The organism is Spirillospora sp. NPDC052242 (assembly GCF_040679555.1).
Taxonomy (GTDB): Bacteria; Actinomycetota; Actinomycetes; order Streptosporangiales; family Streptosporangiaceae; genus Spirillospora.
This window is the reverse complement of record NZ_JBFAUZ010000023.1, coordinates 56960-111221: the sequence shown is the minus strand read 5'-3', so window position 1 is coordinate 111221 and position 54262 is coordinate 56960. Positions and strand designations below refer to the sequence as shown.

Genomic DNA, 54262 nt, shown 5'->3' with positions numbered 1-54262 from the left:
CTGGCCGGCCGGCCGCCCGCCCGCTGACCCCGGTGCGCCACCTTTCCTCAGACGGCGTCCACAGGAAGCCACCAAGCTCCCCAGTCGATGTTTGACAACAACTACAGCAAGGTACCTATAGTTGTAGTTGCAGGTTTGCTCTTCCTGCGGGAGCACAGAACATCCCGGGCGACGGCGCCCGGGGATCTTCGGAGGTGAAGCACACGATGCTGCTGACGTCGATCGACCCGTTCGTGCAGGAGTTCGAGCGGCAGTTCGACCGGGCGATCCGCCAGGCCGCCGGCCAGGGCGACGGCGCGAGCATGCCGATGGACGGCGTCCGCCGCGCCGACGACGTCGTCCTGCGGTTCGACCTGCCCGGCATCGACCCCGGCTCCATCGAGGTGACCGTCGACCGCGGCGTCCTGAGCGTGTCGGCGCGCCGCGAGGAGGAGTTCGGCGAGGACGAGCGCGCGTTCGTCCGCGAACGCCCGATGGGCTCCTTCACCCGGCGGGTCTACCTGTCGGAGCACCTGGACGCCGACGCCATCGAGGCCGCGTACGACAACGGCGTCCTGGCCGTCCGCATCCCGGTCCTGGAGCGGGCCAAACCCCGCAAGGTCGCCGTCCGGCAGACCGGCGGCGCCCCCAAGGCCATCCGGAACTGACCCGCACCGGGAACCTCGGCGCGGGCGGGCGGCACCCGCCGCCCGCCCGCGGCGCCCCCGCCGACAGAGAGGATCGCACGCCGGTGCCCCTTCCCATGGACGACGAGCACGCGGCCCTGTTCACCGTGGGGCAGGTCGCCGACATGCTCCACGTGCAGCAGGCGTTCCTGCGGCGCATCGACGACCACCGGGTCGTCTCCCCCCGGCGCTCCGCCGGCGGCCAGCGCCGCTACAGCCGCAACGAGATCGGCCGCATCCAGCAGGTCGTCACCATGATGGGCGAGGGCATGACGCTGCCCGCCATCCGCCGCATCATCGAGCTGCAGCACGAACTCGCCGAGGTCACCCGCGAGCGCGACGAGCTGGCGGCCCGCCTGGCCGCCCTCGCCGAGGCGCCGCGCGCGGCCCGGGACGGCGGAGGCGGGCGGTCCCGATGACGCTCACGGCCGACGAGGCGGTGACCGCGATGCCGCGGAACATCCTGACCATCGAGGAGTACCGGCGCGGCCGGAGCCGCGTGGTGCGGCTGATCGGCGAACTCGACATGGCCGGCGAACGGCGCGCCCGCGCCGCCGTCGGCCGCGCCCTGGACGCCCGCCCCCGGACGCTGACGCTCGACCTGTCCGGCCTCCGCTTCACCGACTGCACGGGCCTGTCCATCATGGTCTGGGCGCGCGACCGGCTGGCCGAGCACGGCGGCGTCCTGCGCCTCCGCGACCCCCGCCCCAGCGTGCGCCGCCTGCTGACCTTCGCGGACCTCGACCCCCACATCACCGAGACGCCCGACGGCCGCACCCGCGCCGTCCGTCCGATGCACACGGAGAACGGCGCGCACGAGACCGGGGACGGTTCGCCGCGGTGACCGCCGCTAGGCGATGAGGCCCTCGGACTGCGCGTGCTCCAGCGCCCGCCACGCCTCGCGGGTGTCGAGCATCTCCAGGCCGCGGACGGCCCAGAACCGCAGCGACTCGTCCATGCTCTCGAGCTGGTCGCGGAACAGGTCCAGTGCCTGGACGGCCCGCGCCTCGGCGACGAGTTCCAGCAGCAGGCAGCGCAGCGCGTCGTCGTCCTCCGCCGCGAACTCCGCGATCAGCTCGTCGACGTACGCGTCGGCGTGCTCGCGCAGGAAGTCGAACGCGTCCGCCCGGACGCCCGCGCCGCCCTCGCGCATCTGCTGGATGGCCTGATCGAAACGCCGCCGCGACATAGGCCGACTTTACTGCCGATCACCGACACCCGGCGCGACCGGCGAGACGCCCCGTCCCGTAGCCTCGGCGCCGTGACGAACGCCGCCACGCGGACGAACGGGGCGCCGCTCGATCGGGCGACGCAGCGCTGGGTGCGCCTGACCGGCCGCCGCGTCGACCTGCGGGACGTGCCGTGGCTCGCGGGCCCCTGCGGAGACGGCGACCGGGTCGGCGACTCCTGGCTGCACCGGGAGGCCGCACGGCTCGGCGGACGCGTGCCGGACGACCCGTCCGGCGCGGGCCTGCTCCCGTCGATGACCGTCCTGGACGGCCCCGCGTTCGACCCCGCCGACCTGCATCCGCACGTCCGCGACTTCTACGAGCGCACCACCCGGTGGCGGCTCGACCTGTGGTCGCAGTGGTCGCCGTGGGCGTGGCCGTTCGGCTGGCTGATCTCGGCGCTGTTCGCCCGCCGCCTCCAGCAGCTCGCCCTCCCCCTGCGCCCGCTCGACGTCGCCCACGGCATGACCAGCGAGATCACCCCCGTGGTCGGCCCGGACGGCGCGACGCTCGGCGCGTCCTGGCGGCGGCGGCTGCGCGCGACCGGCAGCACGGTCTTCAGCGGCTGGTACCAGGCGTTCACCGTGCCCGGCGTCCCGCAGCCCCGCGTCCGCGTGGTGTTCCCGCTGCCGAACGGGCGGCTGGTCGTCCTGCTGCGGCCCGAGGTGACGGCGGGCGGCGGCCTCCTGCTCACCTCGCCGGCGGGCGGCTGGGGCGAGGACGGCGCGTACCTGGTCGTCGAGCGCGGTTCGCGCGCGTGGGCCCGGCGCGTCCCCGTGCACGAACGCTTTCACGTCCACGTGGACGGCGAAGGCGTCCTCCGCACCGACCACGCGCTGGACCTCTGGACGATCCCCGTCCTGCGACTGCACTACCGCCTCGACGGCGGCGCGTCCCGGCCGTGACGTGGGGCGACGGGCGGAGCCATATGATCATGCACTTCGACCACGTGAAGACAGGCTGATCGATATGCGCAAGCTCGTTTACTACATCGCGTCCACCCTGGACGGCTTCGTCGCGGGCCCGGACGGCGCCGATCCGACCGGGCCGGGCGGGTTCTGGCCGATCGCCGACGATTACATGCGGTACATCATCGCCGAGTACCCCGAGACCCTGCCCGGGCCGGCCCGGGAGGCGCTGGGCGTCACCGACCCGGGCGTCCGCTTCGACACCGTCCTGGAGGGGCGGCGCTCGTACGAGGTCGGGCTGAAGCAGGGCGTCGCCGACGCCTACCCGCACCTGCGGCACATCGTGTTCTCCCGCACCATGACCGAGAGCCCGGACCCGGCCGTCCGGCTCGTCTCCGGCGACCCCGTCGCCACGGTGCGGGAGCTGAAGCAGGAGGACGGCAAGGACGTCTGGGTCATCGGCGGGGGCGCGCTCGCGGGCGCCCTGTACGCGGAGATCGACCGGCTCGTCGTGAAGATCGCGCCGCTCACCATCGGCGCCGGCATCCCGCTGTTCGGCCGCGACGCCGCCTTCGACCCGCGCACCTGGGAGCTCACCGGCCACACGGCGCTGGACAGCGGCCTGGTCGTCCTCACCTACGACCGCGCGCCGGACGAGGCGTCCGCCTGAGACGGCGAGAGCCCGCCGCCCCGGGACGGGCGGCGGGCTCTCGGCGGTCCGGGGTCAGGCGAGGGCGTTCTGCTTGAGCCACTCCTCGGCGACCTTCTCCTGGTCGTCCTTGTCGACGACGATGCGCTTCATCATGTCGAGGAGGTGCTGCGTCGTGAGCTTGGCGGACACGGCGTCGAGGGCCGTGCGGGCCTCCTCGTTCACGCCCTTCTCGTAGACGAGCGGGGTGACGTTCTGGGCGCTGAAGACGTGCTTCGGGTCCTCCAGGACGACGAGGCCGTGTTCGGCGATCATCGGGTCGGTGGTGAACAGGTCGGCGGCCTGGATCTCGTCGTCGACGAGCAGTTCGACGAGGGTCGCCTGGGCGCCGGCGTCCAGCGGCTGGAACTTCTCGAACTTCAGGCCGTACTGGCTCTCCAGGCCCACGAGGCCCTGCCGGCGAGTCTTGAACTCGGACGGGCCGCCGATCGTCATCTGGCCCGCGACGGGCTCAAGGTCCGCGATCGTCTTGAGGGCGTGCTTCTGCGCCGTCTCCTTGGTGACGGTGACCGAGTCCTTGTCCTCGGCCGCCGCGGAGGCGAGGATCGCGACGCCGTCCGGGAGCTTCGCGGTGAGCTCCTTGTTGATGTCCTCGGTGGTGGCGGCGGTGCTCTTCGGGTCGACCGAGGTGGTCAGGAGGGCGCCGTTGTACTCGGGCATGACGTCGATGCCGCCCTTGACGACCTGGTCGTAGTAGACCTCGCGGGCGCCGATGTTGAACTTGCGCTCGACCTTGACGCCCTTCGCCTCGAGGGCCTGCGCGTAGATCTCGCCGAGGAGCGCGCTCTCGGGGAAGTTCGCGCTGCCGACGGTGACGGCGGACGAGTCACCGCCCCCGCCCGCGAGCGGGTTGTCGCCGCCGCCGTCCCCGCCGCCGCAGGCGGTCAGGGCGAGTGCGGCCGCGAGGCCCACGACCGCGCCGCGGATCATCTTCTTCATGGGTGTGCGTTTCCTTCCGTGGGGACGGTCAGGAGCGGGCCGTTCCGAGCAGGCCCGGGGAGACGAGGAGGCGGCGCAGCACCGCGAAGACCAGCTGGACGAGCAGCGCGAGCGCCACGACGAGGACGGTGCCGCCCACGACGAGCTGGTAGTCGTTGCGGGCGAGTCCGTCGATGATGTAGCGGCCGAGGCCGCCGAAGCCGGGGTAGGCGGCGAGGGTCGCGGTGGCGACGACCTGGATCGCGGACGTGCGCAGGCCGAGCAGGATCAGCGGCATCGCCATCGGCAGTTCGGCGCGCCACAGGACGCCCCACCCGGTCATGCCCATGCCGCGTGCGGCGTCGCGGGCGTCGGCGTCGACGCCGCGGACGCCCTCGTAGGTGTTGACGAGGATCGGCGGGACGGCCAGCGCCACCAGGGCGATCAGCACCGGGGTGATGCTGTAGTCGATCACGACGATGACCAGGACGAGCCCGAACGTGGGGATCGCGCGGGCGACGTTGGCGAGGCCGGTCGCGAGGAACCCGCCGCGGCCGGTGTGCCCGACGAGCAGGCCGAGCGCGAGCCCGATCAGCGCGGCGAAGAACAGCGACGTCCCGCTGTAGACGAGGTGCTGCCACAGGCGGTGCGGGATGCCGTTGGCGCCCTCCCACTGCTCGCCCGACGTCAGCCACGTCCAGGAGAGGTCGATCTGGTTCCAGACGTCGTTCATGAGGCACCTCGCGCGCGGGCCCACGGGGTCAGGATGCGCTGCAGGACGACGAGGAGCGCGTCGGTGACGAGCGCGAGCACGACGATCAGCACCGAGGCGGCGAGGATCTGCGTCGGGAACTGCAGCTGGTACCCGCGGACGATGTCGTAGCCGAGGCCGCCCTGCCCGATGAGCTGCCCGACGGCGACGAGGCTGATGGACGAGACGGCGGCGACGCGCGTCCCGGCGATGACGACGGGCACGGCGATCGGCAGCTCGACGCGGACCAGCCGGCGCAGCGGGCCGAAGCCCATCGCGGTGGCGGCCTGCCGCACGGGTTCGGACACCGAGCCGAGGCCGTCCACGACGTTCGGGACGAGGACGGACAGGCTGTACAGGGTCAGCGGGATGATCACCGTGGACGGGGTGAGCCCGGTGTACTGGATGAACACCATGAACAGCGCCAGCGACGGGATCGCGTACAGGACGTTCGCGAGCGTCAGCGCCGGCGGGTACAGCCAGCCGAAGCGGCGGCACAGCACGCCGAGCGGCAGCGAGATCAGCAGGCCGAACAGCACCGGCAGGAGCGCCAGGCGCAGGTGGAGCAGGGCGTTCTCGGACAGGTCGGCGGTGTGCTCGCCGATCCAGCCCCAGTCGATCTCCATCAGGCGGACGCCCCGTCCTCGCCGCCCGGCACCCCGGCCACGGGCGGGGCCACGGGCGGGGCCGCGGGCGGCGGCGCGGGCGACGGTGCGGACGGCGGCGCGGGCTCGGGCCGCGGGCGGGTGCCGGAGGCGCTGATCGCGGTGGCGAGGTCGGCCTGGTCGGCGAGGCCCAGCACGCGGCCCTCGCCGTCCACCGCGACGGCCCGGCCGGACGGCGACAGGATCGCGGCGTCCAGCGCGGCGCGGAGCGAGTCGCCCTCGATGGAGAACGAGTGCCCGATGGGGGCGAGCCGCGCGTCGGCGAGGACGCCCTCCGCGGGGAGCGCGTCGGCGGCGGCCCAGCCGAGCGGGCGGCCCGCGACGTCGACGACGAGCGTCCAGCCGTCCGCGGCGTCCCGGGCCTGCTCGACCGGCGCGTCCGCGGGCAGGATGCCGCGCTCGGACAGCGGCGCCTCGGCGGCGGGGACGAACGACAGGCGGCGGATGCCGCGGTCGTGCCCGATGAACCCGGCGACGAAGTCGTCGGCGGGGCGGGCGAGGAGGTCCTGCGGGCTGTCGACCTGGACGAGCTCGCCGCCCGTCCGGAACACGGCGATGCGGTCGCCGAGCTTGATCGCCTCGTCGATGTCGTGGGTGACGAACACGATCGTCTTGTGCAGCTCGTCCTGCAGGCGGAGGAACTCGTCCTGCAGTTCGGCGCGGACGACCGGGTCGACGGCGCTGAACGGCTCGTCCATCAGCATGATCGGGGGGTCGGCGGCGAGCGCGCGCGCCACGCCGACGCGCTGCTGCTGCCCGCCGGAGAGCTGGAACGGGTAGCGCTTGGCCATCGCCGGTTCCAGCCCGACGAGCTTCATGAGCTCGTGGGCCCGGTCGCGGGTCTCCTTCTTCTTCCGGCCGAGCAGCCGGGGGACGGTCGCGATGTTGTCCTCGACGGTCCGGTGCGGGAACAGCCCGGCGTGCTGGATGACGTATCCGATGCCGCGGCGGAGTTCGGCGGGCTTGCGGTCGCGGACGTCCCGCCCGTCGATGAGCACCCGGCCCTCGGTGGGGTCGACCATCCGGTTGATGGTGCGCAGCGCGGTGGTCTTGCCGCCGCCGGACGTCCCGACGAACACGGTGATCCGGCCGGTCGGGCACTCCAGGCTGACGTCGTCGAGCGCGACGGTGCCGTCGGGGTAGCGCTTGGTGACGCCCTCAAAGGTGATCAAACGGGATCACGTCCTCGCTGGGCGCCGGAGACGCCGATGTTCGATTTCGGCCATCTGCCCAACCGTAGCCAATGGGTACCGCACGTGCAGCGTCCCAATATGACCGAAACGTCGCCTATACAGGCCCGAGACCGATGCACGGTGTGACGGTCGCCTCATTCGCCGCTCGTCGACGTGCGCGCGCGCAGCGCCGGTTCGCGGACGACGCGGCCGCCCCGGGACCCGCCGTCGACACCCCCGACGACCAGCCCGACGGCCGCCTCGACGATGCCGTCGATGTCCCAGTCGACGCTGGTCAGCGGCGGGGTCAGCAGCGCCGACATCGGATGGTCGTCGTACCCGCACACCGCGACGTCGCCCGGCACGTCCAGCCTCAGCTCGCGGGTCGCGGCGTACACGCCGTAGGCCATCGAGTCGGTGAAGCAGAACACCGCCGACGGACGGTCTGGAACCCCGAGCACGCGCAGCGCGGCGCCGGTCGCGGCGGCGAGGCCCTGCGGCACCGCGACGACGTCCACGCGCAGCCCGAGCCGTCGGGCCTCGGCGTTGACGTGCACGTCCGCCGGACGGTCCGGGGTGCTGGCCCGGGTCGCGGTGAACACCGCGAGGCGCCGGTGGCCGAGGTCGCGCAGATGCTCCAGCGCCAGCGTGACGCCGCGCCGGTTGTCGAACACGACCTCGCCGTGCGACCGCCCGCCGTGCAGCGCGTCCCCGATCGACACCACCGGCAGGGCGCCGCCCATCTCCGCCCACAGTTCCGCGGCCGGGTCGAGCGGCTGCACGATGAGGCCGTCCACCCGCTGGTCGCGCAGCCGCCGGGCGAGCGCCAGCTCCCGCTCCGGGTCGCCGCCCGCGTCGACGATGAGGGCGTACCGGTCGCGGGCGAGCAGCGCGCGGCCGATGCCGACCGCGAGCGACTGCTGCCAGTAGTCCTCCAGCGAGCCGCACAGCAGCCCGATCTGCCCGGTGCGGCCGCTGGCGAGCGCGCGGGCGATCGGGTGCGCCTCGTACCCGAGCCGGTCGGCGGCCGCGCGGACCCGCGCCTGCGTCTCCTCCGACGTCTGGACGCCGCGGAGCGCGTACGACACGGCGGCGGGCGACAGGCCCGTCTCCTCGGCCACTTCCCGGATGGTCGCGCGTTTCCGCCTCCCCGCCATCCTTCACACCCTAGGCGGCGGGGGTGACGGAACGCCCGTCGAGCCACCGGTCCGTCACGGCGCACACGGCGACGGCCGTGACGAAGCACACGGCCGCGCCCCTGAGCAGGCCCGCCTCGTAGTGCACGTCCGTCACCGCGCGGACGGCGGCGTACCCGGCGAGCCCTCCCGCGACGAGCGCCGCGGCCGCCTGCCCGCACCACAGGAGCGTCCGGCGCGGACCGGCGCCCGCCAGGCTCGCCCGCAGCGCGAGCCCCGCCGCCGCGCCGCACACCAGCAGCCCGGCCGCGCCCGCGAGCCACGGCGACCCCACGTTCGGGCCGTACCGGACGGCGAGCGCGGGCACCAGGAACAGGACGAGGCCGTACCGCAGCGCGTGCCGCACGCTCGCCGCCGCCCGTCCCGGCTCGCCGTCGCGCAGCCGCCCGGCCGCGACGCGCGCCGCCACGAGCGCGGCCGCCGCGACGAGCGCCCCCGGCAGCCGCCCGCCCAGATGCGCGAGGTTGTACAGGAGCGCGGTGTCGTACACGGTGAGCACCAGGTGCCCCAGGGCCCAGACGGAAACGGCGAAGGCGAGCAGCTGCGCGGGCGACGAGACCCGCGGGCCGTCCGTCCCGTCCCGCCGCGCGAGCCACTGGACGAGCGGAGGCGTGGCCACCGCCGCGCACACCCGGATCGCGATGTCCTCGGTGGTGTACGGGTTGCGCAGCCCCCACTCCACGACGCAGAACACGAACGTGTACGACAGGGACGCCGCCCAGACGATCCAGGAACCGGCCACGCGCCGGTACAGCCCGCGGTCCAGCCACCGCAGGACCGTAACGTACGCGAGCAGCACGAAGGGCAGTTCGAGGAAAGCCTGCACCCGCAGGACGGACGGCGCCAGCAGCCCGGCCCCCGGAACCCGTTCGGCGACCGCCCGCATCGCCGGACCGTCCGCCAGCGCGAACCACCCCTCCGGCAGGTACCGCGCGACGAACGCGACGTCGCCGCCGTGCACGCTGAGCACGTAGACCGTGAACAGCACCTGGTTCACGTACACGAGCGCCACGACGATCCCCAAGACCGCCTCGGGACACACGAACCGGGAGAGGAGCGGGCGGCCGGCCCGGCTGTCAGGGGCGGGGGGGTTCGGCAGGGGGGCGGTCGCGAGGGTCGCCGCCGTTGACGCCAGGACCGCCGCGTCCACCCAGAGCCTCATGCCGCGCCAACCTAGCGCCGGCCGTCCCGGCGGCGCGCATCGGTTCGAGGGACGCGCGCAGGCGGACCTTCATCCAGCGCGCGGCCGGGCCTTCCACCAGCCGGTACACCGCGTAGGACAGCAGCAGGGACGCGGCGACGGTGATGGCGAGCGTGCCCCAGCGGCCGACGCCCGGGTACAGGGCGTCGACGAGCGGCAGGGCGAGCTGCGAGTGCACGAGGTACAGCGGGTAGGTCAGCGCGCCGAGGACGGTCAGCCCGCGCCAGCGGATCCACCGGAGCTTGCCCAGCGCGACGAGGCTCATCAGCACGAAGATGCCGGTGACGACCACGCTGACGACGATCTCGTTCGCCTCTTCCCACGCCGTGCGCGCGCGCCACGCGCCCCAGTGCAGGGCGAGGAGCCACGACACGGCGACGTATCCCCAGAGGAGCAGGGTGGGGCCGAACCTGTAGATCATGTACAGGGCCATGCCGCCGATGAAGTACGGGCTCCACGTCGGCAGCAGCATGACCTGGAGGAGTTCGTTGTCCGCCTGGTTGGCGTAGAGGCCGCCGAACAGCCAGGCGGCCATGAAGATGAGGCAGGAGCGGTACGTGATGCCGATCCCCGCGAGGACGGCGACGAGCACGTAGAAGTGGAGCTCGACCCAAAGCGTCCAGTACACGGCGTCCACGTTCCGGACGTCGAGACCGCCCTGCAGCATCGTCAGGTTGGGGATGATGAGGCCCGGCACGCCGTGCCCCATCTTGAACACCGCGTACACGGCGGCGCCGAGCAGCACGCTGAACCAGTACGCCGGCATGAGGCGCACGAGGCGGGAGATGCCGAACTCGCCGGGCCCGCGTCCCCACGCGCTCAGCAGGATCACGAATCCGCTGATGACGAAGAACAGGTCGACGCCGAGGTACCCGTAGCTCGTCAGGGCGCCGAGGCCGGGGAAGACGTCCAGCGAGGGCTCCGGCCACGCGCCGCCGCCGTTGAAGCCGGTGAAGTGGTACAGCACCACCGCGACCGCCGCGAGGAAGCGCAGCAGGTCGAGCTCGCGGAGCCGGCCGTGCCCGGGACGTCCGGCCGCGGGGAGCGGCGACGGGAGGTCGCGCGGGCCCGCGTCCCGCGGGGGGTGGTCCTCCGGGGGAAGGCCGGGCGGGGGGAGGTCGGGCCGGGACCGGACCGCCGTCGACGGCGCCGCGTCCGCGGGCGGGGATTCGTGTCGGGTCACCGGCGGAACCCTTTCGGGGCCGGGTTTCCCGGCGAGTACCCGGACGTGAGGAACGGGTGAACGGCCGGTGTAGGTCAGACCTCCGGAAGGGCGACACGTCGCCGGGCGCGCGGACCGTCCGCTCACGGAAGGGCGGCCGGGTCAGTAAGATACGGATGCATCCCCCAGTTCTCTTTGGACGGTCTCCATGTACCTTCGCCGCGCCCGTCGCGGCGCGGCGTTGACGCTGTGCCTGGCTCTGCTGGCCGGCCCGTGGGCCGTCGCGGGCTGCTCGGCGGTCGCCAACCCGGTGCACAGCTCCGCGGTGGCGGACGGGCCGTCGCCGTCCGCGTCGGCGTCGGGCGCCCCGCGGACCGCCCCGTCCGTGGTGATGTTCCTCGGCGACAGCTACACGGTCGGCGAGGTCGGGGTCGCGCCGGAGGAGACGTACGCGTCCGCGACGGCGCGGCTGCTCGGCTGGCAGGTGATCGTCGGCGGGCGCGGCGGCACCGGGTTCGTGAAGACGACGAACGGCCGGGACGACTTCCTGGGCCTGTTCGAGATGCAGCTCGGCTGGCGGCCCGCGCCGGACATGCTGATCGTGTCCGGCGGCCACAACGACCGGCGGGTGCCGCCCGCGGAGGTCGCGGCGGCCGCGCGGACGCTGCTGGACCGCGCGGCGCGGCGGTGGCCCGGCACGCACCTCGTCCTGATGGGGCCGCTGTGGGGCAACGGGACCCCGACGCCGCAGGTGCTCGGCGTCCGGGACGCGCTGCAGGGCCTCGCGGGGCGGCTCGGCGTCCCGTTCGTCGACCCGATCGCCGGGCAGTGGATCACCGGCGGCCGGGTGGGCGGCAACGCGTCCCGGTACATCAAGTCGGACGGCACCCACCCGACCCCGGCGGGCCACCGCTACCTGGCGTCCCGGCTGGCGGCCGACGTCGAGCGCCTGGGGCTGGCCGCGCCGGTGCGCGAGACGCCGTAGCGGACGGCGTCACGCGGGGCGCGCGAGGCTGAGCGAGAAGTCGCCGGCGGGGTCGGTCCAGAACTCGGCGAGGGCGAGCCCGGCGGCGCCCAGCTCGCTCTCGAGGCGGTCGCGGCGGAACTTCGCGGAGATCTCGGTGCGCATCTCCTCGCCCGCGGCGAACGACACGTCGAGGTCGAGGCCGCGGATCCGCACGTTCTGGTCGCGGCGGGAGCGCAACCGCATCTCGATCCACTCCTCGGCCGCGTTCCAGCAGGCGACGTGCTCGAACGCGGACGGGTCGAAGTCGGCGTCCAGTTCGCGGTTCAGCACCCGCAGGACGTTCTTGTCGAACTCGGCGGTGATGCCGGCGGCGTCGTCGTAGGCGCGGACGAGCCGTCCGGGGTCCTTGACGAGGTCGGCGCCGAGGAGGAGGAAGCCGTCGTCGCCGAGGGCGGCGCGGAGCCCGCCGAGGAAGCCGATGCGGGCGGCGGGCGGCATGTTGCCGATCGTCCCGCCGAGGAACGCGACGAGCGTGCGCTCCCCGCCGGGGAGCAGGTGCAGGTGCTGCTCGTAGTCGGCGGCGACGGGCCGGACCGCGAGGCCCGGATGGTCGGCGGCGATGCCGCGGGCGGCGTCCTCGAGGAAGTCGGCGCTGACGTCCACGGGTATATAGGTCCGGAGGGTGCCGGACAGGGCGTCGAGGAGCAGCCGCGTCTTCTCGCCCGAACCGGCGCCGAGCTCCAAAAGGGTGCGGGCGCCGGTGGCGGCGGCGATGTCGGGGGCGCGGGCGGTGAGGATCTCCCGTTCGCGGCGCGTCGGATAGTACTCGTCGAGCGCGGTGATCTCCTCGAAGAGCTCGCTGCCGCGCTCGTCGTAGAACCACTTGGGCGGGAGCGTCTTGGGGTCGGCGGTGAGGCCCTCCCGGACGTCGGCGCGGAGCGACTTGGCGAGGTCGTCGGCGGTCAGGAACCGGTCCACGTGGTTCTCCTTACGGGGCTGCGGGTCACAGGGATACGGGTCACAGGGATTCGATGCGGACGCCGGACGCGCGGTCGGCGGTGACGAGGCTGCGGTCGGGGACGCGTTTCCACCCGGGGTCGCCGTCGAGCGGCTCGGACGCGATTCGGATCGCGTCGGCGTCCTCCCGGACGAACAGCGAGTCGCCCCACGTGGTCGCGGCGAGGGCCGTGCCGTCGGCGGCGAGCAGGTTGTAGCGGCCGGGGGCGAGCGCGGTGACGGCGGCGACGGTCGCGGCGAGGCCCGCGCCGAGCGCGGCGCCGTCCCGCCAGTGCCGCGCGGCGATCGCGAGCAGCGGGGCGGAGTCGAGCGGGGCGCGGGCGTCCGGGACGCGCGCGACGTCGCCGGCGAGCTCGCGGAGCCGCGCCTCGACCTCCGCGTAGCCCTGGACGACGCCGTTGTGGCTGAACAGCCGGCCCTCGGCGCGGAACGGCTGGGCGCCCGACTCGTCCACCGGGAACCCGGCGGTCGCGGACCGGACGGCCGCGACCGCGCATGACGCCCGCACGGTCGCGGCGATCTCGCGGAACGACGCGTCCGTCCAGAGGGGCTGCGCCCGGCGGAACCGGACGGCCTCCCCCGCGGCGTACCAGCCGACGCCGTACCCGTCGGCGTTGAGGAGGTTGCCCTGCGTCATGCGGGGCGCGTACGCCTGCGTCTCGAGGGAGTGCTCGCCGTCGTAGACGAGCGAGTGCAGCGTGCGTTCGGGGCCGAGGTACCCGAGGTGGCGACACATCAGCGGGTCCCGGCGTCGCGCGCGCAGCGGAACCCGGAGAAGATCTGCCTCCTGATCGGGTAGTCCCAGTTGCGGAACGAGCCGCGGACGGCGAGCGGGTGGGTCGCCCAGGAGCCTCCCCTGAGCACCTTGTACTCCGGTCCGAAGAAGACCTCCGAGTACTCCTTGTAGGGGAAGGAGCGGAAGCCCGGGTAGGCGTGGAAATCGGACGACGTCCACTCCCAGACGTCGCCGAGCATCCGGCGCACCCCGTAGGCGGACGCGCCCGACGTGTAGGAGCCTTCCTGGGACGGGCGAAGCGCGCGCTGCCCGAGGTTCGCGCGTCCTTCCTCGTACACCTCTCCCCACGGGTACTTCCGTGACCGCTGTACGGCGGGGTCCCAGCGTGCGGCCTTCTCCCATTCGGCTTCGGTGGGGAGCCGTTTGCCCGCCCAGCGCGCGTACGCGTCCGCCTCGTACCAGCACACGTGCTGGACGGGTTCGCCGGGCGGGACGGGTTCGGTGCGCCCGAACCTGCGGCGGAGCCACTGCCCGCCCTCGCGCCGCCAGAACGCCGGGGACCGTTTGCCGCTCTTGTTCCGCCACTCCCATCCGGCGGGCGTCCACCAGCGCGGGTCGTCGTATCCGCCGTCGTCCATGAACCGCGTGTAGGCGGCGTTCGACACCGGTTCGGCGTCGATGTAGTACGACGGCACGTCCACGATGTGCACGGGGCGTTCGTTGTCGTACGCCCACGGCTCGTCGGACGTCCCCATCTGGAAGGGCCCGCCCTCGATCAGCACCTCCCGCTCGGGATGGGCGCCGTGCTCCTGGACGGTCTCGCCGGGCGGGTCGAGGAGCGCGGGGGCGCCGGTGCGGAGCTGGTGGGTGGCGAGCATGGTCTCGTCGTGCATGTGCTCGTGCTGGACGACCATCCCGTACACGAACCCGCCGTTCGTGAGCGGGTCCGGGGTGTCGAACGGGACGGACGGCAGCGCGTCCAGCACCTTCGCGCGGACGGTCGAGATGTACGCGCGGGCCTCGCCCGGCGGGAGCAGCGGCAACGCCGGGCGCTCGGCGCGCGGATGCTCGAACGCGTCGTAGAGCCCGTCGATCTCCGGGCGCATCGGGTCGGCGCCCGCCGCCGCGCGCAGCAGCCACAGCTCCTCGTAGTTGCCGACGTGCGCGAGGTCCCACACGAGCGGCGACATCAGCGGCGACACCTGCGCGACCAGGTCGTCCTCGGCGAGGACGTCCGTGGTGAGGCCGAGGCTGCGGTCGCGGGACGCGCCGAGTTCGTCCGCGATCAGTTCCTTGAGGGCGTCCTCGTCGCGGACCGGTTCGTTCCGGGTCACAGGGGGCATGCCGGGTCCTCCTCGTGGGCGGTGGTCTCCTGAGTCGGGTCGTCGGCGGGGCAGCGGCCGCGCTCCACGTACCGGCCGGTGTACTCGGCCACGAGCGGGACGAGCCCGGACGCGCCGAGCCGGGGCAGCGCGTCGAGCGCGGCGGCGAAGCAGGCGCGGGCGGCGGCGGCCAGCGGCGGGTCGGCGAGGCCGGACCGCGCGGCCTCCGCCCAGCGGCCCGCGACCGGCTCGGCGGCGGCCTCCGCGAGCGACGCCGCCGCCGGGTCGTCCAGCAGCGCGGCGACGACGGCGACCGGGACGGCCCAGTACGGTCCGGGCAGCGCGTCGATCATCCGCAGTTCGAGCCAGCCGCGCGGCCGGACGGGCGGGAACAGCGTCGACAGGTGGTAGGCCAGGTCGTCCGGGCCGGGCTCGCCCTTGCCGAGCCACTCCAGGAACGACATGCCGGGGTCGGACACCCACTCGCCGGACGCGGTGTGGACGAGCATCACGCGGGCGTCCAGCGCGTACCGGGTCCACGCCTCGGCGGGGTCGTCGCCGTCGCCTTCGCGCAGGACGGGCAGGGTGCGGCAGGGGTCGAGCTCGGTCCAGATGCCCTGCCGGGACGACCGCAGCCCGGTGCGGCGCCCGGCGCGGACGGGCGAGTTCGCGAACGCGGCGACCAGCACGGGGCCGAGCGCGTGCGCGAGCCGCCAGCGGCGGGCGGCGTCCGCCCGGTCGGCGCCGATGTCGACGCAGACCTGCACGGACGCGGTGGAGCACATCATGGCCTCGCCCGCGTCGGGGAATCCGCCGGAGACGAAGTAGTCGCGCATGCAGCGGTAGCGGGGATGCTCGGCCTGGAAGCGGGGACGGCGGACGGGGTCGACGCCGTGCCCGGCGAGGGCGAGCCCGGCCGGGGCGAGGACGTCGCGGACGCGGGCGATGTCGCCGGCGAGCGCGGCGTGCAGGGCGGACAGGGTCGGGAACGGGGCGGAGCTGAGCTCGAGCTGGCCCCCGGGTTCGTAGGTCACGGTGCTCCCGCCGGCCGGCGGCCCGGCGGCGTCCATGAGGGCGCGGACCTTCGCGGCGGGGACGTGCGCGGCGGGATCGGCGGCGTCGACCACGAACCACTCGGTCTCGGCGCCGACCGTCCCGGGCGGGCCGGTCTTGAAGCAGACCCCGTGTATGTGCTGGTAGACGTCGTCCACGGTCAGCCGGGTCACCCTTGACTCCTCTGGTCAGTCGACGGGTTCGGATCCTTCCCTGCTGAACCGCATCAGATATCCGGCGATTTTCATGATCTTCCTTAAATCTCCGTGAACATCACGATTCGCACGCATCTCGATCACCCTCCGTGGCATTTCGCGAATCACCCATTACCGGACTTCTCACCTCTTGACGGGACGCGCTAAAGTCCCGTCCACCACCGGTGTGCGCGCCTGCCGAAGGATGGGTCCGAGCGATCGGGCCGATCGGCCGGGAGACCGGGCACCGGCCCCCGCAGCGGACGACGTGGAGGTCACATGCGCGCAGACACGGGTTCGCTCTACGACGCGCACGCGGACCGTCTCTACGCGTACTGCTGGTCCCTCGTCGGCGACCAGGTCGCGGCCGCCGCGCTCGGCGACGCGTTCGCCGCGGCCGTCCACCGGCCCCCGCGCGGCGACGGCGTCCTGTGGCTGTACTCCCTCGCCCGGACGGTCTGCGCCGACCGCGGCGCGTTCGCCCCGCACGCCGGGCCCCTGTTCGCCGACCCGGATCCGCTGCTGCGCGCCGCCGCGGCGCTGCCCTCCGACCACCGCGAGGCCCTGCTGCTCCACGCGGGCGAGTGGCTGGACGTCCCCGACATCGCGCGGCTGCTCGGCGTCGCCCCCGACACCGCGGCGCAGCTCGTCGCGACGGCGCGGGCCCGGCTGGAACGGGCCGTCCTCGACATCCTCATGCGCGGCACCACCGAACCGCGGCTCGACCTCATCACCGCGTTCGAGAAGGGCAGGCTGCCGAAGCTGCTGGCCCGGCGCGCCCCGGCGCACGCGCCCGGCTGGCTGCGCGACCGCGTCATCGCCGCCTGCGCGGAGGAGGCGGCCCGGGACGTCCCCACGGTGACCGCCCCGATCCCGCTCGTGGTGGTGGGACGGGACGCCCCCGCCGAGGCCCGCCGGGCCCGGCGCGGCCTCGGGGGCGCCTGGTCGCGGGGGCTCGGCGCCGCCGCGGGCGTCGCCGCCTCGGCCGCCGCCGTCATCGGCCTGCTCGCGTCGTGGCCGGCCGCCCGGGGCACCGGGTCGTCGTCGACGGTCGTCCCCTCGTCCGGCGAGGGCCGCACGCAGCCCGCGTCCGTCTCGCCCAACGGCACCGGCCACGAACCGGCCGTCGCCGAGTCGGGTCCCGGCGGCGTGACGAGCCCGTACGGCGACTCGCGGCGGCCCACCGGAGGCGGCGCGCCCGCCGGCGGCTCGTCCGGAGGCTCGGCGGGCGGCTCGTCCGGCGGGACGGCGGGCGGGGACGCCGAGCGCCGCGCCTCCGCGCCCGCCTCGAAGCCCGCGCCGGAGAAGTCGCCCGCGGACGACCGCGAGCAGGAGGGCACGCCGTCCCCGTCGGCCCCGCCGCCGGGCCCGCCGTCCGACGGCGACCCCACGGTCCCCCCGGACACGACTCCCCCGGACGGCTCCACGCCCCCGACCGCTCCCCCTGACACCGGGACGCCCCCGCCGTCGGCGGAGCCGACGCCGTCCGGCATGCCGAGCCCCACCTCGAACCCCGCGCCGAACCCGAGCTGACCCGCGCCCACCGCGCGCCCCGGGCCTAGAGGGCCGCCGCGCCCTCGACCGGGGACGAGCCCCGCCGGACGAACAGCGCCGCGAGCACCGCGACGGCGGCCACGGCCCCGGCGACGGTCAGCGACGTCTGGAAGCCGTCCATGAACGCGAGGTGGCTGCCGGTCGTGATCGCGTCGGCGGCGGGCTCCGGCGTGCCGGGCGGGACCGGCGCGACGCCCTGCGACACGATGCCCTCCTGCCCGGCGAGCCGCTGCGCGGCGGCGTCCGGGACGCCCGCGTCCGTCAGCCGCCCGAACAGCACGTCGCCGACCCGGGTGGACAGCAGCACCCCGAGCACCGAGGTGCCGAGGACGCCGCCGACCTGCGACGCCGTCTGCTGCAGGCCCCCGGCGACGCCCGCGAGCTGAGGCGGCGCGTTCCCCACGATCGCCTCCGTCCCGGCGACGATCACCATGCCGAACGCCAGCCCCATCAGCACGAACCACGGCCACAGCTCGGCGTAGGGGGCGGCGACGCCGACGCGCGACAGCCCGAACAGCGCGGCGGCGGTGAACGCCATCCCGAGCACCAGCGGCACGCGCGGCCCGAACCGGCTGGTCAGCATGCCCGCCACCGGCGACGCCACGATGAACACGGCGGTCATCGGCAGCAGCCGCACCCCCGCGTCGACCGGGCTCATCCCGTGCACCTGCTGCAGGTACAGGGTGATGAAGAAGATCGTCCCGAACATGGCGAAGAAGCCGAGGACGATCAGCCCGGTCGCCGCCGACAGCGACACCGACCGGAACAGGCTCAGCGGCAGCAGCGGGTTCTCCGCCCGCCGCTCGTTCCAGACGAACGCCGCGAACAGCGCCAGCGCCACCGCGAACGACACGCGCGGAACGGTGTCCCCGAAACCGTGCTCGCCCGCCCGGATCAGGCCCCACACCAGCGCGGACAGCGCGCCCGACAGCAGCGCGACCCCGGCGAGGTCGAACCGCCCCGCCGCGTCCTCGTCCCGCGACTCGCGGATCACCCACAGGCCCACGGCGAGCGCGACCAGCCCCAGCGGCGCGTTGACGAAGAACACCGACTCCCAGCTGACGTTCTCCACCAGCAGCCCGGCCACGATCGGCCCGCCCGCGATCGAGACGCCGACCGTCGCGCCCCAGACGCCGAGCGCGGTGTTGAGCCGCTCGGCCGGGAACGTGTTGCGCAGGATCGCCAGGCTCGCCGGCTGGAGCAGCGCGCCCGCGAAGCCCTGCACGACCCGCCAGAAGATCACCATGCCGAGCCCGCCGGACAGCCCGATGAGGACGCTCGACACGGCGAACCCGACGACGCCCGCCAGGAACGTCCGGCGCCGTCCGAACCGGTCGGCGATCTTGCCGGCCGGGATCAGCGTCACGGCCAGCGCCAGCAGGTACGCGTTGGTCACCCACTGCAGGCCGGACAGGTCGGCGCCGAACTCCCGCGCGATCGCCGGGTTGGCGATGGCCACCACGGTCGCGTCGAGCCCGACCATCATCACGCCCAGCGCGACCGCGAACAGCGTTAGCCACGGATGCCCGCGCCCCGCCCGCTCCCGCGGCCGCACCGGCTTCTCGAGCAACTGCGTCATCCTTCGTCCTCCCGATCGACTCCCCTCAAAGTGTCATGGCATGACAACTGTCGTCAACCGCCGTACGTCGCAGCGCGACATGAGTCACAAAGCGCCAACAGTCGCCCTCAGTCGCTTTACCCGCCCCTACCTGGCCGTTAAGATTCGCCCATGACCGCGACCGTCCCCGACGCCCGGCCGCCGGGCCGCCGGGAGCGCAAGAAGCAGCGCACCCGCGAGGCCCTCGTCGACGCCGCGTTCGCCCTCTTCGCCGAGAAGGGGTTCGACGCGACGACCGTCGAGGAGATCGCCGACGCGGTCGACGTGTCGTCCCGCACGTTCTTCCGCTACTTCGCGTCGAAGGAGGACGTGGCGCTCACCTTCCAGGACGAGCAGCTCCGCGCCGTCCTGAGCCTCCTGTCCGAGCGCCCGGCGGACGAGCCGATCATGACGGCGCTGCGCCGCACGGTCGTCCAGGTCGCCCGCGCCTGCGAGACCGGGGAGCTGGGCTTCACGCCGGAGCGGTTCGAGTGCCTGATTTCGATGACCGCCGACAGCCCGGCCCTGTCGGCCGGCAGCCTGGAGCACGCGGCGCGCAAGCAGCTGCTGCTCACCGAGGTCATCGCGGAGCGGATGGGCCTCGACCCCGCCACCGACCTGCGCCCGCACATCGTCGCGGCCACCGCCACGGGCGCCTTCCGCACGGCCGCCGAGGCCCTGCACTCCCCCGAGATGGGCTACTCGTCCCTCACCGAGGCCGCCGACGCCGCCTTCGCGGTCCTCGAGCACGACCTCAACACGCTGTGACGCGGGCCTGAGGAGATGAGGGCCTGAGGCGTCCCGGCCGGGTCAGGCGGTCAGGAGGCCGAGGTTGACCACGGCGTTGAGCGCGACGCCGATGCCGATGCCCCCGACCGTATCCGGCCAGCGCGGCGCCGGTGACCGGCCAGGAGAGCCCGGCGCCCGCGATGAGCGCGACGGCGGCCAGGTAGGGCACCATCGTCGCGACCTCCAGCGCCGTGGCCGCCAGCGCGAGGCTCACCAGGCCGCGCGCCCCCCGGCCGCCGCCCGTCATGGCGTCCTCGCGCCAGCGCCGCAGCTTCCCGGGCCCGCCTTCGCTCGCGCGGGCGCGCGCCTCCAGTTGGTAGCTCCACGCGATGAGGAAGGCGCCGAAGGCCAGTTGCGCGCCCCCGAGGACGGGCGCGGGCACCTCGGCGAACGCGGCCCGGACGCCCGCCAGGGCGGCGTCGGCGCCCAGGACCAGGAGCACGCCGACGCAGAAGTAGAACGCGGCGACCGTGAGCAGGTAGGCGGCGATCCGGCCGGTCCGGACGCGGCCCGGGGTGAGCAGCAGCCAGATCGGGATCAGCAGGGTGCCGAAGCTGGTGCTGTCGAGGAGCCCGAGCCCGGCCAGCGCCAGGGCGAGCGGCGCGCTCACGACGCGAAGAGGCGGTCGACGTAGGTGCGCAGCGCGGCGGCGATGCGGGGCGCGTCGAACCCGTCGCCGGTCGCCGCGTGGTGCAGGCACAGGCCGTCCGCGAACGCCACCAGGGCGGCGGCCTCGGCGGCGGCGTCGACGCCGGTGGCGATCTCCCCGGCCCGCCGGGCGCCCTCCAGCGCCCGCAGGACGCCGTCGATCAGCCGTCCGGTCGCGGCCCGGTGGACCGCGGCCATCTCCGGGTCGGTGAGCGACGCCTGCACGAAGCCCAGCCAGACCCTCGCCTCCGCGTGCCGCTCGGGCGTCAGCGGCAGCGAGGTCTCCATCAGCCGGACGACGAGGTCGCGGATCGGCGGCTCGATCGGGATGGCGGCGACGCGCTCCTCGGTGCGCCGGTACACGTGCTCGATGCCGAACTTGAGGAGTTCGTCCTTGGTGCGGAAGTACCGCTGGACGAGCCCCACGGACACCCCCGCGGTCCGTGCGACGTCGGCCAGGGTCGTCCGTGCCAGCCCTCGTTCGGCGACCACGGTGACCAGTGCGGAGGCGACCTGGGCACGGCGGGTGTCGGCGTCGACGTGCGGCGTCATGAAAAAATAGTACCGCATTATTTTCTTAACGGCCCGGTTCGGGGCCGAAGCAAGACCGAAACGACCAGGAGGTGTGGATTCCACAGAGCGGGTACGAAAGGGGCCGTCCGCACTAACAGATGACGCGACCGCCCTCAACCCCCCGCCCCCGATTCCTGAGGAAACCATGACGAAGAACGGACAGGACGATGGCGAGGCCGCCGGCGCCTCCGCTTCCGGGACCTCCCACGAGAACGACCGGGAGGACGACCGGGAGGCGCCCCGCATCTCCGCCCGCGACGCGATCCGCGGCGCGGCCGTGCAGCTCACCGAGCTGCTCGGCGCGCAGCCGGACTCGGTGTCGGCGCTGCAGCCGCGCGACGGCGGCGGCTGGGTCGCGGACGTGGAGGTCGTGGAGATCGAGCGGATCCCGGACACCTCCAGCGTCATGGCGACCTACCGGGTGACGCTCGACCCGCGGGGCGAGCTCGTCGGATACGAGCGCACGCGGCGGTACGCGCGCGGACAACTGGACCGAGCCTGAGGGCGGGCCGCCCGCACGGGCGGCGACATCCCTGCGGGCCCTGTGCCGAACGAAGGGAGCCCCCCAATGACCGTCATGCAACAGCAGCAGGCACGCCCCTCCGGTGGAGGGAGCTCGAGCCTCTACGACGTCCTCGAACTGATCCTCGACAAGGGACTGGTCATCGACGCGTTCGTCCGAGTCTCGCTGGTCGGCATCGAGATCCTCAAGATCGACGTCCGGGTGGTCGTCGCCAGCGTCGACACCTACCTGCGCTTCGCCGAGGCGTGCAACCGGCTCGACCTGGAGTCCGGCCGCAAGGCGCCGACGCAGCTCACCGACATCGTCGGCGACTCGATGGAGAGCGGCGCCAAGGGCAAGTCGAAGGGCGCGCTGACCGGCGCGGTCGAGGCGTTCAGCGAGTCGCTGCAGCGCGGCCGGGACGGCGACGACGAGGAGCCCGCGGAGCGCAAGAGCCGCTCGTCCTCGTCGTCCACCGCCCGCCGGAGCACGCGGCGCAAGGAAGGCGAGTAAGTGACCATGCCGGTGTACGTCTACGCGATCACGGACGCCGACCACCCGCACCGCCTCGACGACCTGAAGAGCGTCGGCGAGTCCTCGGGGCCGCCGACGACCGTCGCGGGCCGGTCGCTGAAGGCGGTGGTCAGCGACGCCCCCGCCGACCTGCGGCCGAAGCGGCGCGAGGTCCTCGCGCACCAGGCCGTCCTGGACCGGCTGCTGGAGGACGGCGCCGTCCTGCCGATGCGGTTCGGCTTCGTGGCCCCGAGCCACGACGAGGTCGCCGGCGCCCTGGACCAGAACGCCGACGCCTACGCGGCGACGCTGGAGCGGCTCGACGGCCGCGTCGAGTACCACCTCAGGTGCGGCCGCGACCAGGACGACGTGCTGCGCGAGATCCTCACCGAGTCGCCGGAGGCCCGGCGGCTCAACGAGGCCACCCGGCAGGACCCGTCCGCGCACGGCGACCGGATGGCGCTCGGCGAGCTGATCTCCCAGGAGGTCGTGCGACGCAACGACGCCGCCGCGCGGGAGATCGTGGACGCGCTCGCCCCCGCGGCCGCCGAGGTCGCGGCGGGCGAGGCGCGCGGCGAGCACTTCCTCGCCGTGTCCTTCCTGGTGGACCGGACGCGCGCGGCGGAGTTCGCCGGCCTCGTGAAGGCGGAGCAGGAGCGCCGCGGCGCGGGGTACGTGCTGACGCTGCACGGGCCGCTGCCGCCCTACAGCTTCGTCTGACCGGAGGACCCGCATGGGCCTGATCACGCAGGTGCTGACCCTCCCGCTGGCCCCGGTGCGGGGCGTGGGCTGGGTGCTGGACCAGGTCGTCCAGACCGCCGAGCGGGAGTACTACGATCCCGCGCCCGTCCGCGCCGAACTGCGGGAACTGGAGCAGGCGCTGCTCGACGGCCGCATCGACGAGGACGAGTTCGACCGCCGCGAGGACGAGCTGCTGGACCGGCTGGCCTGGCTGGAGGAGCGGTGGCGCGAGATCGGCGGCGACGCCCGAACGACCACGGAAACGAGATGAGATGCAGAGCAACGCGAAGATAGCCGTCGCGCTCGTGGGGGGTTACCTCCTCGGGCGGACGAAGAAGGCGAAGATGGCGATCGGGCTGGGGATGTTCCTGGCCGGCAAGAAGATCAGCCTGGACCCCCGGGAACTGACCCGGCTCGCGGCGGCGTCGCCGCTGATGAGCGGGCTGAGCGACCAGGTGCGCAAGGACCTCGTCGACGGCACCCGGACGGCGCTGACGTCCGCGGTCACCCAGCGCGCGAACACCCTGGCCGACACGCTCCACGAGCGCACCCTCGACCTGAACGACCCGCTCCGCCGCGGCGGCGGGGAGGACGGCGAGGACGGCGAGGACGGCGAGGACGGGGACGCCGGCGCGGACGCCCGCGACGCGGAGGCCCCCGACGGGAACGAGGACGACGGGCGGCGCCGCGGCGGCACCCGCAAGTCCGCGCCGGCGAAGGCGTCCAAGGCCGCCAAGCCGGCCGGGTCGGCGGCACGCCGCTCGGCGGGCAAGGCGTCGTCGGCCGGCCGGTCCGCCGGGCGGTCCACCGCCCGCAAGACCGCCGGGACGGCGCGCAAGGCGGCGTCCGGCGGCCGGCGGAAGGCCGCCGACCGTGGAGACGCCGATGCCTGAGTCGACGATGAGCAAGGTGAAGGACGACCTGGCCGGCAATCCCGCGACCGACCGGCTGAAGACCGAACTGCAGTCCTACCTGCAGGCGCGCGCGCTGAAGGCCGTGTCGGGCCTGGGCGAGCGGATCGGCCAGGGCGCCGGGAAGCTCGCCGAGGGCGGCTCCCCCGGCGGGCTGGTGGGCGGTCTCGCCAAGGGCGGGCAGGCCATCGGCGAGGGCAGGTCGCCCGCGCAGGCGGCCGTCAAGGCCGGCGGCTCCATGCTGAAGGACCGCGTGAAGTCGATGCTCGGCATGGGCGGCAAGAAGGGCAAGGGCGGCGGCGGCAAGTCCAAGAGCGTCGTCATCATCGAGGACGTCGACGTGGGCGTCCCGGTGCGCGAGGCGTACGACCAGTGGACGCAGTTCCAGGAGTTCGCGTCCTTCGCGAAGGGCGTCGTCAGCGTCGACAGGGCCGACGACACCAAGAGCAACTGGAAGGTGAAGGTCGCCAAGTCCACGCGGAGCTGGCAGGCGACCGTCACCGAGCAGGTGCCGGACCGGCGGATCTCCTGGACGTCCGAGGGCGCGAAGGCCACGGTCAAGGGCGTGGTGACGTTCCACCCGATCACCGAGGACCTCACCCGCGTGCTGCTGGTGCTCGAGTACTTCCCCAAGGGGCTGTTCGAGAAGACCGGCAACATCTGGCGGGCGCAGGGCCGCCGGGCCCGCCTCGACCTGAAGCTGTACCGCAAGTTCATCACGATGCGCGGCGAGGCCACGGACGGCTGGCGCGGCGAGATTCGCGACGGCGAGGTCGTCGTGGACCACGACGAGGCCGTCGAGGAGGAGGAGCGCGCCCGCGAAGAGGACGAGCACGCCCACGAGGACGCCGCCGAGGACGTCCGCGACGACGACGTCCACGAGGACGACGAGTACGCGGACGAACCGGCCGACGAGGCCGAGGACGCCGAGTACGACGAGCCCGACGAGCCCGACGAGGACGCCGAGGACGCCGAGACCGACGAGTCCGCCGAGTACGAGGACGAGCCGGAGGAGGAGCCCGCGGACGAGGTCGAGCCCGAGGACGCCGAGTACCGGGACGAGGAGTACGAGGAGGAGGAGCCCGACGAGGAGATCGACGATGAGCGCGAACGGGCCGAGGCCGGCCGCCGCTGACGCGGCCGCCGCGGCGCAGGACGACGACCGGACGGGGCTGGTGTGACATGTCCGACTCACTCGCGGGCCGTATGGGGCCCTCCACCGGCGTGAGCCCGTACGCGGCCCGCGACGGCGGTTCGTCGGCGAACCTCGCCGACATCCTGGAGCGGGTGCTCGACAAGGGCGTCGTGATCGCCGGCGACATCCAGATCAACCTGCTCGACATCGAGCTGCTGACCATCAAGCTCCGCCTGCTCGTCGCCTCCGTCGACAAGGCGAAGGAGATGGGCATCGACTGGTGGGAGCACGACCCGTCGCTCAGCTCGCACGCCCGGCGGCCGGCCGTCCAGGCGGGCACGCCGCGCGGGCGGGACTCGCTGGCGGAGGAGAACGCGCGGCTGCGCGAGGAGCTGGAGCGGCTGCGCGAGGCCGCCGGCCTGCCGGCCGCCGACCGGGAGGAGGACACCCGATGACCGTCGCACCGACGCCGGCGACGACGGCCGAGCTGAGCTACGTGTACGCGGTGGGCCCGCGCGTCCCGGAGCTGGAACGGGCCGCGCCGCGGCTCACGGGCCTGCTGGACCGGCCCGTCCACACCGTGGAGTCGGGCGGTCTGGCGGCGGTGGTCTCGAGCGTGCCGGAGGCGGAGTTCGGCGAGGAGGGCTTCAAGGCCCAGCTCGAGGACCTCGGACGGCTGGAGGTGATCGCGCGGACGCACCACGGGGTGGTGGACGCCCTGTTCCGCGCGGTCACCGTCCTGCCGCTCCGGCTCGCGACCGTCTACCGCGACGACGCGCGCGTGGCCGCGATGCTGGACGAGTCGGGGCGCGAGTTCACGGCGCTGCTGGAGCGGCTCGCGGGGCATCTGGAGTGCGGGGTGAAGGTGTACGCGCTGCCGCCGGGCCCGCGGAGCGCGCCGTCCGCCCCCGCCCGGCCGGCCGCCCGGGGGGCGGACGGCGGCGGGACCAACCCGGGCCGGGCCTACCTGCAGCGGCGCAAGGCGCAGCGCACCCGCCACGAGGACGCGGCGCGCGAGGCGGCGGAGACCGCGGCGCGGGTCCGCGAGGTGGCCGCGGCGCACGCCGTCGACCGGGTGGCGCACCGCCCGCAGCAGGGCGAACTCGCCACCGGGGAGGGCCGCAACATCACGAACGAGGCGTACCTGGTGCCGAAGGGGGCGACCGGCGCGTTCGCGGCGGCCGTCCGGGAGGCGGCCCGGGACCTGCCGGGCGTGCGCGTCGAGGTGACGGGCCCGTGGGCGCCGTACAGCTTCGCCGCGCCGCCCGCCCCGCGCGCGCAGGACGGGGGCCGGCGTGGGCGATGACGTGCTGCTGCGGGGGTTCGACGAGGAGCCGGCCCTCGCGGGCCATCAGGTCGCGTTGATCGATCTGCTGGACCGGCTGCTGAACAGCGGCGCCGTGCTGACCGGCGACCTGGTGCTGTCGATCGCCGACGTGGACCTCGTCCGGATCAACCTGCGCGCCGTCATCCATTCCGTCACGCCCGACGACCCGGCCCCCTGGTGAGCACCGTGCACGAATACGCCGCCCCTGACCCCGACCCGAACGAGCCCGACTTGCACGAGCCCCACCCGAACGAGCCCGTCGTCGGCGAGCCCGTCACCGGCGGGGCCGGCGCCCGCGAACGGCGGGGCCGCGCCCCGTCCGGCCGTCCCGCCCCGCCCGGCGACCTGCGGCTGGACGGGGTGGCCGACGCCGCCGCCCGCGCGTTCGAGCTGCTGCCCGCGCCGCCCGGCGAGCCGCGGGTGCCGAGCGTCGCCGAGCGGCTGAACACCGACCCGGAGACGGTCGAGCGCGATCTCGTCAAGCTCGTCCTGACCGTCGTGGAGCTGCTGCGCCAGCTCATGGAGCGCACGGCGCTGCACCGCGTCGACCAGGGCGACCTGACGGAGGAGCAGGAGGAGCGCATCGGCATGACGCTGATGACGCTCTACGACCGGATGGAAGACCTCTGCGAGCGCCACGGCCTGACCATGGACGAGCTCAACCTCGACCTCGGCCCGCTGGGCACCCTCCTCCCGCCCTCCTGACCGTCACGGGTTCATGTGCGCGATCTGGATGAGGTTGCCGCAGGTGTCGTCGAGGACGGCGGTCGTGATGGGCCCCATGTCCACCGGTTCCTGCGTGAAGCGGACGCCGAGGCCCTTCAGCCGCTCGTACTCGGCGCGGACGTCCGCCACGGCGAACGAGGTGAGCGGGACGCCGTCCGCGACGAGCGCCTCCTTGAACGGCTTGGCGGCCGGGTGGGCGTCGGGCTCGAGGAGGAGCTCGACGCCGTCGGGCTGGTCCGGGGAGACGACGGTGAGCCAGCGGTACTCGCCGGCGGGCTCGTCGGTCTTCTTCACGAACCCCAGGATCTCGGTGTAGAAGCGCTCGGCCCGCTCCTGGTCGTCGACGTAGACGCTGGTGATGTAGATCTTCATCGCTGCCTCGCATTCGGCTTGAGCCACCGGTCGGCGATGCGCTCAAGCGGTTCGGTGTCCAGGTGGTGGAACTTGTAGCGGCCCTCGCGGCGCGTCCGGATCAGGCCGGCCTCCTCCAGTACGGCGAGGTGCTGGCTGATGGCCTGCCGGGACGACGTGAGCCCGTGCTTTGTCGTGAGCCGCCCGCAGATCTCGAAGAGGGTCTGCCCGTCGCGCTCGGTCAGCTCGTCGAGGATCGTGCGCCGGGTCGGATCGGCCAGGGCCTTGAAGACGTCTTCCGCCACATGCCCCACCATACGCAAGCCACGGCTTGCATATCAAGCCGGGACGTGCGCGTTTATCGCCGTCCCGCCGAGGGATGGGCTCTTGCGCACCGCGGCCGGAAATTTTTCGGGGCGGGATGTCGAGAACCGGGCGGCGGCTCCGATCGATGGGCGAGGGCGCCCGCGCGGGGCGCCGCGGACGGAGGTCACACGATGGGCGAGGTCACCTGCGACGTCACGATGTCCCTGGACGGCTACGTGGCGGGGCCGGAGCAGAGCCTGGAGAATCCGCTCGGCGTGGGCGGCGAGCGGATGCACCGCTGGATGTTCGAGCAGCGGGAGACGAACGCCGCCGCGGTCGAGAAGATCACGGCGGCGGGCGCCTACATCATGGGGCGCCGCATGTTCGGTCCCGACCGGGGCGAGTGGGACCTGGACTGGACGGGCTGGTGGGGCGAGGAGCCGCCGTACCACGCGCCGGTGTTCGTCCTGTCCCACCACCCGCGCGAGCCGGTGCCGATGAAGGGCGGGACGACGTTCCACTTCGTCACCGACGGGATCGCGGCGGCGCTCGTCCGGGCCCGGGAGGCGGCGGGCGAGCGGAACGTCGCGATCGCGGGCGGCGCGCAGACGATCGACCAGTACCTCGCCGCCGGGCTGATCGACGAGCTGCGGCTGCACGTGGCGCCGGTGATCCTCGGCGGCGGCGCACGGCTGTTCGACGGGGTGGGCGACCTCGCTCTGCGGGCGTCCGGCACCGCGCCGGGCACCGACCTGGTCACCCACCTCACCTACCGGATCACCCGTTAGCCGGCGGGCGGCACGAACTCCGGCTGGTCGATGACGCGCAGCCAGCTCCCGTCGGGCTGCCGCCGGACGACCTGGGCGCGGGCGCCCGCGCCGTCCCGCGGCGGCGTCGAGGTGAGCGCGATGTCCCCGTTGACGAGCGTGGGGAGCGGCTCCTCGGGCTCGAAGCGGGGGCGGTTCGCCAGGAACTTCTCCCACAGGTCGCGGATCGCCTCGCGGCCGACGGTGACGGCGCCCGGCGGGTACGCCAGCACGGCGTCCTCCGCGTAGAGCGCCGCCACCCCGGCCGCGTCCCCCGCGTTGGAGCGCTCGACGAACAGGCGGGTGATGTCTTCGGGGCGCATGGCCTTCTCGTGGTTCGGCATGGCTCCATCATCGAAGCCGGACGGCCATAAGTCCAAGAGATGTTTCTTCTGCTGACTAGAAGGAACGCTTATACAGTTGCGGCTCGCCCGGCCCACCCGCTTCCCCCGGCATTCCGTCATCGGTTGATAAGATCCGGCAATGCGGCTTTTGAGTGACGAGGACGTTCGCGCGCTCCACGCCAAATACGCCCCGACCCAGGAGGCGTTCGACCTCGTCCACTCGCACTGCGAGACCGTCTGGCGCATCGCCGAGCACCTGCTCGCGCGCCGCCCCCTCGACGTGGACGTCGAAATGGTCCGCGTCGGATGCCTCCTCCACGACATCGGCGTGTACCGGCTGTACGACGCGGACGGCGGGTTCGACCACGCGGGCTACATCCGGCACGGGATCCTCGGGCACGAGATCCTCGCCGACGAGGGGTTCCCCGAGGCCGTCTGCCGGTTCTGCTCGCACCACACCGGCGTGGGCCTCACCCGCGAGGACGTCCGCCGGCAGGGGCTGCCGCTCCCCGTCGCCGACTACCTGGCGGAGACGGTGGAGGAGGAGCTCGTCATGTACGCCGACAAGTTCCACAGCAAGAGCGACCCGTCCCGGTTCGTGTCCGCCGGCGAGTTCGCCCGGCACGTCCGCCGGTACGGGGACGACAAGGTCACCGCGTTCGAGGAGATGTCCGGCCGGTTCGGGCTGCCCGACCCGGCCGCCGTCGGCGCACCCAGCTGACGCCGGTCCGGGCGCCGCTCATCGCGGCTCCCGGAGGCGGACGGTCGCGGTGAGGTGGTCGGCGCGCCCCACCCGGCCGCGGACGCGCAGCGTGCGGTCGTCCGCGCGTTCCGCGGTGAGGACGAGCGTGTCGCCCGCGTACGCGGGGGCGCCGAGGCGCACCTCGATCCCGGCGGGTTCGGCGTCCGGGAAGGCTTCGAGCGCGCAGCGTTGCACGAGGCCCACGGACGTCAGGATGTTGACGAAGATGTCCCGCGAGCCCTGCGCGCGCGCCAGCGCCGTGTCGTGGTGGACGGGCGTGAAGTCGCGGGTGGCGATGGCCGTGGAGATCACGAACGTCGGCGTGAGGTCGATCGCCAGGGCGCCCGGCGGGACCGGGGCCACGGACTCGGGGCCGCCGGCGCCGCCCTCGCCGGCGTCCGGGGTCCCGCGCGGCCGGAACTTCAGGACGCGGAACAGCATGTCCGCGACCCGCTCGCCGTTCTCGTCGTACCAGCTCTGGTGCCAGGTGACGAAGTACCCCTCGCCCATCGCGGTCTTCTTCGGGCCCGCGACGCCGCCGAACCGCATCGTCGTGCGCAGCCGCTCACCGAGCTTCACGTACCGGTCGTACGTCTGCGCGCAGTCGGTGGCGACCACCCCGGTGTACCCGGCGGACTCCAGCAGGCGCAGCACGTCGTCCGCGACGCCCCGGCCCGCGGACGGCGCCAGGCCGGGCATCGACCACACCTGGATCATCGCGGGCGGGGCGACGTCGTCCCAGGTGCGGGGGTCGCCGAGCGCCTGCGTCCAGTTGCGGATCATCGCGGCGTTGACCGGGTCCGGGCAGGGCGGCCCGGGCCGCTCGCCGGCGGCGGCGAGCCGGCCGGCGAGGGCGCTGAGTTCGTCGTGCACCGTTCTCCCCGGACGTCAGCGGGGCGCGCGGGGCAGCCCGAGGCCGATCATCGAGATCAGCTCGCGCTGGATCTCGTTGACGCCGCCGCCGAACGTCAGGACGAGCGCGCCCTTGACGCCCTCGTCGAGCCGGTCGACGAAGTCGGCGGTCGCGGGGTCGCCGGGGTCCCCGAAGCGGGCCAGCACGTCGCCGATGATCCGGCCGACGTCCTGCATCCGCTCCGAGCCGTAGATCTTGCTGGCGGACGCGTCGGCGGCGCCGAGCCAGCCGAGGTCCTGGTTCGCGGCGACCTGCCAGTTCAGCAGCTCGTTCACGCGCAGGTACGCGTAGACCCGGCCGAGGGCGCGGCGGACGGCCGGTTCCTCGATGAGCGGACGGCCGTCCCGACCGTCCGTCGTGCGGGCCCAGCGCTCGAACCGGTCGTAGGTGTGGCCGATGTTCCCGGCGGGGGCGAGGGTGACCCGCTCGTGGTTGAGCTGGTTGACGATGAGGTCCCAGCCCTTGTTCTCCTCGCCGATCAGCATGTCGGCGGGCACCCGGATGTTCTCGAAGTACGTCGAGTTCGTGTGGTGCCGGCCGTCCATCGTGATGATCGGCGTCCACGAGAACCCGGGGTCCTTGCAGTCGACGATGAGCATCGAGATGCCCTTGTGCTTCTTGGCGTCCGGGTCGGTGCGGGCGGCGAGCCAGACGTAGTCGGCGTGCTGGGCGCCCGAGGTGAAGATCTTCTGCCCGTTGACGACGTAGTGGTCGCCGTCCCGGACGGCGGTGGTGCGCAGGGCCGCCAGGTCGGTGCCCGCGCCGGGCTCGCTGTAGCCGATCGCGAAGTGGCACTCCCCCGCGAGGATGCGCGGGATGAAGTACTCCTTGTGCGCGTCGGAGCCGTACTGCAGGATCGTCGGCGCGACGGAGTTCAGCGTGATGAGCGGGTACGGGACCTCCGCCCACGCGATCTCGTTGGCGAAGATCGTCTGCTCCACGGGGCCGTAGCCGCGGCCGCCGTACTCCTTCGGCAGCGCGACGCCGAGCATCCCGTCGCGGCCGAGCCGCCGCGTGTGCTCCATGTACTCGGGGCCGAACGGGTCGCGGCGGATGGCCTCGGCCTGCTCGGCGGTCAGGCAGCCGCGGAAGTACTCGCGCAGTTCGGCGCGGAGCTTCTTCTGCTCGTCGGTCAGGTCGATGTACATTCAGGCCTCCTGAACCCGCACGAGGGCGCCGATCGTGTCGAGGGTGTCCTCCGCGCCGCCGAGCAGGTGCCCGTAGTGCTTGCCCCAGGCGAAGTAGCGGTGCAGCGGGTAGGTGACGTCCAGGCCGATGCCGCCGTGCAGGTGCTGGCACGTGTACAGGGCCTGTATGACGGGCTCGCAGGCGTTGAACGCGGCGATCGCCAGCACCTCGTCGGCGTCCGGCGCGCCCTCGGCGAGCCGCCACACACCGGCCCAGACGGCGACGTCGAGCGCGCGCTTGGCGATGTAGACGTCGCCGATCTGCATCGTGACGGCCTGGAACTGCGCGAGCGCCCGGTCGAACTGCTCGCGCGTCTTCACGTACTCCTTGGTGAGGTCGAGGGCGCCCTCGATCGCCCCGGACGAGACGGCGACGGCGCCCGCGACGGCCGTCCGGCGCAGGGTGTCCCACGCGGCGCCGTCCGCGCCGGCGTCGGGCCCGCCGAGCAGCGCGTCGGCGCCGACCCGGATGCCGTCCAGCGCGATCCGCGACAGCGGTTCGGAGATCGCCGACGGCTGCGCGGTGATCGCGACCCGGGACGGCTCGACCAGGAACACGCCGACGCCCGCGCCCTCGATCCGCGCCGGGACGAGGATCCGCGCGGCCTCGCGGGCGCACGGCACGAACGTCTTGACGCCGTCGAGGACGAAGCCGTCGCCGTCCCGGCGGGCCGTCGCCCTGACCTCCCCGGCCGGGCCGGGTTCGCGGTACGCGCCGGTCAGGACGGTCTCGCCCTCGGTCAGCGGGGCGAGCAGCGCGCGCTGCTCGGCCGTGCCGTGCCGGGCGATCGGCAGCGCCGCGAGGGCCAGCGACGCGTACGCCGGGACGGGCGCGACCTTCGCCCCGACCTCGCGCAGCACGACGGCCAGCTCGACCGGGCCGAGGCCCGCGCCGCCGACGTCCTCGGGCAGCACGACGCCGAGCAGCCCGGCCTGCGCGAGGGCCTTCCAGGTGCCGCCGTCGAACGCGGGCCCGCCCTTGCCGTGTTCCCCGTCGAACGCCTCCAGGCGTTCGGCCGTCGCCTCGCGCGCCAGGACGTCCGCGGCGAGACCGCGCAGTTCGCTCCGGGTCTCGTCGAGGTTGAAGTCCACTCATCCGCTCCCTTCCAGGAGGTGCGGCCGGCCGCGCCGACCCCACGGCCGAAAGTAGAACAGATTCTACTTTGTGTCCAGAGGGATGATCGGCGACCGTTCCGCCGCGATTCACCTAGCATGGCCGCGTGGACGGGACGGCGACGGGCGGGCGCACGGCATCCTGCGCCGACCGTTCAGATAACAGGTTCTTGCAAGCGTTGTAGGCTGGGGGGCGACACGGCGGGCGATCGGGCCCGCCCGAAGGGAATGTGAGGACCGTGACCGCAGAGCCGACCGTGGCCGAGGACGAGATCCCGGGGCAGCCCGCCGGGCGGGCGGGCCAGAACGCGCGGTCCCGCAGCCAGCACCAGCGGCGCAAGCGTATCGTCCAGGCGGCGGCCGCGCTCGCGTCGCGCGGCGGCATCGACGCCATGCAGATGCGCACCGTCGCCGAGCGGGCCGGGGTGGCGCTCGGCACCCTCTACCGCTACTTCCCCTCGAAGGACGACCTCGTCGTGGCCGTCGTCGGCGAGGAGATCGAACTGCTCGAGCGCAGCATCGAGCGGCGCCCGCCCCGCGCGGGCACGTCCCCGCAGCGGGCGGTGGAGGCGCTGATGCGCGCCACCCGCGGCCTGATGCGGGAGCCCGAACTGGCCGCCGCGCTGATCCGGTCGCTGCTGCTGTCGGACGTCCAGACCGACTTTAGCGACCGGATGACCGGCCTGCTGCTGCGCGCCGCCCTGGGGCCCGAGACCGGCGCGCCCGAGACCGGCACCCCCGAATCCGGCGCCCGCGTGGACGACTCCCGGCGGGTGATGGCGCGCGCGCTCACCGCCGTCTGGACGATGGAGATGATCGAGATGCTGCGCGGGCAGGCCGGGGCCGACGAGATCCAGGCCCGGCTGGAGATCGCCGCCGCGCGGCTCCTCGGCGACTGAAGCGGCGGACGGGCGGCCGGAGAAGGTTCTCCGGCCGCCCGCCGAGCCTTCGCGGATGCCCGACGCTACGGCCGCTGCCCCGCGTCGTCGACGATCCCCGTCTGCACCTGCACCGTCAGCCGCATCAGGTCGCCCTCGCGGAACGAGAGGGTCCCGTCCTCGCCCCGCGTCGAGTGGTCCCTGATCGCGACCGCGCGCTCACCGAGGTACGCGTACGTCTTCGGGTCGAAGAGGATCTCCTCGTGGATGTACCCCTCGGTGATCCGGCCGAGGGCGATCGCCTGCCGCCCCGACATGTCCACGCGCCCCTCGACGAGCGTCACGTCCGGGATCTGCTTGATCGCCCGGAACACCGCCGCCTCCAGCTTCGGCGGCAGCACGTTGTTCCGCAGGATCGCGCCGAGCATCGAGTAGGCGGTCGAGTGGCGCCCCTCGGCGGTCTCGCCCAGCCCGCCCATGTCCGCGTAGATCCACTTCAGCAGCGCGTCCGGGTCCGTGGGGAGCTTCGCCAGGCTCGCGTAGTCCGACGGCGGCGACGTCGCCGGCATCATCGCCGAGCGTTCGAGCCGCCCGTCCTCCATGTACGCCATGACCGTGCCGTCGGCGCGCGTCCAGGTCCGGTTCGTGCGGGTGTCGGCCGGGTCGTCCGACAGGGGCCCGTTGGGGGTGTCGCCGCGCCGCGACCGCGACTCGACATAGATCCACTGGTCGGGACGCGGCGGGGTGAACGCGCGGGTCTCCGCGGACTTCGCGGCCCGCTCCAGCAGCTCGGACGCGTTCGCGACCGGCCCCGCCGGGATGCCCGGGACGACCGGCGCGGGCCGCCCGTGCTCGTCCACGCCGCCCCCCGACTGGAGCACCGTCACGCCGACGACGGCGGCGGTGGCGAGCGCGCCGACCGCGGCGAGCCGCATCCCGAGGCGCGGGAGGCGCCCGGCGCGCGGGGCGCGCCGGGGGGCCGCGGCGGTCGCACGTCCGGCGGTGCGGTCCATGAGGGCGGCGCGGGCGCCGGCCCGGGCGGCGGGCGACGGCGCCGCCGGCTCGTCCCACGCCTCGCGCAGGGCGTCGATGTCGTTCATCGGATGGTGTCCTCTCGCAGGTCGAAGCCGCCGCCCAGCGCGGCACGGATCTTCTTGCGGGCCCGGTGCAGCCGCGACCGCGCCGTCCCGGCGGGGATGCCGAGCGCCTCGGCCGCCTCCTGCACGCCGAGGTCGGCCCAGGCGACCAGGAGCAGCACGTCCCGGTCGCCGCGCGGCAGCTTCCGCAGCGCCCTGGCGAGCGGCCCCCGCGCGGCCTGCGCGTCGAGCCGTCCGGCGACGCGGTCGGCGTGCCCGGCGTCGACGCCGGGGGTCCCGGCGCGGGCCAGCGCCCGGTACTGGCGGGCCTCCGCGCGGTGCTGCCGCGCGATGAGGTTGGACGCGATCCCGTACAGCCAGGGCCGGACGTCCGCGCGGGACGCGTCGTAGCTCCCGCGCCGGTCGAACGCGATCAGGAACGTCTCGGCGGCCACGTCGTCGGCGAGCGTCGGCCCGAGGCGCCGCGACGCGTACCCGTGGATCGCGGGGTAGTGCCGGTCGAACAGGACGGCGAAGCACTCCGGTTCCGTCACCGAGCGCCGGACGATCTCGGCGTCGCCGTCGACGGTGGGCGCCGTCATGCGCGGCCGCCCGCCGGATCGGGGGGGCGCGGGCGTTCCGGGGACGCCGCCCGCGTGGGGTCAGGGGTCATGTCGTGCCTTCCGCTGTGAGCGTCGGTCACTCCCGCTTCGCCGATCCCCCGGCGCGCGTTCGCGGCAATTCCCGCCGGGACGGGCGGGGCCTTCGACGACAACGCAATACACAGTGAAAAAGCCCTCGAAGGCGATTCATTGTGGCCGATCACCCTCGGCCGTACAGTCCGGGCATCGGGCGCCCGTCCCCCTCTCCCGTCTCCCACCCCCCAGGAGAGCCACATGGCCCGCAAACGCGTCGCACTGGGCATCATGGCCGCCTCCGCCCTCCTCGCCGCGCCGGCGACACCGGCGTTCGCGGAGGCCGGAAGCGCCGCGGCCCCACGGCCGCAGGCCGCCCGGGCCGCACCGGCCGCTCCCGCGCCGGACCCCGACCTGAAGGCGGCGCGCATCCAGAAGAAGCTCGAGATGTCGCTCGGCTCCGACTTCGGCGGCGCCTGGGTCGAACGCGGCTCCGGCCGCTCGGCCGAGGTCGTCGTCGCCACCACCGACGCGGCGGAGGCCGCCGCGATCGAGCGGGCGGGCGCGACGCCCAAGGTGGTGAAGTACGACGCCCGCGACCTCACGGCCGTCCAGACGCGGCTGAACCGGCACGCGACGTCGGCGCCGGACGGCGTCACCGCCTGGTACGTCGACCCGGAGAGCAACCGGGTGGTCGTCAAGGCGTCCTCGCGGGCCGCCGTGCAGCGGTTCGTGCGGGCGAGCGGCGCCGAGGCGGGCGCGGTCGAGTACGTCCACTCGGCGGCGAAGCCCCGCCCCATGTACGACATCGTCGGCGGCGAGCGCTACTGGACGCCGTCCGCCGGATGCTCGGTCGCGTTCTCCGTGGACGGCGGCTACATCACCGCCGGGCACTGCGGGAGCACCGGCGAGACGACGAGCGGCGCCGACCGGGTGGCGCAGGGACGCTTCGGCGGCTCGTCGTTCCCCGGCGACGACTACGCGTGGGTCGACACGAACGGTCAGTGGACGCCGACGCCGAAGGTCAACCGGTGGGACGGCACCTACCAGACGATCAGCGGCGCCGTCGAGGCCCCCGTCGGGACGCGCGTCTGCCGGTCCGGGGCGACGACCGGCACCCAGATCTGGTGCGGGCAGATCCTGCAGCGGGGCGCGACCGTCCGGTACGCGGAGGGCACCGTCACCGGGCTGATCCGCACGAACATCTGCGCCGACCCGGGCGACTCCGGCGGCGCGCTGTTCACCGAGGACGGCCAGGCGCAGGGCATCACGTCCGGCGGGTCGGGTTCCTGCCGGGACGGCCACGGCTCGGGCGACGAGATGTACTTCCAGCCGGTCGGCGAGGTGCTGCAGATCCTCGCGCGGCAGGGCCGCGAGCTCGTCACGTCCGGTGACGGCGGCCCCGGCCCGGACCCGGGCTCCTGCACCGGCCACCAGACGAACGCGACCGGCTCGCTGTCGTCCGGCGCGAGCGCCTACCAGCCGGACGGCAGCTACTACCAGAGCACGTCGTCCGGCGCCCACACCGCCTGCCTCGACGGGCCCGACGGCACCGACTTCGACCTCTACCTGCAGAAGTGGAGCGGGAGCTCCTGGCAGACGGTCGCGCAGTCGATCGGCCCGACGCCCGACGAGAACGTCTCCTACAACGGCACCGCCGGGTACTACCGGTACCGGGTGCACTCCTACAGCGGCTCCGGCGAGTACGTGCTCGGCTTCTCCCGGCCGTGACGGCCCCGCCCCGGCCGCCGCTCCCCACCGTGGGCGGCCGGGGCGTTCCGCTGTGTGACCGCCCCGTCCCGCACTACGCTGGGACGCCGACAGCGCCGGGACGAAGAAGGTGTGCAGTGACCGACCAGGAACCGATCCTCAGCGACGGGGTCATCATCGAGTTCGTCGATGGCAAGGACGTCCCCGTCCGGCACAAGGACTTCGGTGAGCGGGCCGTTGTGATGCGCGACGCGAAGAACCCCGAGGGCCCGATCCTCTACTTCACCGAGGCCGAGTGGGACGCCTTCATCGCGGGCGTCAAGGACGGCGAGTTCGACGATCTCCTGGAGGAGGAGCCCGCCGAGGGGACCTGACCCCCGCGTCCGGCCCCGCGCTCCGCTCCGGACCGCGGGGCCGAATTGCCCCGTTTTCGTCGGGCATGTACCCCTCATCGGACGGCCCGCCGCACGGGCGGGCGGTCGAAGGGGGCGACCATGACCGACGTCGAGATCATCGAGACCGCCGCGCTGGGCGACCGCAGCCACATCGCGCACGACGGCGAGCGCGCGATCGTCGTCGACCCGCAACGCGACCTCGACCGCGTCACCCGCGCCCTGGACGAACTCGGCGTGCGCTGCGCGCTCGTCCTGGAGACGCACGTCCACAACGACTACGTGTCCGGCGGGCTCGAACTGGCCCGCGCCACCGGCGCCGGCCACGGCCTCCCCGCGTCCGCCCTCCTCGCGTTCGACCACCGCCCGCTGGCCGACGGCGACGAACTCGACGTCGGCGACCTGCGCGTCCGCGCCGTCGCCACCCCCGGCCACACCGACGCCCACCTCGCCTACGCCGTCGACGGCCCGGACGGGACGGCCCTGTTCACCGGAGGCTCCCTCCTCTACGGCACGGTCGGCCGCACCGACCTCGTGGCCCCGTCCCGCACCCGCGAACTGGCCCGCGCCCAGTACCGCTCCGCCCACCGCCTCGCCGAACTCGCCGGCGACGACGCCCGCGTCTACCCGACGCACGGGTTCGGCAGCTTCTGCTCGTCCGCCCCCGCCACCGACGACGCCGTGTGGACGCTCGGCGACGAACGCGCCCGCAACGAAGCGCTGACCGAACCGTCCGAGGACGCCTTCGTCGACCGCCTCGTCGCGGGCCTCACCGCCTACCCGCGCTACTACGCCCAGATGGGCGAACGGAACATCGCGGGCGCGGGCCCCGCCGACCTCTCCCCGCCCGCCCCCGTCGCCCCGGCCGAGCTGGCCGCCCGCATCGCGCGCGGCGAATGGGTCGTCGACCTGCGGTCCCGCACCGCCTACGCCGCCTCCCACGTGCGGGGCACGATCGGCGTCGAACTCGCCCGCCCGTTCGCCACCTACATCGGCTGGCTGATCCCCTGGGGCGCCCCGCTCACCCTGGTCGCCGACACCCCCGAGCAGATCGCGGAGGCCCAGCGCCAGCTCGTCCGCATCGGCATCGAGCGTCCGGCCGGCGCCGCCGTCGGCTCCCCCGCCGAGGTCGCCGCCCCGAGCCGCGTCACCGGCTACCCGACCGCCGCGTTCGCCGACGTCCCCTCGGGCGCGACCGTCCTTGACGTCCGCCGCACGGACGAGCGCGCCCGCGGCGCCGTCGTGGGCTCGATCGGCGTTCCGCTGCACGCCCTCGGCGCCCTCCTCGACGAGCTCCCCGACGACGAACTGTGGGTGCACTGCGCGAGCGGCTACCGGGCGTCGATCGCCGCGAGCCTCCTCGACCGCGCGGGCCGCGACGTCGTCCTGATCGACGACGACTACGCCGCCGCCGACGCCGCGGGCCTCACGACGTCCCCCGCCACGGGCCTGGCGTGACGGCCCGCCGGACCCCGCGCGCTCTACCGGAGGGCGCCGGGGCGGCGGTAGACGAACGGGGGTTCGGGGCCGCCCGCGGCGGCGGCCGCGTCGCGAACGAGGTGGTGGTCCGGGGAGAGCGCGCAGGCCGGGTCGGTGCGGGCGGCGTCACCGGTGAGGGCGTGCGCCTGGCAGCGGCAGCCGCCGAAGTCGGTCTCGCGGCGCGGGCACTCGCGGCACGGGCCGGTCATCCAGCCGGTGCCCCGGTAGGCGTTGAAGGCCGGCGAGTCCGACCAGATCCGGGCGAGGGGCTCGTCCCGGACGTTCGGGAACGCGAGGTCCGCGATCCCGTAGGCGGCCGGGCAGGGCAGCGCGGTGCCGTCCGGTCCCACGGTGATCGAGCGGGCGCCCCACCCGCCCATGCACGGCTTCGGGACGCCCTCGTGGTGGTCGGGCATCACCCAGACGAGTTCGGGACGCTCGTGGCGGGCGCGCCACGCGGCGACCACGGCCTTCGCGCGGTCGAGCTGGCCGTGCGTCGGCATGAGGGCGGTCCGGTTGTGCAGGGCCCAGCCGTGGAACTGCGCGTTGGCCAGCTCGACCCGGTCGGCTCCCCAGCGGGCCCCGACCTCGATGATCTTCCCCAGGTTGTCGAGGTTGCGGCGGTGCAGCACGACGTTCAGCCCGAACGGGACGCCGGCCGCACGGATCACCTCGGCGGCGCGCTCCTTGTCGGCGTAGGAGGCGCGCCCGGCGATGAGGTCCGAGCCCGGGCGGCGCGCGTCCTGCAAGGAGAGCTGCACGCTGTTCAGGCCCGCGTCCAGGAGGACGTCCAGGCGCTCGGCGGTGAGGCCGACGCCGCTGGTGACGAGCTGCGTGTACACCCCGGCGCGGTGCGCGGACGCGACGATCTCCGCGAGGTCGGGACGCAGGAGCGGTTCGCCGCCGGACACGTGCGCCTGGACGACGCCGAGGTCGGCGGCCTCCGCGAAGACCCGCGCCCAGTCCGCCGCGGCCAGTTCGGCGCTGCGGCGGACCAGTTCGAGCGGGTTGGAGCAGTACGGGCAGTGCAGCGGGCACGCGTGGGTGACCTCCGCGAGCAGCGCCCAGGGCGCGGGGACCGGCTCGGTGGTCGTCGGCTCGGTGGTCGTCGGCTCGGTGGTCGTCGGCTCGGTGGTCGTCGGCTCGGTGGTCGTCGGCTCGGTGGTCATCGCAGCCATCCCTCCGCCCGGACCCGTTCGAGGAACGCGGGCACCTCGTCGTCGAGCGGCGCGCCGGGGTACGTCGCGGCGAGCTCGGCGATGATCTCGGGCACCGTCCGGCTGCCGTCGCACAGCCGCAGGACGCCGCCGCCCGCGCCGCTCAGCCGGACCGCGCGCTCGGGCATGAGCAGCAGGTCGGCGTCGCGGACGCGGTCGTACCGCAGCACGATGGAACGATCCAGCACGGGACGCCACTCAGCCATCGGCGGCCTCCCCACCGTGCTCGACCGCGTCGAGCAGGGACCACAGCACCTCGCACTTGAACGTGAACGCGGCCAGCACCCGCTCCTGGTCGTCCCGCGTCCGCGCCCACGCGTGGACGAGCCGCAGCGCCTCCTCGGAGTCGCGGCGGCCCTGCCCGACGCGGACCTGGAAGTAGCGCAGCCCCTCCGGCTCGACCCACGGGTAGTGGTGCTCCCACGCCGCGATCCGGGTGGCCATCAGGTCGGGCGCGAACAGTTCGGTCAGCGACGACGCCACGGCCTCCAGCCGGGACGCGTTCCGGCAGAAGTTGACGTAGCCGTCCACGGCCAGCCGGACGCCCGGCAGCACGCCCGCGCCGGACAGCAGCGCCGCCCGGTCCAGCCCGACGGCCTCGCCGAGCCGCAGCCAGCGCTCGATCCCGCCGTCCCGCCCGTCGCCGTCCGGGGCGCCGTCGTGGTCGTGGACGCGGCGGATCCAGGACCGCCGCAGCGCGCCGTCGCCGAGCTTCGCGAGGATCAGCGCGTCCTTGACGGGGATGTGCCGCTGGTAGTGGAACCGGTTCAGCACCCAGCGGCGCAGCTCCGCGCGGGTCAGCCCGCCCTCGTGCATCCGCAGGTTGAACGGGTGGCGATGGTGGTAGCGCTCCGCGCCCAGCGCGCGGAGCCGGTCCTCCAGCTCGGCGGTCGGCCACGCGGGCGCCCGGTCCGTCGTCGGCGTGCTCACGGTTCGATCACCGCTCCCTCCCTGGCGACCTCGATCCCCGCCGCCGCGAGCCGCCGGTGCCCGGCGTCGTCCGGATCGACGAGGGGGTTGGTGTTGTTCAGGTGCGTGTACAGGCGCCGCGCGGCGGGCAGCGCGGCGAGGCGGTCGGCGGTCCCGCCGGGGCCGGTGATCGGCAGGTGGCCCATCTCCGTCGCGGTCCGCTCGGTGAAGCCCGCGCGGCGCGGCTCGTCGTCGTCCCAGAAGGTGCCGTCGAGGAGCACGCAGTCGGCGTCGCGGAGGGCGCCGTCCAGCTCGGCGGGCCAGCCGGCGAGGCACGGCGCGTACACGAGGACCTTGCCGTCCCGCCGGTCCCGGACGCGCAGCGCGACGACCCACGCGTCGTCCTCGGCGCCCAGGTCGAGGTCGGCGGCGTAGCGGGGCCGCTTGCCGGAGACCCGGATCCCCCGGATCTCGAGCGGCCCGCCGTCGAGGGGCTCCGGTTCCCGCACGGGCAGCGCCGTCCAGGTCGGGCCCGCGTAGGGGGCGAGCACCCGGTCGAGGCGGAGGCCGCCCGCGAGCGCCGCGCGCACCGCGCCGGTCGCGACGATCCGCAGCTCGGACGCCTCCCGCAGCCGGGGCACGCCGAGCGTGTGGTCGAGTTCGGCGTCGGTGAGGATCACCCCGGCGACCGGGGTGTCCCGCCGGCCGGGCCCCGGGTGCAGGGCGGCGCACTCCTCGATCTGCTCGCCGATGTCGGGGGTCGCGTTCACGATGTACCACCGCCCGTCCCCGGCCTCGACGGCGACGGACGCGTGCCGTCGCCGCCGGGCCGGGTCGGTGCGGGCGGCGGCGCACCCGGGGCACGCGCAGTTCCACTGGGGGACGCCGCCGCCCGCCGCGGTGCCGAGGATCAGCAGCCGCATCGCGGGGTGATCAGCCCTCGGCCGTGAAGTAGGCCGTGACCTCCATCGAGGTCTCCACGATCTGGTAGTCGGGCGTGACCCAGCGGGCCGCGCGGTCCTCGGTCCGGTCGGTGTCGGGGGTGTGCTCGATCATCACGGTGCACCTTCCTCGGGACGTCGTCCGGTCGGCGCCATCGTCCTGAAAGCGCTTTCCAGACGGGCTCGAAAGGGATGTTACGTCGTTCCAGAAAGCGCTTCCAGACCTCGCGGACGAGAATTTCCCGGAGACGCCGAGCACCGGCCGGGTCAGCCGGGGCCGCCGGGATCCCAGTGTGCGAGGTCGCGCACGCCTCGACGAGCCGGGCGACGAGCGCGGTCACCGCCGACTCGCGCAGCCCCAGGGTGCGGGCGAGCCCGCGCCGGGTGACGTCCGGCTCGTCCCGCACGGCGAGCAGCGCACCGAGCTGCGCGTTGGTCACCCCGGCGGCCGCGCAGGGCGCGGTCGCCGTGCCCGGGGAGCGCGCGGCCGCGTCCTGAGTCAGGCGCCCGTGAGGTCGTCCCACCGGGCGCGCACCGCGCGCTCGCCGTCCGGGGTGAGCTCGCCGAGGAGGCGGAGCCGGGCGAGGCCGCCGTCGGGGTACACGTCCACCCGCACGAGGGACGCCTCGACGGGCGGCACGCGGAACCGGTGGCGGGTGTCGGGCCGGACCCGCGTCCGCGGCAGGACGTCGTGGTGGGGCGCCCGGTCGTCGGCGCCCCCGGCCGGGTGGATCGCCCGGACGGCGACCTCGGCGGGGGCGTTGAACTTGAGGTTCGTCGTGTCGATCTCGACCAGGGTGACCAGGCCCCGGCCGGCGAGGCGGACGAGCGCCCAGTCGTGGCCGGAGTCGCGGCGGCGGGCCGTCTCCCAGCCCTCCCCCTGGTTGCGGGCGAGGCCGGGGAACAGCATGTTGTCGGGCGACGAGTAGAACATGTCCGAGCACTCGACGACCCGGGCGCCGTTCTCGAGGGCGGCGAGGTCCACCGTGAGTCCGGTGACCAGCCGCGGATCGGGGACGACCTCCCCGTGCACGCGCAGCCGCGCGATGCCGCCGTCCGGGAACATGTTCAGCCGGACGTGCGTGAACAGCCGCCCGGCGTCGACGGGGAACGCGTGCTCGGCGTCGCCCCGCAGCGGGGACTTCGGGACGATCTCGACCCAGTCGGCGTCCGCGAGTTCGGCGGGGCTCGGGTACCCGTCGGCGCGGCACGCCTCGACGGACGCGTGCGGCGGGTAGTTGCCCTTGAACCAGGCGGTGTCGACGACGACGCCGCGGATCACGCCGGGCAGGCCGAGCCGGACGAGGGCCCAGTCGTGGCCGGGGCCGCGCCGCCGGGCCGTCTCCCACCCGTCGTACTCCTGCCCCTTCGGCCCGAACGTCGCGGGGCGGAACGCGGGCGCCCACGGGTTGATCAGGTTCTCCTTCTCCTCGAACGACTCGTCGCTGGCGGCGAGCACCGAGCCGCCGAGCGTCCGGACGGCCAGGTCGGGGAGGGTGGCGAAGTCGGTCATGCGGTCTCCGATCGGGTCAGCGGGCGGCCGGCCGGGACGTCGCCGACGGGCGCGCCGCGCAGCCAGGTCGTCCGGACGGCGCCGGTGAGGACCCGGCCCGCGTACGGGGTGACGGGGTGCCGGTGGTGCAGGGCGGCGGGGTCGACGGTGAACGCCGCGTCGGGGTCGAAGGCGACGAGGTCGGCGTCCCGGCCGACCTCGATGGCGCCCTTGCCGGGGACGCGGGCGAGCGCGGCGGGCGCCGCGGACATCCAGCGGACGACGTCGGCGAGGCCGTGGCCGCGGGCGCGCGCGGCCGTCCAGACGGCGGGCAGGCCGAGCTGGAGGGACGACACGCCGCCCCAGGCGGACGCGAAGTCGCCGCGTTTCAGTTCGGGCGCGCAGGGCGAGTGGTCGGTGACGACGCAGGAGATCACGCCGTCGGCGAGGCCCCGCCACAGTTCGTCCCGGTTGCCGGGGTCGCGGATGGGCGGGCAGCACTTGAACGCGGTCGCGCCGTCCGCGACGTCGTCGGCGGTGAGGGTGAGGTAGTGCGGGCAGGTCTCGGCGGTGACGGGCAGCCCGGCGTCCCGCGCCTCCGCGAGCGGGGCGAGGCAGTCGGCCGCGGAGAGGTGCAGGATGTGCGCGCGGACGCCCGTCTCCGCGGCGAGCCGGACGACGCGTTCGACGGCGCGGCGCTCGGCCGAGGGCGGGCGGGACGCGAGGAACGCGGCGTAGCGCCCGCCGGCGGGGGCCGTCAGGGAGGCGGGGTCCTCGGCGTGCACGATGACGAGGCCGCCGAACGACGCGATCTCGGCGAACGCGTCCCGCATCTCCGCCGGGGACAGCGGCGGGAACTCCGGGACGCCCGAGTCGGCGGTGAAGCACTTGAACCCGAACACGCCGCGCTCGTGCAGCGGCCGCAGCTCGGCGAGGTTGCCGGGGACGGCGCCGCCCCAGAACCCGACGTCCACGTGGCACGCGCCGTCCGCCGCGGCGCGCTTGACCGCGAGGGCCGCGGGGTCGGTGGTGGGCGGCAGCGAGTTGAGCGGCATGTCGACGAGGGCGGTGACGCCCCCGGCCGCCGCCGCGCGGGTCGCGGTCGCGAACCCCTCCCACTCCGTGCGTCCGGGCTCGTTGATGTGGACGTGCGTGTCGACGAGCCCCGGCAGCAGCGCGGTGCCGCCGAGGTCGACGTCGGACGGCGTGTCGTGGGGCTCGATCGCGGCGATCCGGCCGGCGCGGACGACGACGGCCGCGGGGCGCTCGCCGTCCGGCAGGACCGTCCGGCGGGATCTGATCACCAGGTCGCGGGGCACGCGGCTCCTTCCGGGTGGAGCGGGGGCGCCGCGGACGGCGGCGCCCCCGCGGCGGCTTACGGGACGGGCTCGTACTCGCGGATCCGGTCGATGCGGACGCCGTTGGCGGTGTCGGCCTCCCGCTCGATCATGATCTCGACGAGGACGGGACGGGACGTGCGGTCGGCCTCCTTGCGGGCCCATTCGAGCGCGGGCCGGATGCCGTCCGGTTCGACGACCCGGGTGCCCGCGCAGCCGTACGCCTCCATGATCTTGACGTTGTCGGTGCCGTACTCGTCGTAGTGCAGGTCCGCCTCGTACTTCATGGCGTATCCGCCGTGGTCCTGCGCCATCCGGATCAGCCCGAGGTACTCGTTGTTCAGCATGATCAGGACGAACGGGACGTCGTACTGCGCGGCCACCGCGAGCTCCTCGACGAGGAACTGGAACGAGTAGTCGCCGACGATCCCGACGACCTCGGCGTCCGGTTCGGTCGCGGCGAGGGCGGTCTTGACGCCGATCGCCGCCGGGATCTCCCAGCCGAGCGGGCCCGCCTGCCCGCACACCTGGTAGTGCCGGGGTTTCGGCGCCTTCTGGTGCTGGCCGCCCCAGATCTGGTACAGCCCGATCGCCGTCACGAAGCAGGTGTCGGACGAGTAGAACTCGTTGATCTCCTTGTAGACGCGGGGCGCCTTGATCGGCACGTCGTCGAAGTCCTCGCGGCGGGTCAGCGTCGCCTTGAGCTCCCGCACGCGCCCGGCCCACTCCCCGGCGGGACGTCCGGCGCCGCGCGCCCGCGCGAGGTCGATGATCGCGCGGAGGAACAGCCGGGTGTCGGACACGATCCCGAGGTCGGGCCCGAACACTTTGCCGATCTGCGTGGGCTCGATGTCGACGTGGATGAACGTGCGTCCCGCGCGGTAGACGTCGAGCCGCCCGGTGTGCCGGTCGCCGAACCGGGCGCCGAGTGCCAGCACGAGGTCCGATTCGAGGAACGACGCGTTGCCGTACCGCTGGGACGTCTGCACGCCGGTCATGCCCGCGTAGAGCGGGTGGTCCTCGTCCAGCGCGCCCTTCTCGCCGCCGCTGACCGGCGCGTCCAGCACCCGCAGGCCCTTCTCCGCGCCCGCCTCGGCGACCCGGATCGAGGTCTCCGGCCGGACGGTCGAGAAGTCGATGACGAGCGTGCCCGGCGCGGCGCTCTCCAGGACGCCGCCCGCGCCGAAGAACACGTCCTCGACGTGCTCGTCCTGCGGCAGCATCGTCACGACGACCTCCGCGCCGGCGACCGCGCCCGCGACGCCGTCCGCCGCCGCGCCGCCCGCCCCGACCAGCGCGTCCAGGCCCTTCGGCGCGACGTCGAACCCGGTCACGTCGTGCCCGGCGGCGACGAGGTGCCGCGCCATCGGGGCGCCCATGATCCCGAGGCCGATGAATCCGATCCTGCTCATGCCCGGTGCCCCTCCATCCAGCCGAACTCCTGCTCCGTCGGCCCGTCCGGCCTGTACTCCAGCGCGACGCGGCCGGCGTAGCCGATCGCGTCGAGCACGCGGAACAGGCGGGCGAAGTCGATCTCCCCGGTGCCGGGACGGCCCCGGCCGGGGGCGTCGGCGATCTGCACGTGCCCGATGTCGGCGGCGTGCTCCCGCGCGACCTTCTCCAGGTCGTCGCCGTTCACGGTCAGGTGGAAGGCGTCGAACAGGAACTTCACGTTCGCCGCGCCCTCCGCCCGCACCCGCCGCACGACGGCCATCGCGTCGGCGGCCGTCTCCAGCGGGTACGCGCCGTTCATCCCCCGGGCGAGGGGCTCGATCAGCACCGTCCCGCCGAGCGCCCCGACCGCGTCCGCCGCGAACGCCAGGTTCGCCGTCGCGACCCGGTCCTGCTCGGCCGCCGCGACGCCGCCGAGCCGCTGCCCGTACAGGGCGTTGAACGACCGGACGCCCGTCCGCTCGGCGATCCGGACCAGCACGCCGACGCTCTCGCGGAACTCGGTGGCGCGGGCCGGGTCCGACAGGACGCCCCGCTCCCCCGCCGGCATGTCGCCCGCGTAGAAGTTCAGGCCGATCAGCCGGACGCGGGCGTCCTCGATCGCCGCGCAGAACGCGTCGACGTCGGCGGCGGACGGCACGGGCTCGCCCGGCCACGGCCACCAGAACTCCACCGCGTCGAACCCGGCCGCCTTCGCCGCGGCCGGACGTTCGAGCAGCGGCAGCTCGGTGAACAGGATCGAGCAGTTCACGGCCCACTGCGGCCTCATGCGCGCCTCCCTCTCCGCTCGCTCGCCCAGGCCGCCCGCAAGGGACGCCTGCCAGGCGAAGGCGGCCGCGTGCCCGCGCCCCGCTCGCCGCGTCCGCTCCCATCGGCCGCACATGCCGCCTTGGGCGGGCGCCTCCTCCCGCTGCGGTCGGTCCGCTCGGTCACGCGGCCTCCTTCGACGCGTTCCGGTAGCCCTGCCAGCTCCCGTGCTCGGTGATGTCGATCAGGCCGACGTACGACGTGCACGGCCTACGCAACAGCATGGCGAACGCGGACGAGCCGCCGGCCAGCTCGATCACGCCGAGTTCGAGTTCGGGCGGTTCGGCGGGCAGCAGCCGGTCGCGCAGCACGTCCATCGCGACGTCGTACACCTCGCCGGTGACGCGCGCCGCCGTGCGCGGGCGGTCGTGGTGGATCGGCCCGTTGATCCGCCCGAGGGGCAGCGCGGTGCCGCCGTGGCGGGCGGCGGTGAACTCCGCCGCGATCGCCACGGCCGTCTCCTGCGGGGTGCGGGCCGTCCGCCGTCTCCCCGCCGTCGCGGCAGCGGACGGACGCCATGCCGGTGCGGCCGAGTTCGAGCATCGCGCGGGCCTCCGCGACGACGGCCCGGTCGGTGCCGGCGCTCGACGCAGCCGCTGGAGACGCTCCCGGCGGCCTCGCCGGCCGCGGACACGGCCGGCGCGGCGCCGGGCGGGCGGGGCGCGCTGCCCCGCACCGCGACGACGGTCGTCGAAGAACCCGGACAGGACGAGCGTGAACAGCACGACCGTCGCGGTGACGACCCCGGCCCGCGCGAACCCGCCGAAGAGGTCGACCTCGAACAGCAGGCCGAAGTCCGGTGACGCGAACACCGAGCCGGGCACCTTCGGCTCGACCGGTCCCCAGCTCGCCGGGGCGACCTTCGCGACCTCGTTGATCACGACGGCGAGGACGGTCGCGGCGACGATGCCGATCAGCATCGCGCCGGGCACCCGCCGGACGAACAGGACGAGCATCAGCACGAGGCCCGCGCAGAACACGAGCACCGGCCAGCTCGCGAGCTCGCCGAAGGTGCCGAGGCCGAGGGCGGTCGACGCGGTCTCGTGGTGCCCGACGAACCCGGCGTCCACCAGGCCGATCAGGGCGATGAACGCGCCGATGCCGACGCCGATCGCCTGCTTGAGCGCGAGCGGGATCGCGTCCATGATCAGCCGCCGGACGCCGGTCGAGGGCGGCGCCGGTAACGTCCTTCGCGTCGCCGATGATCAGCGGGACGAGGACGACCAGGTAGGCCATCGCGACGAACGTGGTGACGCCGCCGCGGACCTCGCGGGCGACGGTCGTCCCGCGCCCGGTCAGGTCGAAGAAGCGGTCGAGGGGGTGGGCGGCGCCGGCCCCGGACGGGCCGGGCGGCGGGTTCTCCGGGGTGCGGGGGCGTGTCTCAGTCACGGTTCGAGCCCTTCGTCGGGGTCCGGGGTCGCCCCCGGGGAGACACTGTGGGCGCGATCGGCCGCCGGGCGGCCCGCCGCGCGCGAACGCGCGGGGCCGTCCGTCCGGACGATCGGTGCGGTTGCGGGGCTCGCCCGCGTCCTCCCCCGAGGCCGGGCGCGGGCGGCCCCCGTTGATCAACTGCGCGGCGGAGCGGCTCCGGCGTGGGCCGTGGCGATGTGCTCCGGTCGAACCGGCACTCGGGTGAGCGCGCTGCCCGTGGCGTCGCGGATGGCGGCGACGATGGCGGGCGTGGAGGAGAGCGTGGGTGGCTCTCCGGCGCCCCGCAGCCCGTATGGGGCGGCGGGGTCGGGGTTCTCGAGGATGTCCAGCCGCATCGGCGGCATGTCGAGGACGGTCGGGACGAGGTAGTCGGTGAAGGACGGGTTGCGGACGAGCCCGCCGGACACCTGGATCTCCTCCAGGACGGCGAGGCCGAGGCCCTGCGCGGAGCCGCCGTGGATCTGGCCCTCCAGCGACTGCCGGTTGAGGATCCGGCCGACGTCCTGGACGGCGGCCAGCTCGACGACCTTGACGAGGCCGAGTTCGACGTCGACGTCCACGACGGCGCGGTGCACGCAGATGGCGAGCTGGGTGTGGCTGGCGCCCTGCCCGGTCACCGGGTCCATCGGCACGGTGGGCCGGTGGTGGTACTCGCGGGTCTCGTCGATGACGGCGTCGCCGAGCGCGTCCTCGACCGTGCCGAGCACGCCGTCCGCCCGCGAGACGATCTTGCCGCCGGCGACGGTCAGGTCCGCGGTCCCGGCGCGCCCGTACCGGTCGGCGGCGAGCGCGAGGAGTTCGGCGCGGACCGCCTCGCAGGCCGTCTTGACCGCGCCGCCCGACATGTACGACTGGCGGGACGCGCTGGACGAGCCGGCGTCGCCCACCCTGATATCGGCCGGGGCGATCGTCACCTTCCCGATGCCGAGTTCGGTGCGGGCGATCTGCGCCTGGATGGTCACCAGGCCCTGCCCGACCTCGGCGGCCGCCGTGTGGACGAGCGCGGTCGCCTCGCCGCCGATGACCTCCAGCCGGACGCGGGCGGTGGACAGGTCGTCGGCGCCCTCGGAGAAGCAGATGTTCTTGATCCCGACGCCGTAGCCGACGCCGCGCACGACGCCCTCGCCGTGGGTGGTCTGGGACGCGCCGCCCGGCAGGTTCCGGATGTCGGACGTGTCGGCGGCCGCGGGCATCGGCATGCCCTCCAGCCGCGTCAGCATGTCCGCGAGCGGCGCGGGCGAGTCGATGACCTGCCCGGTCGCGATCGTCGACCCCTGCGAGACGGCGTTGCGGCGGCGGACCTCGACCGGGCCGATGCCGCACGCGGCGGCGACCCGGTCCATCATCGACTCGTAGGCGAAGCACGCCTGGACGGCGCCGAACCCGCGCATCGCCCCGCACGGCGGGTTGTTGGTGTAGACCCCGTACGCGTCGATCCTGATGTTGGGGATCTCGTACGGGCCGACGCCGAGCGACGCGGCGCCGCCGACGACGTTGCGCGTGGACGACGTGTACGCGCCGCCGTCGAGGACGATCTCCACGTCGGCGTACAGGAGCCGCCCGTCCGCCGTGGCGCCGTACTCGTACCGCATCTGCGCGGGATGCCGGTGGACGTGCCCGAAGAACGACTCCTCCCGGTTGTACGACATCTTCACCGGTTTGCCGGTGCGCAGCGCCAGCATCGCCGCGTGGATCTGCACCGACAGGTCCTCGCGGCCGCCGAACGCGCCGCCGACGCCCGCGAGCGTCATGTGGATCTTGTCTTCGGGGAGGTCCAGGCACGGCGCGATCTGCGCCAGGTCGTTGTGCATCCACTGCGTGGACACGTACAGCTCGACGCCGCCGTCCTCGGCGGGGACCGCGAGCCCGGCCTCCGGCCCGAGGAACGCCTGGTCCTGCATGCCGACCTCGAACTCCGCGGACACCACGACCGCGGCCTCGGCGCGCGCGGCGTCGACGTCCCCGACCCGGACGGGCTGGTGCCGGACGACGCCGCCGAGCGGCTGCACCCGCAGCCCGTCCGGGTCGGCGATCACCGCGCGGGGGTCGGTGACCGGCTCCAGCACCGCGTAGTCGACGGCGATGCGGGCGAGGGCCCGGCGCGCCGTCTCGGGGTGGTCGGCGGCGACGATCGCGACCGGCTCGCCCTGGTGCCGGACCTCGTCGAACGCGAGGACCGGCTGGTCCTCGGTGCCGTCCTCCCCGTACACCTTCTTGCCGGGCACGTCCTCGTGCGTGAGGACGGCGTGCACGCCCGGCACCGCCAGCGCGGGCCCGACGTCGATCGACCGGACGAGCGCGCGGGGGTGCGGGCTGCGCAGCGTGGCGCCCCACAGCATCCCGTCCGTCCACAGGTCGGACGCGTACGCGAACTCGCCCGTGACCTTGAGGGTGCCGTCGGGGCGCGGCGGGCTGTCGCCGACGCCGCCGATGCCCGGCGCCTCCACCTTTCCCGGGCTCTTCACCGGGCCGCTCCGCACCGGGCCGCTCCGCACCGGGCCGCTTTTCATCGGGGACGCCATCTACAGCACCTCCTCCGCGAGCCGCATGAGCCGGCGGTGCGCGTCCGCGCCGCGCCGCGCCGCCTCGTCCTGCGGCACGCTCACCAGCACGTCGCCGTCGACGATCGTCCGGCCGCCGACGAGCAGCCGCTCCAGCGGCGGGGTGCCGCCGAACGCGAGGGCGACCACCGGGTCGTCGACGGCCGCGTGGAAGCCGTCCACCCGCCACAGCGCGACGTCGGCGAGCTTCCCGGGCTCCAGCGTGCCCAGCTCGCCGTCGCGGCCGAGGCAGCGGGCGCCGCCGAGCGTCGCCATCTCCAGCGCCTGCCGGGCGGTCAGCGCCGTCGGCCCGTACCGGGCGCGCTGCATGTAGATCGCCTGCCGCATCTCCCCCGCGAGCGGGACGAGCTCGGCCGACGCCGACCCGTCCACGCCGAGCCCGACGATCGCGCCCTCCCGCAGCAGGTGCGACACGCGGGCGATGCCGGCGCCGAGCCGGGCGTTGGAGCTGGGGCAGTGCGCGGTGCCGGTGCGGGTCTCGGCCAGCCGCTTCACGTCGGTGTCGTGCAGGTGGACGCAGTGCGCGAGCCACACGTCGGGGCCGAGCCAGCCGATCGAGTCGAGGTACTCGGCCGGCGTCATCCCGAACTGCTCGCGGGTGTGCTCCTCCTCGTCGAGGGTCTCGGCGAGGTGCGTGTGCAGCCGGACGTTCTTCGCGCGCGCCAGCTCCGCCGACCGGACGAGCAGGTCGCGGGTCACCGAGAACGGCGAGCAGGGCGCGACCGCGACCCGCAGCATCGAGCCCGGCGACGGGTCGTGGTACCGGTCGATCGCGGCCTCGGTCTCGGCAAGGATCGTGTCGAGGTCCTCGACGACCTCGTCGGGCGGCAGGCCCCCGGCGGACCGGCCCCGGTCCATCGAGCCCCGCGCCGCGTGGAACCGGACGCCCAGTTCGGCGGCCGCGCCGATCTCGGCGGCGAACAGGTCGCCGCGCCCCTTCGGGAACAGGTAGTGGTGGTCGGACGCCGTGGTGCAGCCCGACTTCGCGAGCCAGCCGAGCCCGGCGCTCGCCGCGCCCGCGACCACCTCGGCGTCCATCCTCGACCACGGCTCGTACAGGGTCGTCAGCCACTCGAACAGCGTGCTGTCGCTCGCCATGCCCTGGCTCGCCCACTGGTACAGGTGGTGGTGCGCGTTGACGAGCCCCGGCGTGGCGACGCAGCCGGTGCCGTCGACCCGCTCGGCGCCCGCGGTCTCGGGGGCCGGGCCGGGCCCCACCGCGGCGATGCGGTCGCCGTCGATCACGACGTGCCCGCCGGGATGCTCCTCCCCGGACACCGTCACGACGTGCGCGTTCTCGATGACGATCTTCGCTCGGTCGTCCGTCGCCCGGTCGTCCTTCGCCCGGTCGTCCTTCGCCCGGTCGTCCGTCGCTCGGTCGTTCGTCATTCGGCGGCCGCCTTCCGCGCGGCGGCGAGGCGCACCGCGTCCAGGATCTTCTCGTAGCCGGTGCAACGGCACAGGTTCCCCGCGAGCGCCTCGCGGATCTCCGCGTCGCTCGGCGCGGGATTGCGCTCGATCAGGTCGTGGGACTGCACGATCAGGCCCGGCGTGCAGAACCCGCACTGGACGGCGCCCGCCTCCACGAACGCCTCCTGCACGGGATCGAGCCGCTCCTCGCCCGGCGCCCCCGCGGCCAGCCCCTCGACGGTGCGGACCTCGCGGCCCTCCGCCTGCCCGGCCGCGACCAGGCACGCGCACGCCGGCACACCGTCCAGGTACACCGTGCACGAGCCGCACTCGCCCTGCTCGCACGCGTTCTTCGAGCCCGGGAGCCCCATGCGCTCCCGCAGCATGTACAGCAGGCTCTCGCCCTCCCACACGTCGTCCACGGTCTCCGCCGAGCCGTTGACGGTGACGTTCACGCGCATCAGGACGCCTCCCTTCCCTTCGTGCCCGCCCGGTGGTCGTTCCAGGCCCAGGTGAGCGTGCGCCGCGCCATCACCGCGAGGGCGTGCCTGCGGTAGCCGGCGGTGCCCCGCACGTCGTCGATCGGCGCCGCCGCGCGCGCCGCCAGCGCGCCGAACTCCCGCGCCGCGGCGTCCGGCAGCGGGCCGCGCCCGTCCCAGTCGAGCTCGGCGGCGGCGAACTCCTCCGCCTCCCGCGCCCGGCGCGGCGTCACGGCGGCCGAACCGAACCCGGTGCCGACGCGGCGCTCGTCCGGGTGCAGCGCCACCGCGAACGAGCACACCGCGATCACCATCGCGTTCCGGGTGCCGACCTTGGAGAAGTACTGCGGGCCGGGCGCCGGCCGGACGCGGAACGCGCGGATCAGCTCGTCCGGCTCCAGCGCCGACCGCTTCACGCCCAGGTAGAACTCCTCCGCCGGGATCAGCCGCACGCCGCGCGCGGCCGACTCCACCTCGATCACCGCGTCCCCGGCCAGCAGCGGCGGGTGCGCGTCGCCCGCCGGGGACGCCGCGCCCAGGTTGCCGCCGACCGTCCCGCGGTTGCGGATCTGCGGCGACCCGACCGTCCGGGACGCCTGCGCGAGCCCCGGCAGCCGGTCGCTCAGCTCCCGGATCAGCCGCGCGTACGGGACGCCCGCGCCGACGCGGAGCACGCCGCCGTCCTCGTCCCACCCGGCCAGTTCGCCGACGCGGTTCAGGTCGAGCAGCGCCTCCGGCCGCCGCACGTCGAAGTTGATCTCGACCATGACGTCGGTGCCGCCCTGGATCGGCAGCGCACCGGGGTGCGCGGCCTTCGCGGCGAGCGCGTCCGCCCAGCTCACCGGTCGCAGGAACTCCATCGCGCCCCCTTCAGTTCCACGCGTCCGGCGCATCCGGGGCGTCGTCGTCGAGCACCGTGCCCTCGATGAGCCCGTACGGACGGTCGGCCGCGAAATAGACCTCGTTGTCGTTGTCCATGCCGAACGGCCGCAGGTCGACGAGGAAGTGATGCCGGTTCGGCATCGACATCCGCACCTCGCAGACCTCGCGCCGCTCCCGCAGCACGCGCCGTCCCATCTCGTAGAGCGTCTGCTGCAGCGACAGGCTGTGCGTCTCCGCGAACCCCCTCAGCAGGTGTTCCCGCACCGCCCCGTACGAGTCGCCCCAGTCGGTGCCGACCCCGCGATGCCGCCAGGTCGCCGTCACGGCCGTCGCCAGGATCCGGTCGTCCGTGGGCTCCAGCGTCGTGAACTCGTCCACGGCGAACCCGTGGAACTCGCTGCCCGTCGAGTTCAGCACCACGAGGTCCTTCAGGCCCGACACGACCGTCTCCCGCCCGCCCGTCCCGTCGCTGTGCACCAGCGCGGTCCGCACCTCCGTGCCGTCCCGGACGAACGAGTGCCGCTCGGTGAT

The 54262-nt window shown here is 74.3% G+C and carries 62 protein-coding genes and 2 pseudogenes (2 of these 64 cut by a window edge); 25 read left to right on the top strand and 39 right to left on the bottom strand.

What is annotated here, in order from left to right; all coding sequences use genetic code 11:
- The 4 genes from AB0L25_RS20360 to AB0L25_RS20345 all read left to right on the top strand — a co-directional run.
- Positions 1-27, top strand: the final stretch of a protein-coding gene (locus tag AB0L25_RS20360; protein WP_500174198.1) for an IclR family transcriptional regulator. Its footprint begins 741 nt before the window's first position; 27 of the gene's 768 nt are visible here — the last part of the coding sequence; its start codon lies beyond the left edge, outside the window; the stop codon is at positions 25-27.
- Between the two features lie 167 nt (positions 28-194).
- Positions 195-647 (top strand): Hsp20/alpha crystallin family protein, encoded by a 453-nt coding sequence (locus AB0L25_RS20355; protein WP_500174197.1) that lies wholly within the window; start codon positions 195-197, stop codon positions 645-647.
- Positions 648-730: 83 nt separating this feature from the next.
- Positions 731-1084 (top strand): helix-turn-helix domain-containing protein, encoded by a 354-nt coding sequence (locus AB0L25_RS20350; protein WP_500174196.1) that lies wholly within the window; start codon positions 731-733, stop codon positions 1082-1084.
- Entirely contained in the window at positions 1081-1509 is a 429-nt protein-coding gene (locus AB0L25_RS20345) for an STAS domain-containing protein (protein WP_500174195.1), read from the top strand. Before AB0L25_RS20350 ends, AB0L25_RS20345 begins: the two co-directional genes overlap by 4 nt.
- A 6-nt stretch (positions 1510-1515) precedes the next feature.
- Here the strand turns inward: AB0L25_RS20345 and AB0L25_RS20340 are convergent, their stop codons facing one another.
- A complete protein-coding gene (locus AB0L25_RS20340; RefSeq protein ID WP_500174194.1) occupies positions 1516-1854 on the bottom strand; it encodes a HEAT repeat domain-containing protein in 339 nt (112 codons plus the stop codon).
- A gap of 72 nt (positions 1855-1926) precedes the next feature.
- On the opposite strand from AB0L25_RS20340, the gene AB0L25_RS20335 reads away from it, so the two are divergent.
- Together AB0L25_RS20335 and AB0L25_RS20330 are read left to right on the top strand one after the other, a co-directional pair.
- Positions 1927-2799, top strand: a complete 873-nt coding sequence (locus AB0L25_RS20335; protein ID WP_500174193.1) for a hypothetical protein — start codon at positions 1927-1929, stop codon at positions 2797-2799.
- Between the two features lie 64 nt (positions 2800-2863).
- The gene (locus AB0L25_RS20330) at positions 2864-3472 is read left to right on the top strand and encodes a dihydrofolate reductase family protein (RefSeq protein ID WP_500174192.1); all 609 of its coding nucleotides are present in this window, start codon (positions 2864-2866) and stop codon (positions 3470-3472) included.
- Positions 3473-3526: 54 nt separating this feature from the next.
- Here AB0L25_RS20330 and AB0L25_RS20325 read toward each other — a convergent pair whose 3' ends face one another.
- From AB0L25_RS20325 to AB0L25_RS20295, 7 genes are all read right to left on the bottom strand, one after another.
- On the bottom strand, positions 3527-4450 hold the full coding sequence (locus AB0L25_RS20325; protein WP_500174191.1) for an ABC transporter substrate-binding protein: 924 nt from the start codon (positions 4448-4450) through the stop codon (positions 3527-3529).
- A gap of 28 nt (positions 4451-4478) precedes the next feature.
- Complete coding sequence (locus tag AB0L25_RS20320) at positions 4479-5162, bottom strand: ABC transporter permease (RefSeq protein WP_500174190.1); 684 nt, start codon at positions 5160-5162, stop codon at positions 4479-4481.
- Positions 5159-5806 carry an ABC transporter permease gene (locus tag AB0L25_RS20315; RefSeq protein ID WP_500174189.1) on the bottom strand — a complete coding sequence of 216 codons (648 nt, stop codon included), beginning with the start codon at positions 5804-5806 and terminating at the stop codon, positions 5159-5161. The genes AB0L25_RS20320 and AB0L25_RS20315 overlap by 4 nt, the downstream gene beginning before the upstream one ends.
- Positions 5806-7017, bottom strand: a complete 1212-nt coding sequence (locus tag AB0L25_RS20310) for an ABC transporter ATP-binding protein (protein WP_500174188.1) — start codon at positions 7015-7017, stop codon at positions 5806-5808. Before AB0L25_RS20310 ends, AB0L25_RS20315 begins: the two co-directional genes overlap by 1 nt.
- Before the next feature lie 155 nt (positions 7018-7172).
- Positions 7173-8138, bottom strand: a complete 966-nt coding sequence (locus tag AB0L25_RS20305; protein ID WP_500174187.1) for a LacI family DNA-binding transcriptional regulator — start codon at positions 8136-8138, stop codon at positions 7173-7175.
- 46 nt (positions 8139-8184) lie between these two features.
- Positions 8185-9237, bottom strand: coding sequence for a hypothetical protein (locus AB0L25_RS20300; protein WP_500174186.1), 1053 nt, complete (start codon positions 9235-9237; stop codon positions 8185-8187).
- A gap of 52 nt (positions 9238-9289) precedes the next feature.
- Positions 9290-10597 (bottom strand): acyltransferase family protein, encoded by a 1308-nt coding sequence (locus AB0L25_RS20295; protein ID WP_500174185.1) that lies wholly within the window; start codon positions 10595-10597, stop codon positions 9290-9292.
- A 187-nt stretch (positions 10598-10784) separates the two neighbouring features.
- Here AB0L25_RS20295 and AB0L25_RS20290 point away from each other — a divergent pair, with 187 nt between their 5' ends.
- A complete protein-coding gene (locus AB0L25_RS20290) occupies positions 10785-11561 on the top strand; it encodes an SGNH/GDSL hydrolase family protein (RefSeq protein WP_500174184.1) in 777 nt (258 codons plus the stop codon).
- A 9-nt stretch (positions 11562-11570) separates the two neighbouring features.
- Here the strand turns inward: AB0L25_RS20290 and egtD are convergent, their stop codons facing one another.
- Genes egtD through egtA form a run of 4 tightly spaced genes read right to left on the bottom strand, consistent with a single transcriptional unit; the run spans position 11571 to position 15844 of the window.
- Positions 11571-12521: an L-histidine N(alpha)-methyltransferase gene (gene egtD / locus AB0L25_RS20285; RefSeq protein ID WP_500174183.1), complete on the bottom strand. Its 951-nt coding sequence runs from the start codon at positions 12519-12521 to the stop codon at positions 11571-11573.
- Between the two features lie 40 nt (positions 12522-12561).
- The gene (gene egtC / locus AB0L25_RS20280; RefSeq protein ID WP_500174182.1) at positions 12562-13296 is read right to left on the bottom strand and encodes an ergothioneine biosynthesis protein EgtC; all 735 of its coding nucleotides are present in this window, start codon (positions 13294-13296) and stop codon (positions 12562-12564) included.
- Positions 13296-14639 (bottom strand): ergothioneine biosynthesis protein EgtB, encoded by a 1344-nt coding sequence (gene egtB, locus AB0L25_RS20275; protein ID WP_500174181.1) that lies wholly within the window; start codon positions 14637-14639, stop codon positions 13296-13298. Before egtB ends, egtC begins: the two co-directional genes overlap by 1 nt.
- Positions 14627-15844, bottom strand: a complete 1218-nt coding sequence (gene egtA / locus AB0L25_RS20270) for an ergothioneine biosynthesis glutamate--cysteine ligase EgtA (protein ID WP_500174180.1) — start codon at positions 15842-15844, stop codon at positions 14627-14629. Before egtA ends, egtB begins: the two co-directional genes overlap by 13 nt.
- A gap of 300 nt (positions 15845-16144) precedes the next feature.
- On the opposite strand from egtA, the gene AB0L25_RS20265 reads away from it, so the two are divergent.
- Positions 16145-17398 (top strand): RNA polymerase sigma factor, encoded by a 1254-nt coding sequence (locus AB0L25_RS20265; protein ID WP_500174179.1) that lies wholly within the window; start codon positions 16145-16147, stop codon positions 17396-17398.
- Here the strand turns inward: AB0L25_RS20265 and AB0L25_RS20260 are convergent.
- Positions 17399-18998 (bottom strand): annotated as a pseudogene (locus AB0L25_RS20260) (MFS transporter); the annotation flags it as partial. It abuts the gene before it with no gap.
- Positions 18999-19148: 150 nt separating this feature from the next.
- On the opposite strand from AB0L25_RS20260, the gene AB0L25_RS20255 reads away from it, so the two are divergent.
- Positions 19149-19784, top strand: a complete 636-nt coding sequence (locus tag AB0L25_RS20255) for a TetR family transcriptional regulator (RefSeq protein ID WP_500174178.1) — start codon at positions 19149-19151, stop codon at positions 19782-19784.
- Here AB0L25_RS20255 and AB0L25_RS20250 read toward each other — a convergent pair.
- Together AB0L25_RS20250 and AB0L25_RS20245 are read right to left on the bottom strand one after the other, a co-directional pair.
- Positions 19771-20415, bottom strand: a complete 645-nt coding sequence (locus AB0L25_RS20250; protein WP_500174177.1) for a GAP family protein — start codon at positions 20413-20415, stop codon at positions 19771-19773. The two genes, AB0L25_RS20255 and AB0L25_RS20250, sit on opposite strands and share 14 nt — an antisense overlap.
- A complete protein-coding gene (locus tag AB0L25_RS20245; RefSeq protein ID WP_500174176.1) occupies positions 20412-21005 on the bottom strand; it encodes a TetR/AcrR family transcriptional regulator in 594 nt (197 codons plus the stop codon). Before AB0L25_RS20245 ends, AB0L25_RS20250 begins: the two co-directional genes overlap by 4 nt.
- Positions 21006-21171: 166 nt before the next feature.
- On the opposite strand from AB0L25_RS20245, the gene AB0L25_RS20240 reads away from it, so the two are divergent.
- From AB0L25_RS20240 to AB0L25_RS20195, 10 genes are all read left to right on the top strand, one after another.
- Positions 21172-21528, top strand: coding sequence for a gas vesicle protein GvpO (locus tag AB0L25_RS20240; RefSeq protein ID WP_500174175.1), 357 nt, complete (start codon positions 21172-21174; stop codon positions 21526-21528).
- A gap of 66 nt (positions 21529-21594) precedes the next feature.
- The gene (locus AB0L25_RS20235; RefSeq protein ID WP_500174174.1) at positions 21595-22041 is read left to right on the top strand and encodes a gas vesicle structural protein GvpA; all 447 of its coding nucleotides are present in this window, start codon (positions 21595-21597) and stop codon (positions 22039-22041) included.
- Positions 22042-22047: 6 nt separating this feature from the next.
- Complete coding sequence (locus tag AB0L25_RS20230; protein ID WP_500174216.1) at positions 22048-22761, top strand: GvpL/GvpF family gas vesicle protein; 714 nt, start codon at positions 22048-22050, stop codon at positions 22759-22761.
- Positions 22762-22774: 13 nt separating this feature from the next.
- A complete protein-coding gene (locus AB0L25_RS20225) occupies positions 22775-23053 on the top strand; it encodes a gas vesicle protein GvpG (RefSeq protein WP_500174173.1) in 279 nt (92 codons plus the stop codon).
- Position 23054: 1 nt separating this feature from the next.
- Complete coding sequence (locus AB0L25_RS20220) at positions 23055-23675, top strand: hypothetical protein (protein ID WP_500174172.1); 621 nt, start codon at positions 23055-23057, stop codon at positions 23673-23675.
- Entirely contained in the window at positions 23668-24828 is a 1161-nt protein-coding gene (locus tag AB0L25_RS20215; RefSeq protein WP_500174171.1) for an SRPBCC family protein, read from the top strand. Before AB0L25_RS20220 ends, AB0L25_RS20215 begins: the two co-directional genes overlap by 8 nt.
- 47 nt (positions 24829-24875) lie before the next feature.
- Positions 24876-25283, top strand: a complete 408-nt coding sequence (locus AB0L25_RS20210; protein WP_500174170.1) for a gas vesicle protein — start codon at positions 24876-24878, stop codon at positions 25281-25283.
- A complete protein-coding gene (locus AB0L25_RS20205; RefSeq protein ID WP_500174169.1) occupies positions 25280-26134 on the top strand; it encodes a GvpL/GvpF family gas vesicle protein in 855 nt (284 codons plus the stop codon). The genes AB0L25_RS20210 and AB0L25_RS20205 overlap by 4 nt, the downstream gene beginning before the upstream one ends.
- Complete coding sequence (locus AB0L25_RS20200) at positions 26124-26336, top strand: gas vesicle protein (RefSeq protein WP_211238396.1); 213 nt, start codon at positions 26124-26126, stop codon at positions 26334-26336. Before AB0L25_RS20205 ends, AB0L25_RS20200 begins: the two co-directional genes overlap by 11 nt.
- Positions 26337-26386: 50 nt before the next feature.
- Positions 26387-26860 (top strand): gas vesicle protein K, encoded by a 474-nt coding sequence (locus AB0L25_RS20195; protein WP_500174168.1) that lies wholly within the window; start codon positions 26387-26389, stop codon positions 26858-26860.
- A gap of 3 nt (positions 26861-26863) precedes the next feature.
- Here the strand turns inward: AB0L25_RS20195 and AB0L25_RS20190 are convergent, their stop codons facing one another.
- Entirely contained in the window at positions 26864-27253 is a 390-nt protein-coding gene (locus AB0L25_RS20190; RefSeq protein ID WP_500174167.1) for a VOC family protein, read from the bottom strand.
- Positions 27250-27537, bottom strand: a complete 288-nt coding sequence (locus tag AB0L25_RS20185) for an ArsR/SmtB family transcription factor (protein ID WP_500174166.1) — start codon at positions 27535-27537, stop codon at positions 27250-27252. The genes AB0L25_RS20190 and AB0L25_RS20185 overlap by 4 nt, the downstream gene beginning before the upstream one ends.
- Positions 27538-27729: 192 nt before the next feature.
- On the opposite strand from AB0L25_RS20185, the gene AB0L25_RS20180 reads away from it, so the two are divergent.
- Positions 27730-28326 carry a dihydrofolate reductase family protein gene (locus tag AB0L25_RS20180; protein WP_500174165.1) on the top strand — a complete coding sequence of 199 codons (597 nt, stop codon included), beginning with the start codon at positions 27730-27732 and terminating at the stop codon, positions 28324-28326.
- On the opposite strand, the gene AB0L25_RS20175 is transcribed toward AB0L25_RS20180, so the two are convergent.
- Positions 28323-28688 (bottom strand): YybH family protein, encoded by a 366-nt coding sequence (locus AB0L25_RS20175; protein ID WP_500174164.1) that lies wholly within the window; start codon positions 28686-28688, stop codon positions 28323-28325. The two genes, AB0L25_RS20180 and AB0L25_RS20175, sit on opposite strands and share 4 nt — an antisense overlap.
- A 139-nt stretch (positions 28689-28827) precedes the next feature.
- Between AB0L25_RS20175 and AB0L25_RS20170 the strand changes: the two genes are divergently transcribed.
- Positions 28828-29409, top strand: coding sequence for an HD domain-containing protein (locus tag AB0L25_RS20170; RefSeq protein ID WP_500174163.1), 582 nt, complete (start codon positions 28828-28830; stop codon positions 29407-29409).
- 18 nt (positions 29410-29427) lie between these two features.
- On the opposite strand, the gene AB0L25_RS20165 is transcribed toward AB0L25_RS20170, so the two are convergent.
- The 3 genes from AB0L25_RS20165 to AB0L25_RS20155 are packed head-to-tail and all read right to left on the bottom strand — an operon-like array spanning position 29428 to position 32622.
- Positions 29428-30303, bottom strand: a complete 876-nt coding sequence (locus tag AB0L25_RS20165; protein WP_500174162.1) for a hotdog family protein — start codon at positions 30301-30303, stop codon at positions 29428-29430.
- Between the two features lie 15 nt (positions 30304-30318).
- Positions 30319-31491: an acyl-CoA dehydrogenase family protein gene (locus tag AB0L25_RS20160; protein WP_500174161.1), complete on the bottom strand. Its 1173-nt coding sequence runs from the start codon at positions 31489-31491 to the stop codon at positions 30319-30321.
- Positions 31492-32622, bottom strand: a complete 1131-nt coding sequence (locus tag AB0L25_RS20155; RefSeq protein WP_500174160.1) for an acyl-CoA dehydrogenase family protein — start codon at positions 32620-32622, stop codon at positions 31492-31494.
- Positions 32623-32882: 260 nt separating this feature from the next.
- On the opposite strand from AB0L25_RS20155, the gene AB0L25_RS20150 reads away from it, so the two are divergent.
- The gene (locus tag AB0L25_RS20150) at positions 32883-33542 is read left to right on the top strand and encodes a TetR family transcriptional regulator (RefSeq protein ID WP_500174159.1); all 660 of its coding nucleotides are present in this window, start codon (positions 32883-32885) and stop codon (positions 33540-33542) included.
- Between the two features lie 65 nt (positions 33543-33607).
- Here the strand turns inward: AB0L25_RS20150 and AB0L25_RS20145 are convergent, their stop codons facing one another.
- Entirely contained in the window at positions 33608-34621 is a 1014-nt protein-coding gene (locus AB0L25_RS20145) for a CU044_5270 family protein (RefSeq protein WP_500174158.1), read from the bottom strand.
- Positions 34618-35199 carry an RNA polymerase sigma factor gene (locus AB0L25_RS20140; RefSeq protein ID WP_500174157.1) on the bottom strand — a complete coding sequence of 194 codons (582 nt, stop codon included), beginning with the start codon at positions 35197-35199 and terminating at the stop codon, positions 34618-34620. The genes AB0L25_RS20145 and AB0L25_RS20140 overlap by 4 nt, the downstream gene beginning before the upstream one ends.
- A 294-nt stretch (positions 35200-35493) precedes the next feature.
- Here AB0L25_RS20140 and AB0L25_RS20135 point away from each other — a divergent pair, with 294 nt between their 5' ends.
- From AB0L25_RS20135 to AB0L25_RS20125, 3 genes are all read left to right on the top strand, one after another.
- A complete protein-coding gene (locus tag AB0L25_RS20135) occupies positions 35494-36963 on the top strand; it encodes a S1 family peptidase (RefSeq protein WP_500174156.1) in 1470 nt (489 codons plus the stop codon).
- A gap of 116 nt (positions 36964-37079) precedes the next feature.
- On the top strand, positions 37080-37316 hold the full coding sequence (locus tag AB0L25_RS20130) for a DUF397 domain-containing protein (RefSeq protein WP_500174155.1): 237 nt from the start codon (positions 37080-37082) through the stop codon (positions 37314-37316).
- Between the two features lie 120 nt (positions 37317-37436).
- Positions 37437-38792 (top strand): rhodanese-like domain-containing protein, encoded by a 1356-nt coding sequence (locus AB0L25_RS20125; RefSeq protein WP_500174154.1) that lies wholly within the window; start codon positions 37437-37439, stop codon positions 38790-38792.
- A gap of 23 nt (positions 38793-38815) precedes the next feature.
- Here AB0L25_RS20125 and pqqE read toward each other — a convergent pair whose 3' ends face one another.
- The 16 genes and pseudogenes from pqqE to pucL all read right to left on the bottom strand — a co-directional run.
- Positions 38816-39982: a pyrroloquinoline quinone biosynthesis protein PqqE gene (gene pqqE, locus AB0L25_RS20120; RefSeq protein ID WP_500174153.1), complete on the bottom strand. Its 1167-nt coding sequence runs from the start codon at positions 39980-39982 to the stop codon at positions 38816-38818.
- A complete protein-coding gene (pqqD, locus tag AB0L25_RS20115) occupies positions 39979-40236 on the bottom strand; it encodes a pyrroloquinoline quinone biosynthesis peptide chaperone PqqD (protein WP_500174152.1) in 258 nt (85 codons plus the stop codon). Before pqqD ends, pqqE begins: the two co-directional genes overlap by 4 nt.
- On the bottom strand, positions 40229-40960 hold the full coding sequence (gene pqqC / locus AB0L25_RS20110; protein ID WP_500174151.1) for a pyrroloquinoline-quinone synthase PqqC: 732 nt from the start codon (positions 40958-40960) through the stop codon (positions 40229-40231). The genes pqqD and pqqC overlap by 8 nt, the downstream gene beginning before the upstream one ends.
- Positions 40957-41862: a pyrroloquinoline quinone biosynthesis protein PqqB gene (gene pqqB / locus AB0L25_RS20105; RefSeq protein ID WP_500174150.1), complete on the bottom strand. Its 906-nt coding sequence runs from the start codon at positions 41860-41862 to the stop codon at positions 40957-40959. Before pqqB ends, pqqC begins: the two co-directional genes overlap by 4 nt.
- A 10-nt stretch (positions 41863-41872) precedes the next feature.
- The gene (pqqA, locus tag AB0L25_RS20100) at positions 41873-41995 is read right to left on the bottom strand and encodes a pyrroloquinoline quinone precursor peptide PqqA (RefSeq protein ID WP_500174149.1); all 123 of its coding nucleotides are present in this window, start codon (positions 41993-41995) and stop codon (positions 41873-41875) included.
- A gap of 384 nt (positions 41996-42379) precedes the next feature.
- Positions 42380-43393 (bottom strand): allantoicase, encoded by a 1014-nt coding sequence (gene alc, locus AB0L25_RS20095; protein WP_500174148.1) that lies wholly within the window; start codon positions 43391-43393, stop codon positions 42380-42382.
- Positions 43390-44691, bottom strand: coding sequence for an allantoinase AllB (gene allB, locus AB0L25_RS20090; protein WP_500174147.1), 1302 nt, complete (start codon positions 44689-44691; stop codon positions 43390-43392). The genes alc and allB overlap by 4 nt, the downstream gene beginning before the upstream one ends.
- Before the next feature lie 56 nt (positions 44692-44747).
- Complete coding sequence (locus AB0L25_RS20085) at positions 44748-46121, bottom strand: NAD(P)-binding domain-containing protein (protein WP_500174146.1); 1374 nt, start codon at positions 46119-46121, stop codon at positions 44748-44750.
- Entirely contained in the window at positions 46118-46930 is an 813-nt protein-coding gene (locus tag AB0L25_RS20080) for a hydroxypyruvate isomerase family protein (RefSeq protein ID WP_500174145.1), read from the bottom strand. Before AB0L25_RS20080 ends, AB0L25_RS20085 begins: the two co-directional genes overlap by 4 nt.
- Positions 46931-47090: 160 nt before the next feature.
- On the bottom strand, positions 47091-47420 hold the full coding sequence (locus AB0L25_RS20075) for an allophanate hydrolase-related protein (RefSeq protein ID WP_500174215.1): 330 nt from the start codon (positions 47418-47420) through the stop codon (positions 47091-47093).
- A gap of 179 nt (positions 47421-47599) precedes the next feature.
- Positions 47600-47644, bottom strand: a pseudogene (locus AB0L25_RS20070) (hypothetical protein); the annotation flags it as partial.
- Between the two features lie 889 nt (positions 47645-48533).
- On the bottom strand, positions 48534-50864 hold the full coding sequence (gene pucD, locus AB0L25_RS20065; RefSeq protein WP_500174144.1) for a xanthine dehydrogenase subunit D: 2331 nt from the start codon (positions 50862-50864) through the stop codon (positions 48534-48536).
- A gap of 57 nt (positions 50865-50921) precedes the next feature.
- Positions 50922-52349, bottom strand: coding sequence for an 8-oxoguanine deaminase (locus AB0L25_RS20060; protein ID WP_500174143.1), 1428 nt, complete (start codon positions 52347-52349; stop codon positions 50922-50924).
- Positions 52346-52831, bottom strand: a complete 486-nt coding sequence (locus AB0L25_RS20055) for a (2Fe-2S)-binding protein (RefSeq protein ID WP_500174142.1) — start codon at positions 52829-52831, stop codon at positions 52346-52348. The genes AB0L25_RS20060 and AB0L25_RS20055 overlap by 4 nt, the downstream gene beginning before the upstream one ends.
- The gene (locus AB0L25_RS20050; protein ID WP_500174141.1) at positions 52831-53709 is read right to left on the bottom strand and encodes an FAD binding domain-containing protein; all 879 of its coding nucleotides are present in this window, start codon (positions 53707-53709) and stop codon (positions 52831-52833) included. The genes AB0L25_RS20055 and AB0L25_RS20050 overlap by 1 nt, the downstream gene beginning before the upstream one ends.
- Positions 53710-53719: 10 nt before the next feature.
- Positions 53720-54262, bottom strand: partial view of a factor-independent urate hydroxylase gene (pucL, locus tag AB0L25_RS20045; RefSeq protein WP_500174140.1) — the 3' portion only. The gene runs 324 nt beyond the window's last position; only the last 543 of its 867 coding nucleotides appear in the window; its start codon lies beyond the right edge, outside the window — the gene reads right to left on this strand; its stop codon occupies positions 53720-53722.

Excerpts from the sequence above, each read along its gene's own strand:
- pqqB (WP_500174150.1), bottom strand. The coding sequence starts at position 41,862 with ATGCGGCTGCTGATCCTCGGCACCGCGGCGGGCGGCGGCGTCCCCCAG.
- AB0L25_RS20205 (WP_500174169.1), top strand. The coding sequence starts at position 25,280 with ATGACCGTCGCACCGACGCCGGCGACGACGGCCGAGCTGAGCTACGTG.
- AB0L25_RS20140 (WP_500174157.1), bottom strand. The coding sequence starts at position 35,199 with ATGACGGCGCCCACCGTCGACGGCGACGCCGAGATCGTCCGGCGCTCG.
- AB0L25_RS20340 (WP_500174194.1), bottom strand. The coding sequence starts at position 1,854 with ATGTCGCGGCGGCGTTTCGATCAGGCCATCCAGCAGATGCGCGAGGGC.
- AB0L25_RS20235 (WP_500174174.1), top strand. The coding sequence starts at position 21,595 with ATGACCGTCATGCAACAGCAGCAGGCACGCCCCTCCGGTGGAGGGAGC.
- pqqE (WP_500174153.1), bottom strand. The coding sequence starts at position 39,982 with ATGACCACCGAGCCGACGACCACCGAGCCGACGACCACCGAGCCGACG.
- AB0L25_RS20135 (WP_500174156.1), top strand. The coding sequence starts at position 35,494 with ATGGCCCGCAAACGCGTCGCACTGGGCATCATGGCCGCCTCCGCCCTC.
- AB0L25_RS20345 (WP_500174195.1), top strand. The coding sequence starts at position 1,081 with ATGACGCTCACGGCCGACGAGGCGGTGACCGCGATGCCGCGGAACATC.
- AB0L25_RS20050 (WP_500174141.1), bottom strand. The coding sequence starts at position 53,709 with ATGGAGTTCCTGCGACCGGTGAGCTGGGCGGACGCGCTCGCCGCGAAG.
- AB0L25_RS20210 (WP_500174170.1), top strand. The coding sequence starts at position 24,876 with ATGTCCGACTCACTCGCGGGCCGTATGGGGCCCTCCACCGGCGTGAGC.
- AB0L25_RS20315 (WP_500174189.1), bottom strand. The coding sequence starts at position 5,806 with ATGGAGATCGACTGGGGCTGGATCGGCGAGCACACCGCCGACCTGTCC.
- AB0L25_RS20055 (WP_500174142.1), bottom strand. The coding sequence starts at position 52,831 with ATGCGCGTGAACGTCACCGTCAACGGCTCGGCGGAGACCGTGGACGAC.
- AB0L25_RS20175 (WP_500174164.1), bottom strand. The coding sequence starts at position 28,688 with ATGCCGAACCACGAGAAGGCCATGCGCCCCGAAGACATCACCCGCCTG.
- egtB (WP_500174181.1), bottom strand. The coding sequence starts at position 14,639 with ATGCCCCCTGTGACCCGGAACGAACCGGTCCGCGACGAGGACGCCCTC.
- AB0L25_RS20225 (WP_500174173.1), top strand. The coding sequence starts at position 22,775 with ATGGGCCTGATCACGCAGGTGCTGACCCTCCCGCTGGCCCCGGTGCGG.
- AB0L25_RS20320 (WP_500174190.1), bottom strand. The coding sequence starts at position 5,162 with ATGAACGACGTCTGGAACCAGATCGACCTCTCCTGGACGTGGCTGACG.
- AB0L25_RS20265 (WP_500174179.1), top strand. The coding sequence starts at position 16,145 with ATGCGCGCAGACACGGGTTCGCTCTACGACGCGCACGCGGACCGTCTC.
- AB0L25_RS20255 (WP_500174178.1), top strand. The coding sequence starts at position 19,149 with ATGACCGCGACCGTCCCCGACGCCCGGCCGCCGGGCCGCCGGGAGCGC.
- AB0L25_RS20325 (WP_500174191.1), bottom strand. The coding sequence starts at position 4,450 with ATGAAGAAGATGATCCGCGGCGCGGTCGTGGGCCTCGCGGCCGCACTC.
- pqqD (WP_500174152.1), bottom strand. The coding sequence starts at position 40,236 with ATGGCTGAGTGGCGTCCCGTGCTGGATCGTTCCATCGTGCTGCGGTAC.
- AB0L25_RS20230 (WP_500174216.1), top strand. The coding sequence starts at position 22,048 with ATGCCGGTGTACGTCTACGCGATCACGGACGCCGACCACCCGCACCGC.
- AB0L25_RS20080 (WP_500174145.1), bottom strand. The coding sequence starts at position 46,930 with ATGAGGCCGCAGTGGGCCGTGAACTGCTCGATCCTGTTCACCGAGCTG.
- pqqA (WP_500174149.1), bottom strand. The coding sequence starts at position 41,995 with ATGATCGAGCACACCCCCGACACCGACCGGACCGAGGACCGCGCGGCC.
- AB0L25_RS20190 (WP_500174167.1), bottom strand. The coding sequence starts at position 27,253 with ATGAAGATCTACATCACCAGCGTCTACGTCGACGACCAGGAGCGGGCC.
- AB0L25_RS20290 (WP_500174184.1), top strand. The coding sequence starts at position 10,785 with ATGTACCTTCGCCGCGCCCGTCGCGGCGCGGCGTTGACGCTGTGCCTG.
- AB0L25_RS20170 (WP_500174163.1), top strand. The coding sequence starts at position 28,828 with ATGCGGCTTTTGAGTGACGAGGACGTTCGCGCGCTCCACGCCAAATAC.
- egtC (WP_500174182.1), bottom strand. The coding sequence starts at position 13,296 with ATGTGTCGCCACCTCGGGTACCTCGGCCCCGAACGCACGCTGCACTCG.
- AB0L25_RS20245 (WP_500174176.1), bottom strand. The coding sequence starts at position 21,005 with ATGACGCCGCACGTCGACGCCGACACCCGCCGTGCCCAGGTCGCCTCC.
- AB0L25_RS20240 (WP_500174175.1), top strand. The coding sequence starts at position 21,172 with ATGACGAAGAACGGACAGGACGATGGCGAGGCCGCCGGCGCCTCCGCT.
- AB0L25_RS20215 (WP_500174171.1), top strand. The coding sequence starts at position 23,668 with ATGCCTGAGTCGACGATGAGCAAGGTGAAGGACGACCTGGCCGGCAAT.
- AB0L25_RS20330 (WP_500174192.1), top strand. The coding sequence starts at position 2,864 with ATGCGCAAGCTCGTTTACTACATCGCGTCCACCCTGGACGGCTTCGTC.
- AB0L25_RS20060 (WP_500174143.1), bottom strand. The coding sequence starts at position 52,349 with ATGACGAACGACCGAGCGACGGACGACCGGGCGAAGGACGACCGGGCG.
- alc (WP_500174148.1), bottom strand. The coding sequence starts at position 43,393 with ATGACCGACTTCGCCACCCTCCCCGACCTGGCCGTCCGGACGCTCGGC.
- AB0L25_RS20145 (WP_500174158.1), bottom strand. The coding sequence starts at position 34,621 with ATGAACGACATCGACGCCCTGCGCGAGGCGTGGGACGAGCCGGCGGCG.
- AB0L25_RS20180 (WP_500174165.1), top strand. The coding sequence starts at position 27,730 with ATGGGCGAGGTCACCTGCGACGTCACGATGTCCCTGGACGGCTACGTG.
- AB0L25_RS20160 (WP_500174161.1), bottom strand. The coding sequence starts at position 31,491 with ATGTACATCGACCTGACCGACGAGCAGAAGAAGCTCCGCGCCGAACTG.
- AB0L25_RS20220 (WP_500174172.1), top strand. The coding sequence starts at position 23,055 with ATGCAGAGCAACGCGAAGATAGCCGTCGCGCTCGTGGGGGGTTACCTC.
- AB0L25_RS20125 (WP_500174154.1), top strand. The coding sequence starts at position 37,437 with ATGACCGACGTCGAGATCATCGAGACCGCCGCGCTGGGCGACCGCAGC.
- AB0L25_RS20085 (WP_500174146.1), bottom strand. The coding sequence starts at position 46,121 with ATGAGCAGGATCGGATTCATCGGCCTCGGGATCATGGGCGCCCCGATG.